We start from the raw sequence: 57,231 nt of genomic DNA, 5'->3' as shown, positions 1-57,231 counted from the left end.
AACGGCGGCAATCTCATCATCCGTGGCGCGGGTACGGATCGACATATATCCCGTCACACGCCCTTCACGTATCATCGGTACCGCGTTGGCCCGCACCCAGTAATGGTCGCCGTTTTTACGCCGGTTTTTCACAATGCCGCTCCACGGTTCGCCCTGTTTTAGGGTGTACCACATATCTGCGAAGGCAGCTTTCGGCATATCCGGATGACGCACCAGATTATGTGGCTGCGCCAGTAACTCGTTTAACTGATAGCCGCTCACCTGGACAAAAGTGTCATTGGCGTGAGTGATATAGCTTTCCAGGTCGGTCGTAGACATCAGAGTGGTATCATCATCCAGCGGGGTATTTAGCTGGCTGACGTAGGGATGAGAAGACATGATAGCGTCCTGTGCAGGTTATCTGGATGTTAATTTTTCGCTCAGATGTTATTTCGGCGCTAATCTATTTATCTTTAGTTGTTAAAATTGCTCTGGATCGCAATTTGCGATTAATCCTTAATATTTGTACGATTTTCACCTCATCCTGCGCCTTATTTTCATTATGAAATTGTTTAGCATGGACAACCTTTTTCTTTAAAATCTGCCCTGGCTCACCTTTTTCTCACGCCGCCGTTAACGCAACACACCGTAAACCATAAAACAAGATCTGCTCAAAATGCATCCAATTGTTAACACATAACATTAAATGTTGTGTAAATGTGATTATTCCTGGTGTTTATCCCGATTTTCACTATGGGCTTAGACCCCCGCTAATCCCTGCAATACTTAATTCAGTATCATGTGATACACGGCCCTCTGGAGCTCATTTTGAACAGGTTACCTTCCAGCGCATCGGCTTTGGCCTGTAGCGCGCACGCACTGAATCTCATCGAGAAGCGAACGCTAAACCATGAGGAAATGAAAGCACTAAACCGAGAGGTCATTGACTACTTTAAAGAGCATGTAAATCCAGGATTTCTGGAATACCGGAAATCTGTTACCGCCGGCGGGGATTACGGAGCCGTAGAGTGGCAAGCGGGCAGTTTGAATACGCTTGTCGACACCCAGGGGCAAGAGTTTATCGACTGTCTTGGGGGGTTTGGCATCTTTAACGTGGGGCACCGTAATCCTGTTGTGGTATCCGCCGTCCAGAATCAACTCGCAAAACAACCTCTCCACAGCCAGGAGTTACTTGACCCCTTGCGGGCGATGCTGGCAAAAACGCTGGCGGCGCTGACACCGGGGAAACTCAAGTACAGCTTTTTCTGTAACAGCGGCACCGAATCCGTCGAAGCGGCGTTAAAACTGGCAAAAGCGTATCAGTCGCCGCGCGGCAAGTTTACCTTTATCGCCACCAGCGGCGCATTTCATGGCAAATCATTGGGCGCGCTCTCCGCCACGGCCAAATCCACCTTCCGCAGACCCTTTATGCCTTTACTGCCGGGCTTCCGCCATGTGCCGTTTGGCAATATCGACGCGATGAGCATGGCATTTAGCGAAGGCAAAAAAACGGGCGACGAGATAGCAGCCGTGATTCTGGAGCCTATTCAGGGTGAAGGCGGCGTGATCCTGCCGCCGCAGGGATACCTGACAGAGGTACGTAAGCTCTGTGACGAATTCGGCGCGCTGATGATTCTGGATGAAGTACAAACCGGCATGGGGCGTACCGGCAAGATGTTTGCCTGTGAGCACGAAAATGTGCAGCCTGATATTCTGTGTCTGGCGAAAGCCCTGGGCGGCGGCGTGATGCCGATTGGCGCCACCATCGCGACTGAAGAGGTGTTTTCGGTTCTGTTCGACAACCCCTTCCTGCATACCACCACTTTTGGCGGTAATCCGCTGGCTTGTGCTGCCGCGCTGGCGACCATTAACGTCCTGCTGGAGCAAAACCTCCCGGCCCAGGCGGAACAAAAAGGCGATACGCTACTGGATGGTTTTCGACAACTTGCGCGTGAATATCCCAATCTGGTACACGATGCGCGCGGCAAAGGTATGTTGATGGCCATTGAATTTGTCGATAACGAAACGGGCTACCGTTTTGCCAGTGAGATGTTCCGTCAACGCGTGCTGGTCGCTGGTACGCTGAATAATGCGAAAACAATTCGTATCGAGCCACCGCTCACGCTAACCATTGAACTGTGCGAACAGGTATTGAAATCAGCGCGTAATGCGCTGGCGGCGATGCAGGTGAGCGTTGAAGAGGTTTAAAAACGATGCCGGATGGCGCTATGCTTATCCGGCCTGTTTTCCCCGGGTCGCGGCCTCTTTTTTGAATCTCATCACAATCACCACATTCCCCTTTTCCCTTTTACCTCGCGACGGCTACAGTAGTAACTCATCCGACCACATAACAATAATTTTACATACTGGATACGCTTATGAGCTACCCGTCGCTGTTCGCCCCGCTCGATCTGGGCTTTACTACTCTCAGAAACCGCGTGCTGATGGGATCGATGCACACGGGTCTGGAAGAACATCCTGATGGCGCCGAGCGCCTGGCGGCATTTTATGCCGAGCGCGCGCGACACGGCGTAGCGTTAATCGTCACCGGCGGTATTGCGCCCGTTCCCTCCGGGGTCGTGATGACCGGCGGCGCGATGCTGAACGATGCCAGCCAATTAACGCCTCACCGCGTGGTGACCGATGCCGTACATGCGCAAGGCGGTAAAATCGCGCTGCAAATTCTGCACACTGGACGTTACAGCTATCAACCGCACCTGGTCGCGCCGTCGGCAATTCAGGCGCCAATCAACCGCTTTATGCCGCATGAACTGACGCATGATGAAATCTTGCAGTTAATCGACGACTTCGCGCATTGCGCGCAACTGGCGCGGGAAGCAGGCTACGACGGCGTAGAGGTGATGGGATCAGAGGGCTATCTGATTAATGAATTTCTCACCCGGCGAACTAACCATCGCGATGACGAATGGGGCGGCGACTATACCAGCCGTATGCGCTTCGCGGTTGAGGTAGTACGCGCGGTACGCCAGCGGGTAGGGAACGACTTTATTATTATCTATCGCCTGTCGATGCTCGATCTGGTGGAAAATGGCGGCACGTTCGACGAAACGGTACAACTGGCGCAAGCCATTGAAGCCGCAGGCGCAAGCCTAATTAATACCGGCATTGGCTGGCATGAGGCGCGAATCCCGACCATCGCCACGCCAGTACCGCGTGGCGCCTTTAGCTGGGTGACGCGGAAACTCAAAGGTCATGTGTCGGTTCCGCTGATCGCGACCAATCGCATTAACGATCCGCAGGTCGCTGAGACGATCCTGACGCGCGGCGATGCCGATATGGTGTCGATGGCGCGTCCCTTCCTTGCCGATGCCGAATTCCTGACTAAAGCGCAATCCGGACGCGCAGATGAGATCAACACCTGTATCGGCTGTAATCAGGCCTGTCTGGATCGGATCTTCATCGGCAAAGTGACCTCCTGTCTGGTGAACCCACGCGCCTGTCACGAAACCCACATGCCGATAACGCCGGCCATACGCAAAAAGAATCTGGCCGTTGTCGGCGCAGGCCCGGCGGGGCTGGCTTTCGCGATTAACGCCGCGTCGCGCGGCCATCATGTCACGCTGTTTGACGCCCAGAGTGAAATTGGCGGTCAGTTCACTATCGCCAGGCAGATCCCGGGTAAAGAGGAGTTTTACGAAACGCTGCGCTACTACCGTCGAATGATCGATATTACTGGCGTTACGCTGAAACTGAACCAACAGGTGAACGCAGAGGATCTTCAGCCGTTTGACGAAGCGATCCTCGCCTGCGGAATAGTACCGCGCCGCCCGCCGATAGACGGTATCGATCATCCAAAAGCATTGACCTACCTGGAGGTATTGCGCGATAAAGCGCCGGTTGGTAAACGAGTGGCGATCATCGGCTGCGGCGGGATCGGTTTTGACACGGCCATGTATCTGAGCCAGCACGGCGAATCCACCAGCCAAAATATTGCTGAATTTTGTACGGAATGGGGAATTGATACCAGCCTGCAACAGTCAGGCGGTCTGCGCCCGGAAGGCCCGCGCCTGGCACGTAGTCCACGGCAAATCGTCATGCTGCAACGCAAAGCCAGCAAGCCGGGCGAAGGGTTAGGTAAAACCACCGGCTGGATCCATCGCGCGACGTTACTGGCGCGCGGCGTGAAGATGATCCCGGCAGTCAGTTACCAGAAGATCGACGACGACGGATTACATCTCTTGATCGGCGGCGAACCGCAGTTGCTGGAAGTGGATCATGTGGTGATCTGCGCCGGACAGGAGCCTCGCCGCGAGCTGGCGGACCCGTTACGCGCCGCAGGTAAAACGGTACATCTTATCGGCGGATGCGATGTCGCGATGGAGCTGGATGCCCGACGGGCGATTGCCCAGGGCACCCGACTGGCGCTGGAGATTTAACGACTTTACCTGATGGCGCTGCGCTTATCGGGCTTACACCGTCATACCGGTTTTATAGGCCGGTATGACGCTTGAGCGCCTTATCGACGGCGCCCCTGCTTCACCGCTTTCAAAATAACAAATTTATTGTTGGTTGCTATCGTCGCGCAATTACCGAAAATCTTCTTCAGCTTGTGGAAATAGTCCAGATGGCGGTTCGCCACAATATACAGTTCGCCGTTGATTTTCAGGCAACGGCGGGCGTGATGGAACATCTCCCAGGCGATATTATCCGTCAGCGCATGTTTCTGGTGGAACGGCGGGTTGCAGAACACAGCGTTAAAACGGAACGGCTCCACGCCGGAGAGCGCATTGTTGATCATAAATTCGCAGCGTTCGAACGCTTCCGGCAGGTTCGTTTCTACATTCAAACGGCTGGAATCTACCGCCATCGGCGATTCATCGACAAATACCACGTTCGCCTGCGGATTTTTCGCCAGTAAGCTCAGGCCAATCACCCCATTGCCGCAGCCGAGATCGACAATCTCCCCGTCGAGGTTTTCCGGCAAATGCTGCATAAAGAAGCGCGCGCCGATATCCAATCCGGTACGAGAAAACACATTCGCGTGGTTGTGAATCGTCCAGCCTGTATCTTCCAGTTTCCAGCTTAGCGTTTGCGGCGCGTCGGCCAGTTGCGGATGACTGAAGGTACAGTTAATCAGGCGCGCTTTCTTCCACGCCAGCGTCGTCGTGGTTGGGCCCAGCACTTTTTCAAACAGTTCCAGCGTAGAGGTATGAATATCACGCGCTTTCGCGCCGGCGATAATACGCGTTTGCGCCGTAACGACCTTACGCAAAGCGCGTAACTGCTGTTCCAGCAACGCCAGTGTTTTCGGTACCTTAATCAATACCACGCCCGGCGCCTGCGGGTAGTCAGCGGTACTGTCGAGAAACGTTACGCTGGACTCCGCGATGCCGTTATGGCGTAAATTCTCTCGCGTACCCAGTTCGCTTAAATACGAATCGCCAATACTGTATGGCGAATGCTCCGCCAGCGCACAGCTTAGCGCGCCAAACGTATCATTCAGGATCAGCACCGGGCCGCGAATTTCCGTCTCATCCAACTGTTGCAGCAGATACTCATCGGCCGCCTCCCACGCCAGAAGCGGGTTAACATCATCCGTTTGCGGAAAACGTTTCAGCGTCAGTGAACGGAAACCGTCGTCTACGTGGCTCATTAGGCCTCCTGAATGGTAAAATTGCGGCGTTATCCCTGAAAAGGGTGCGTGAGTATACACTTTTTATCAGCAACATGGAGCTTTGATGACCTCACTAACTTACCTTCAGGGGTATCCGGAACATCTCCTTGCCCAGGTGCGTACCTTAATCGCCGAGCAGCGCCTGGGAGCGGTGCTGGAAAAACGTTATCCCGGCGCGCATGATTACGCCACTGACAAAGCGCTATATCACTATACTCAGGAACTGAAAAGTCAGTTTCTGCGCAATGCGCCGCCCATCAATAAAGTGATGTATGACAGCAAGATCCATGTGCTGAAAAATGCGCTGGGACTGCATACCGCTGTCTCGCGCGTTCAGGGCGGCAAGCTCAAGGCAAAGGCGGAGATCCGCGTCGCCACCGTGTTTCGCAACGCCCCGGAGCCATTCTTACGAATGATTGTGGTTCACGAACTGGCGCACCTGAAAGAGAAAGATCATAACAAAGCGTTTTATCAGCTCTGCTGCCATATGGAGCCGCAGTACCATCAACTGGAGTTTGATACGCGCCTGTGGCTGACGCATCAGGCGCTGTCGGCACAATAAATTCTGAAAATGCCCCTTCCCCCGTATCTTTTTAACGGCGTGGGCATAAAATCGACGCGTTCACATTTCGCTCATTGCCTGCCGCCACGTCAAGGATAACGATCTGTAGAGGGTATTTTTTATCCACCGCCAACGGAACCGCGCAACGACCATGCTCTCACAATGTGCCCGTTTTATCCGCCGCCTCTGTTTTACACCCCGGGCGTTAACAGTGGCGTGTTTTCTGCTTGTCGCAGCAGGCGTCGCGCTTTTCTATTCCAACTGGCTTATCGTCAACGCCTCGCAGCATCTGACATGGAATGACATTCAGACCGTTCCCGCCCGCAACGTCGGGCTGGTGTTAGGCGCTAAACCCGGCAATCGGTATTTTACCCGGCGGATTAATACTGCCGCCGCGTTGTATCACGCCGGTAAAGTGAAGTGGCTGTTAGTCAGCGGCGATAATGGCAAAAAAGAGTACGATGAACCTTCGGCGATGCAGCAGGCGCTGATAGCGAAAGGTGTGCCGGAAGCGGCCATTTTTTGTGATTATGCCGGATTCTCCACGCTGGACTCCGTAGTTCGCGCCCGGAAAGTGTTTGGCGAAAGCCGCATTACGATTATCTCGCAAGCATTCCATAATCAACGGGCGATCTGGCTGGCGCAACAATATGGCATTGACGCTATCGGCGTTAACGCGCCGGATCTGAATAAAAGGCACGGAACCTACACACGACTTCGGGAAAAGCTGGCGCGGGTTAGCGCAGTGCTGGATGCCAAAATTTTGCATCGTCAGCCTAAATATCTGGGCGCTGGCGTCACTATTGGGGCTGTTAGCGCACACGGGTGCCCTTCTCGCCAGTAAAATGCCAGAGTGCGTCGCAGCGCACTGGCAAGGGCGGAAAGGCGTGCTACATTGACGAAAATCCCTTTCTGGAGTCCGCTGACGTTTATGATACGTTTCGCTGTAATTGGGACTAACTGGATCACGCGCCAGTTTGTCGACGCCGCCCATGAAACCGGCAAATTCAGGCTCGCCGCCGTTTACTCCCGTAGTCTTGAACAGGCGCAGTCTTTCGCAAATGATTATCCCGTCGAGCATCTGTTTACCTCGCTGGAAGCGATGGCGCAAAGCGACGCGATTGAGGCGGTTTATATCGCCAGCCCGAACTCCCTGCATTTCTCCCAGACACAGCGCTTTTTGCAGCATAAAAAACATGTCATGTGCGAAAAGCCGCTGGCTTCTAACCTGGCGGAGGTTGATGCCGCTATCGCCTGCGCGCGCGATAACCAGCGGGTACTGTTTGAAGCCTTTAAAACCGCCTGCCTGCCCAATTTCCTGCTGCTGCGGGAATCGTTGCCGAAAATCGGCAGAATGCATAAAGCATTCCTAAATTACTGCCAGTACTCTTCACGTTATCAGCGCTATCTGAACGGTGAAAATCCGAATACGTTTAATCCGGCCTTCTCCAATGGTTCGATTATGGATATCGGGTATTACTGTCTGGCGTCGGCGATCGCGCTATGGGGCGAGCCGCGCAGCGTTCAGGCGTCGGCGAATTTGTTGGAAAGCGGAGTAGATGCGCACGGCGTCGTGGTTATGGATTACGGCGATTTTAGCGTCACGCTACAGCATTCCAAAGTCAGCGACTCGGTACTGGCCAGTGAAATTCAGGGCGAGAGGGGATCGCTGGTCATTGAAAAGCTGTCGGAATGCCAGAAAGTGTGTTTTGCGCCGCGCGGCGCGCTGATGCAGGATCTGACCCAGCCTCAGCATATTAATACCATGCTGTATGAAGCCGGGGCGTTTGCCCAGCTTATTGAAAACCATACCGTGGAACATCCGGGGTTATCGCTAAGTCGCGCCACGGCAAAATGGCTGACAGAAATACGCCGTCAAACCGGGGTCATCTTCCCGGCGGACGATCTGACTCATCCCCTTACTGCGTAAAATTATGTAAATTATATGTTACAGGTCATTGACTCTACGCGTGGCCTGTCATACTTTGTTACGCGCAAAGGGGAGTAACTTCATTGTCGGTCGATCGTCATTACGATGTGTGCAAAACCACATCCGGTCACCGGGCAGCCATAAAGGAATGCGTCAGCGTATTCCTTTATTGTTGTAAGTGAGACCTTGCCGAATGGCAAGGTCTATGCATAAAAGCAGCGGCTAATGCCATTCGGCGTTAGCCGTTTTTTTTTTGCATAGGGAGAAATAATGAATACTGTTGGTACGCCATTATTATGGGGTGGATTCGCGGTTGTTGTGGTGATAATGCTATCCATCGACCTGTTGTTGCAGGGACGCCGTGGCGCACATGCGATGTCGATGAAACAAGCAGCAGGATGGTCAATCCTGTGGGTAACGCTCTCGCTACTGTTTAACGCTGCTTTCTGGTGGTATCTGGCTGAAACGCAAGGGCGCGAAGTTGCTGACCCGCAGGCATTGGCGTTCCTTACCGGCTATCTGATTGAAAAGTCGCTGGCCGTAGATAACGTCTTTGTCTGGCTGATGCTGTTTAGCTATTTCTCCGTCCCTCCGGCTCTGCAACGCCGGGTGCTGGTGTATGGGGTTCTTGGCGCGATCGTGTTGCGTACTATCATGATTTTCGCCGGTACCTGGCTTATCACTCAGTTCGAATGGCTGCTGTATGTGTTCGGCGCCTTCCTGCTGTTTACCGGCGTAAAAATGGCGCTGGCGAAGGAAGACGAATCCGGCATTGGCGAAAAACCGATGGTGCGTTGGCTGCGCGGGCATCTGCGTATGACCGATACGATCGAGAACGAGCACTTTTTCGTACGTAAAAACGGCCTGTTGTATGCCACGCCGCTGCTGCTGGTGCTGATTATGGTTGAGCTCAGCGATGTAATCTTCGCCGTTGACAGTATTCCGGCGATCTTTGCGGTCACCACCGACCCGTTCATCGTACTGACCTCTAACCTGTTTGCCATCTTAGGACTGCGCGCGATGTACTTCCTGCTGTCCGGCGTGGCGGAACGCTTCTCGATGCTGAAATATGGTCTGGCGGTCATTCTGGTCTTTATCGGCATTAAGATGCTGATCGTCGACTTCTACCATATTCCTATCGCGATTTCGCTGGGCGTAGTGTTTGGCATTCTGACCATTACGCTGGTAATTAACGCCTGGGTTAACCATCAGCGCGATAAGAAACTGCGAGCGCAATAATCTTTTATCGGGGTAAACCTGCCCCGTCAAAAACGCCCGGCAGCGCGCACCTGCCGGGCGTTTTTGTTTAACATGTCACAATACTGTTAATATAAAGTTATAAAACATGATCGCAGCAAAAAATCCAGGATATTTCGCTTCCCGAACCTTCAACTTTCCTTATACTCAACCAGGCAAACACTTTGTTACATCCTGAAAGATGCGCCGTAAGAGCGTGCAGGGGATGACCAGCAACACAATACAAGGAACATGAAATGGCTACGCAACGAGCATCAGGGCTACTGCAGCGTTTAGCGCAAGGCAGTCTGGTTAAACAAATTTTAGTGGGTCTGGTACTGGGGATTTTACTGGCATGGATTTCTAAGCCTGCGGCAGAAGCGGTTGGCTTGCTTGGCACCCTGTTCGTCGGCGCCTTAAAAGCGGTCGCCCCCGTTCTGGTGCTGATGCTGGTCATGGCCTCGATCGCCAACCACCAGCACGGTCAAAAAACCAATATTCGCCCTATTCTCTTTCTTTACCTGCTAGGCACCTTTTCAGCCGCGCTGGCGGCCGTTGTGTTCAGCTTCGCCTTCCCTTCAACGCTGCATCTGTCCAGTAGCGCCCAAGATATCGTGCCGCCGTCCGGCATTGTAGAAGTTCTGCGCGGTCTGCTGATGAGTATGGTGTCGAACCCCATCGACGCGCTGCTGAACGCTAACTATATCGGGATTCTGGTATGGGCCGTCAGTCTGGGATTTGCCCTGCGTCATGGCAATGAAACTACCAAAAACCTCGTGAACGATATGTCTAACGCCGTGACCTTTATGGTGAAACTGGTGATCCGTTTCGCGCCAATCGGTATTTTTGGTCTGGTTTCATCAACGCTTGCAACCACCGGCTTCTCCACCCTGTGGGGCTATGCGCACCTGCTGGTCGTCTTGATTGGCTGTATGCTGCTGGTCGCGCTGGTGGTCAACCCGCTGTTGGTATTCTGGAAAATTCGTCGCAACCCTTATCCGCTGGTGTTCGCCTGCCTGCGTGAAAGCGGCGTTTATGCCTTCTTTACCCGCAGCTCTGCCGCCAATATTCCAGTGAATATGGCGCTGTGCGAAAAGCTGAATCTGGACAGGGATACTTACTCCGTTTCCATTCCGCTGGGCGCCACCATCAATATGGCCGGCGCGGCAATTACCATTACGGTTCTGACGTTGGCGGCAGTTCATACGTTAGGCGTCCCGGTGGATCTGCCTACAGCGCTGCTGCTGAGCGTGGTGGCCTCGCTGTGTGCTTGCGGCGCCTCCGGCGTGGCAGGCGGTTCATTGCTGCTAATCCCGCTGGCGTGCAACATGTTTGGCATCCCGAACGATATCGCGATGCAGGTAGTAGCGGTCGGCTTTATTATCGGCGTATTGCAGGATTCGTGTGAAACGGCGCTGAACTCATCTACCGATGTTCTGTTCACTGCGGCAGCCTGCCAGGCAGAGGACGAACGTCTGGCGAATAACGCCTTGCGTAGCTAAGTGATTATCGATGCCGGATGGCGCGTGCCATCCGGCGTGATGATAGATCTGAATCTCCCAATCCATAGGCTGTGACGGAAAGCGAATTGATGTTCACGCGCGACATCCTCGCGTAACGTTATATGTAGATGGCGTCTGCCGCGGCGCTCGGTCAGCGTACAGTATAAAGTGTCAGCCTGTGTAAATCCTCTCGCCACCCTCCTTTGCGATAAGCAAAATCAAAGCTCAACGACGCGTAATTTCTATAACGGACTTCGTTGACCTTTGTTACAATTAGATGCATTTTGAATTTTTGTGTGTTAGTGCTTGCTTACTTCACAACTTAACAAGGAATAGTTCAGGCCGCGAATTTGCCGTTTCCGCAACGCTGATAAAAACTCCAACTCTGTTGCGGCAGTGCAAACCTCAGATCACCGGCGTGACGTTAACCGATTCTCCAGGAATACTGAATGGAACTACTGACTCAATTGCTGAATGCCCTGTGGGCTCAGGACTTTGAAACACTGGCCAATCCTTCCATGATTGGCATGTTATATTTTGTGTTATTTATGATTTTGTTTCTGGAAAATGGGCTGCTCCCTGCCGCCTTTTTGCCTGGCGACAGCCTGTTGATCCTGGTCGGCGTGCTGATCGCCAAAGGCGCGATGGGTTTTCCACAAACCATTTTGCTGCTTACCGTCGCGGCCAGCCTGGGTTGCTGGGTGAGCTATATTCAGGGCCGCTGGCTGGGGAATACCCGCACCGTGCAAAACTGGCTCTCTCATCTCCCCGCACATTATCATCAACGCGCCCATCACCTTTTCCATAAACACGGCCTGTCGGCATTATTGATAGGCCGTTTTATCGCGTTTGTCAGAACACTGCTGCCCACCATTGCCGGCATATCCGGCCTGAATAACGCGCGCTTTCAGTTCTTCAACTGGATGAGCGGCTTGTTGTGGGTGCTTATCCTGACGTCGCTGGGCTATCTGCTGGGTAAAACGCCCGTCTTTATGAAGTATGAAGATCAGTTAATGTCATGCCTGATGCTGCTGCCCGTGGTGCTGCTTTTTTTTGGTCTGGCGGGTTCGCTGGTCATGCTGTGGAAAAAGAAGTATGGGAGCCGGGGATAACTTATGCTTAAACCACGCATAACTGCCCGACAACTCATTTGGATCAGCGCTTTTCTACTGATGCTGACCATACTCATGATGACGTGGTCAACGCTGCGTCAGCAAGAGTCGACGCTGGCCATTCGCGCGGTTAACCAGGGCGCCAGTATGCCAGACGGCTTCTCAGTTCTGCATCATCTGGATGCGAACGGCATTCATTTTAAAAGTATTACGCCTAAAAATGACATGTTGCTCATTACCTTCGATTCCCCTGCGCAAAGCGCCGCAGCAAAAACAGTGCTTGATCAAACATTACCACACGGTTATGTCGTCGCTCAGCAGGACGATGACAACGAAACGGTACAGTGGCTGTCCCGCTTACGGGAAAGCTCCCACCGCTTTGGCTAATCTCCAGGAATCCGAATCATATCACTCACTTTGGTGATTTCATTGTTTAATGACTATGATTAATAAAGCGGTGTTTAACCCACCGCGTTATTATCGGGATCACCGCCCCGGACAACGGGTCCGAACATAAGGGAAAGTTCAGGAATGAAATACCGCATCGCTTTGGCTATCACGCTTTTTACACTTAGCGCCGGTAGCTACGCTAATTCGCTTTGTCAGGAAAAAGAGCAGGATATACAAAAGGAAATTAGCTACGCTGAAAAGCACAACAATCAGCGCCGTATTGAGGGTCTGAACAAGGCGCTCAGCGAAGTACGCGCTAATTGTACTGACAGCAAGCTACGCGCCGAGCATCAGAAAAAGATCGCTGAGCAAAAAGAAGAGGTAGCCGAACGCCAACGTGATTTAGCCGAGGCAAAAGCAAAAGGCGATGCGGATAAAATAGACAAACGTGAACGTAAGCTGGCCGAGGCTCAGGATGAGCTAAAAAAACTTGAGGCCAGAGACTACTAAATTAACGCCGAATGTAAATACTCACTCACCTGGAGAAAACTATGTCGAAAGATAACACTACGGAACATCTGCGCGCTGAGTTGAAATCCCTGACCGATACGCTTGAAGAAGTGCTGAGCTCTTCGGGCGAAAAGTCGAAAGAAGAGTTGAGTAAGATTCGTAGCAAAGCCGAGCGCGCGCTGAAAGAGAGCCGTTACCGCCTGGGCGAAACGGGTGATGTGATTGCCAAACAGACTCGCGTCGCCGCCGCCCGCGCCGATGATTATGTGCGCGAAAATCCCTGGACAGGCGTAGGCATTGGCGCCGCTGTCGGTCTGGTGTTGGGCGTACTGCTGACGCGTCGTTAATTATGGCGGATTCTCGACAGGCACAAGGACCAGGCAAAAGCGTACTGGGTATCGGGCAGCGGATTGTCACCATTATCGTTGAGATGGTGGAAACCCGGCTGCGACTGGCGGTAGTAGAACTGGAAGAAGAGAAAGCGAACCTCTTTCAGCTTTTGCTGATGGTAGGTCTTACCATGCTCTTCGCGGCGTTTGGCTTAATGAGCCTGATGGTTCTGGTCATCTGGGCTATCGATCCTCAGTACCGTTTGAACGCGATGATCGCTACCACAGTTGTGCTGTTAGTGCTTGCGCTAATCGGCGGCATCTGGACTTTGCGCAAAGCGCGTCAGTCCACGCTATTGCGCCATACGCGGCACGAACTGGCTAACGATCGGCAAATTCTGGAGGACGATCAGTCGTGAGCAGCAAAGGCGAACGCGAAAAACGTAAAGCGCTGCTTCTCAGTCAGATCCAGCAGCAACGGCTGGATCTGTCCGCCAGTCGTCGCGACTGGCTGGAGACCACCGGCGCGTACGATCGCGGCTGGAATACGGTGTTAAGCCTGCGCTCCTGGGCGCTGGTCGGTAGCAGCGTAATGGCCATCTGGACCATCCGTCATCCTAATATGTTGGTACGCTGGGCGAAACGCGGCCTGGGTATCTGGAGCGCCTGGCGCCTGGTAAAAACTACCCTCCGTCAACAACAGCTCCGCGGTTAATATCTTTTCTTTTATAGCATCGCGCCATCAGGTTATCGCCCTATTACACCTGGTGGCGCGATACTTTTATGCATATCGTCTCTTTATCAATCACTCAAATTTTTTGAAAAAATTTGGCAATTTTCCTTGCTAACAATTCCTGTACGCCACGTTTATGATTCTCTCCAGCGATAACAATGACGCGCTAAACCGCGCCATTGCTCATGAAAATAGCAGCAGCAGCCGAATCGGCCTCCTGGAGAATAAAATGAAAAAATTAGAAGATGTTGGTGTACTGATAGCGCGTATTTTAATGCCAGTTCTGTTTATTACCGCAGGATGGGGAAAAATTAGCGGCTATGCGGGCACACAACAGTATATGGAAGCGATGGGCGTACCAGGATTCCTGCTGCCGCTCACCATACTGCTTGAGTTCGGCGGCGGTCTGGCGATTCTGCTGGGGTTCCTCACCCGCACCACTGCGCTTTTTACCGCTGGTTTTACGTTGCTGACGGCATTGATCTTCCATAGCAATTTTGCAGAAGGTGTAAACTCGCTGATGTTTATGAAAAACCTGACCATTGCCGGCGGATTCTTATTACTGGCGTTAACCGGGCCTGGCGCGTTCAGCCTTGACCGTCTGCTGAATAAAAAGTGGTAAGCAATCTATACTCAATTAAAAAAGCGAGGGAATAGCGCCTCGCTTTTGTCATCTGAAGGAGAGAGACATGGGACAACTGATCGATGGCGTCTGGCACGACACCTGGTATGACACCAAATCTTCCGGGGGGAAATTTCAGCGTTCAGCGTCGGCTTTCCGCAACTGGCTTACCGCTGACGGCGCGCCCGGACCTTCCGGCGAAGGCGGATTCGCCGCAGAAAAAGATCGTTACCATCTGTACGTTTCCCTTGCCTGCCCCTGGGCGCATCGCACGCTCATTTTCCGTAAACTGAAAGGTCTGGAGCCATTTATTCCGGTTTCCGTCGTGAATCCATTGATGCTGGAAAACGGCTGGACGTTTGATGATACTTTTCCGGCGGCCACCGGCGATACCCTCTATCAGCATGAATTTCTCTACCAGTTGTATCTGCACGCCGATCCACACTACAGCGGCCGCGTCACCGTACCGGTCTTATGGGATAAAAAAAATCATACTATCGTCAGCAACGAGTCCGCCGAAATCATTCGTATGTTTAACTCCGCCTTCGATGGGCTGGGCGCTAAAGCCGGGGATTACTATCCCCCCGCGCTGCAAAGCAAAATTGACGAGTTAAACGGCTGGATTTATGACAACGTTAATAACGGCGTTTATAAAGCAGGCTTCGCCACCAGCCAGCAAGCGTATGATGAAGCGGTAGACAAGGTATTTACTGCGCTGGCGCGCCTGGAACAGATTCTCGGACAGCACCGCTATCTGACGGGCGACCAGTTGACCGAGGCGGATATCCGCTTATGGACGACCCTGGTACGCTTTGATCCGGTTTACGTGACTCATTTCAAGTGCGACAAATACCGAATCAGCGACTACCTGAATCTGTACGGTTTCCTGCGCGATATCTATCAAATACCGGGCATTGCTGAAACCGTTAATATGGACCATATTCGTCACCACTATTTCCGTAGCCATAAAACGATTAACCCCACAGGTATCATTTCTATCGGACCGTGGCAGGATCTGCTCGAACCTCACGGACGCGACGTGCGCTTTGGCTAATTTCAGGCGTCCTCCGGGACGCCTTATTAATTAATACCACAAATATTTACCAGCATTTCATTCGCGGCTATTCTTAGTTTGATTACTTTAAAAACAAGTGATTGAACCATTATTGAGGCGAAAATGGATTGGTATTTAAAGGTTTTAAAAAATTATCTGGGATTTGGCGGCCGCGCGCGACGCAAAGAGTACTGGATGTTTATTCTGGTCAATATCATCTTTACCTTTGTGTTGGGCCTGCTGGACGCCATGCTTGGCTGGCAACGCGCCGGGGGTGAAGGCGTTCTGACCACCATTTACGGCGTTCTGATCTTTTTACCGTGGTGGGCCGTGCAGTTCCGTCGTCTGCATGACACTGACCGCTCCGCATGGTGGCTACTGTTGCTACTTATCCCCATTATCGGCTGGCTTATCATCATCGCGTTCAACTGCCAGAATGGTACGCCAGGCGACAACCGCTTCGGCCCCGACCCGAAACGTTTTTCCTGATGGCGGCGCGGCGCCGCTTTTAAAGCGCCGCGCGCTATTTATTTTCCGGCGAATAGCTTAGGTATTTCCCGCAGGCACCAGGCTTTTGCCTCCCCCATACTGTCGCGCCGCCAGGCCATAATAATATCGATTTCGCTGGTCGATTCCGGGCTGACCACGCGTAGCCGCCCTTCGGCAATATCCTGTTCCACCATCGAATATGGCATGGTCGCGACGCCAAGCCCGGCCAGCAGCGCCTGACGTTTATCTTCAATCGTGCTTACCGTCAGACGTGGCTGCTTATCCAGCAGTTGCACCGTTAATACCGGCCGCTCGCGCGCGGTATCCGCTACCGCTACGCCGCGGTATTTAACCCGCGTCACTTCCGAAAGCGGCTCCGGCTCCTGATGAATAGGGTGGTCAGGCGCGGCGACATACACATTCATTAACGTATACAACTTACGGGAGTTAATTTCCGACGACGATCGAAAATGCATATCCGGGGCGATAACGATATCCGCCCGTCCCTGCTCAAGCCGCTCCCATGCGCCAGCCAGTACTTCGGTAATCAATGAAAGCTGCGTATTGGCTTTAGCGGCCAGCCGGTCGATCAGCGGAAAAAAAGCAGGCGTCGGTACCAGAGCTTCAGTGACCAGCGTCAGATGCGTTTCCCAACCGCGGGCCAACGCTTCAGCATCCGTCGTTAACTTGTCTGCCGCTTCCAGCAATACCCGCCCGCGTTCCAGCAGCATACGCCCGACGTTGGTGAATTTTGTACGATGGCCGGAGCGATCGAACAGTACAACGTCCAACTCTTCTTCCAGCTTCTGCATGGTGTAACTCAGCGCGGAGGGCACCCGCCCCAACTCATCAGCCGCTGCGGCAAAACTGCCCCGGCGGTCAATGGCGTCCATCACACGCAATGCTTCAAGCGTCAGCGCTCTCTCTTTAGCCATAACGTTCTCATTCAGGAAATTTGAACATACCGGGCAGAATATCTGGCTAACAATGCAGCGTCCAGCCCCTTAACATAAAAGGAAGTAAAGAGAGGTTAATAACGATGATTACGACCCGAACCGCCAAACAATGTGGACAAGCAGACTACGGATGGCTACAGGCCCGCTATACCTTCTCCTTTGGACACTATTTCGACCCTACACTGCTGGGCTACGCGTCGTTGCGCGTACTGAACCAGGAAGTGCTGGCGCCGGGCGCCTCTTTTCAGCCTCGAACTTATCCAAAGGTGGATATTTTAAACCTGATTCTGGACGGCGAAGCGGAATACCGCGACAGCGACGGCAACCATGTACAGGCTAAAGCGGGCGAAGCGTTACTGCTCGCCGCGCAGCCGGGCATTAGCTACAGCGAACATAATCTCAGCAAAGTTAAGCCGTTAACCCGAATGCAACTGTGGCTTGACGCCTGTCCTGAACGGGAAAACGCGCTGGTACAAAAAATCCCACTCCTGGCGGCGCAACAACAGCTTCTTGCCTCGCCCGACGGTGAGCAAAACAGCTTACAACTGCGCCAACAGGTCTGGGTACATCATATTACGCTGGAGAAAGGCGAATCGCTTAATTTCCAGCTTCACGGGCCGCGCGCCTATTTGCAGTCGATTCACGGTACGTTCCACGCGCTGACGCACAACGAAGAACGCGAGGCGTTAACCTGCGGGGATGGCGCATTTATTCGTGATGAACCTAACATTACGCTGGTTGCCGATACGCCGCTGCGCGCATTACTGGTAGATTTACCGGTGTAGTCAGCCAGAAAAGGAGTCACAAGATGAGCAAAAAATCGGCGAAGAAACGTCAGCCCGTGGTAAAACCTGCCGTACAGGAGGCGATGAGCGCCACTGTGCCGCTGGGCTATGAAGAGATGCTAACCGAACTGGAAGCCATCGTGGCGGACGCCGAAGCCCGGCTGGCAGAAGAAGAGGCCGCAGCCTGAAATCATGCCGGATGGCGGCGCAAGCGCCCGATCCGGCTTAGAACAGGTAGACCCGATAAGCGCAGCGCCATCGGGCAACACGCTGCCCCGACGTCATGCCGGGGCGTTATTATTAATGCGCTTTACTGGCCATAATCTCGATGATCTGCTTGTCTGTCTGCTGCATTGAGCGACACGCCAGCGAACACAAATTCGAAATAGATTGTTCGACATTGTGCGCCACAATCCCTTCGTTTCCGGTCACCGCCGTATCATCCAACGCCATCAGTACGGCTTTCCACGCCGCCGACGCGCTGGTAGAGACTTTCATCGCACAGCTATTCGACGCGCCATCGCAAATCATCCCGCTGACATCGCCGATCATACTGCTGATAGCCATTGCGATAGTGTCATAACGACCATCTATCAGCCACGCCATACCCGCCGCCGCGCCCATCGCCGCCGTAGTTGCCGCGCACAGCGCCGACAAACGCGGAAGCTGATGGTGAATATAGATAGCGCTCAAATGCGATAACATTAGCGCGCGCGCCAGGCGCTCGTCATCGGCACCGACATGTTCAGCAACCACCATGACTGGCACCGTGGCGGTAATCCCCTGGTTGCCGGAGCCGGAGTTGCTCATCGCGGGCAACGTGGCGCCGCCCATTCTGGCGTCTGACGCCGCGCTGGTACGGATCAAAATCGCCGTGGAGAGATCTTTCGCCAGCAGACCGCGATCGCACTGTTTGGCCAGCGTCGAACCGATATGCAGCCCCCAGGAACCACGCAGTCCCTCCTGCGACAACGCGCCGTTTAGCCTGGCCGCATCGAGAATAAAGCGGATAGCGTCAAAGGGCACCGCATTCACAAACGCCAGGATCTCTTCCAGCGAGGTATGAGACAGCACTCCCAGTGGCGAGGTTTTTTCTTCTTCCTGCGCATTATCGGCCTGGGTAAATACCACGCCCTTGTCGGTTTCTATCCGCACAATGTTTGTATGATCGCCGACGATCGTGACACATGCCCAGCTATCGCCGCGATAAACTTTCGCCCGTGAAAACAGGATGTCGTTACATGGCTCCTGCAACATCACTGCGACATGTCCGGCGGCCAGCATCGCTTTTGCATCGGCAACGGCTTTAGCGGAAGCGTCTTTTAACACCTCCAACCCGGCTTTCGCATTACCGCCCAACGCGCCAAGCGCTGCGGCGATCGGTAGCCCTACCATTCCCGTTCCTGGAACGGTAACGCCCATACCATTTTTCATCAGATTAGGCGAAACCCACGCGTCAATGCGTTCAACTGTGCCGTCAAGTTCAGCCGCCGCCGCCGCTGCCGCCAGCGCCAGTGAAATTGGCTCAGTACACCCCAGCGCCGGTTTTACTTCTTCCTGTACGGCCAGGATAAAACTTTGCCACAATGGATTTATTTTAGATTCAAACATAACAACAACCTTAATCTCAGGTATATCAAGAGAATGCCAGGAACGGAGAAACGCATAGCAGCAGACCGGTAATAATAATCAGGTACAACGAAGCGCCTTTATATTTGTGCAATGCGGGAACCTTGTAGACCAACCATGCCGGAATTAAACAGCCCACCATACCGAAGATAGGGCTACAAATAGAGGTGAAACTCAGTACCGGCGCGTTGAGCACAATGGCGCTCCAGGCCAGCAAAATAGCGAAAATCATAATGCCGCGCTGTACCAGATTTTCCTTAATCTTCTCGGCGGGCATTTTGCGGCGCAGGATATTCATCACAATGCCTTGCGTCGCTTCGCGGAATCCTAAGTAAACGCCAAAGAAGGCGGTCATGACGGCAAAGATGTTCAGAATTACGCTAACCACTTTGACCCAGCCAGCGCCATCGCCGCTAATAAACTGCGCGGCGATCGCCAGGGCGGAAATATTCTGCTCGTAGGCTTTCACCGCTTCGTCATGCCCCATCGCCAGGGTGAAGGAAACCGCATAGAAAAAGACGGTAACGAACAGGACGCCAAACGCGATATTCATGGCGCGCAACGCTTTATGACGTGCGACCTCAATAGATTTTTCGCGTGAACGGTAAGAGATCACCATTGGGCTTAACGTCTGGATAAATAAAATCGAGGTCAGCGTAAATGGCAGGGTAATAATGGCGTTTTTAATCAGCAGGGCCATCGGCGGCAGCGCGCCAATGTTATACAGATGCCACATACCCACCATGGAGACGCCCAGCGCCGCTACTACCAGTAGCTTGGTCAGCACCATGCCGGTGGAAATTTTGAACAGTAATTTTTCACCGCGTGAGGAAATCGCCACCAGGATGCAGATCAGCACCAGACCATAAAACGGACTATCGGAAAGTAATCCTTCCGTTACGCCGAAAGTATGCAGATAAGAGGCGCTGTCGTTAGTAATCGCCGTAGAATAGACGAACATCCAGATGACGAGCATTACAAAGTACAGCGCACCTAATAAAATACCCCAGTTTTTGCCCAGATAGCCGCTGATCACGCTGGGGTAGTCTTTACATTCCGGGGATTCCGCCAGCGTATTAATAAACAGCCGCTGGAACAGGTACATGGCCGGATAGCCAATAATAGAAGAGAGTAAAAAGACCCAAAGTCCCATCAGGCCAACCTGGACAGGAAGAAAAACGATTCCTGCGCCGATCGCCATCCCGATACTCATAATGACCCAACCGGTGTCGGTACTATCAAATTTGATAGCTTCACGCCATTCGCTTTCTGTCATCCCTGCCCGACGCGCCGGGGCTGATGCGTCGAGGATTACGCTGGTATTACTAGCCGATTCCATAAAATTCTCGCTCAATGTGTAGGTAGAGGTTTTTTTTATTTTTCGTGCCGCAGCAAGGCGATATGCAGAACGTGAGGTGCAGGTGCTTTCTTGTAATAAGAAAATCATACGCGCACGATAAGAGAAAAACTTACCAATAAAACACCTGCATTTCTTGTGGGTTAAGAATTCTTTTCTATTTACTATTGGTTTAATGTTGTTATTTTCTCTATTTGACGCACATCACAACAAAAAAGGGCGCACACTGGTGCGCCCTTTTCTCAGCTTCTGTCTTCTGCGTTATCCCATAGCCTGCTCACTCTGCGCCTGTCGGGCCTATCCACAAACGACTTTAATCGCCAGACCGCCGCGCGACGTCTCGCGATATTTGTCGTTCATGTCTTTACCCGTTTCGTACATGGTTTCGATCACTTTATCGAGCGAAACCCGCGGCTCAGAGGTACGGCGTAGCGCCATTCGCGCCGCATTTACCGCTTTAACGGCGTTAATCGCATTACGTTCAATACAAGGGATTTGTACCTGACCCGCCACCGGGTCACAGGTGAGGCCAAGGTTATGCTCCATCGCAATTTCCGCCGCAATACAGACCTGCGCCGGGCTACCGCCCAGCAGTTCTGTCAGCCCCGCCGCCGCCATCGAACACGCGACGCCAACCTCGCCCTGACACCCCACTTCCGCGCCGGATATCGAGGCGTTCATCTTGTACAGCATGCCAATCGCCCCCGCCGACAACAGATAACGGGCGATAGAGTTGGCATTGACCGGACGACGGAATTTGTCGTAATAGGCCAGCACCGCAGGAATAATGCCGCACGCGCCGTTGGTCGGCGCGGTGACCACTCGCCCGCCCGCCGCGTTCTCTTCGCTCACGGCCAGGGCGAACATGTTAATCCAGTCGATGACGTTCATTGGATCGCGGGAGAGATTATCGCTGGAGACCAGCAGACGCCGTAACGCTACCGCGCGGCGTGGAACGTTCAGCGGCCCCGGCAGCACGCCCTCAGTATTCATGCCACGTTCAATTCCGGTCTCCATCACCTGCCAGATGCGGGCAAAGCCAGCGTCAATCTGCTCTTTGCTCCGCAACGCCAGTTCATTTTGCATCATCAGGCCGGAAACCGAGAGCCCCTGTCTTTCACACAGCGTCAGCAGTTCGCTGGCGGAATGAAAATCATACGGCACCGATTTTTCTACGTCGTGCGACTGACCAAAGCGTTCCTCTTCGACAATAAAGCCGCCGCCAATAGAGTAATACGTTTTGTGTAAAAGCGGCGTTTGTCCGTTCCAGGCGGTAATTCGCATACCGTTTTCATGGCGCGCCAGGGTTTCAGCGTGAAAGAGAATACTGTCGGCGACGGGAAAATCCACCACATGCGCGCCACCCGCCACCGATAAACGGCTGCTGCGGACAACCTCCTGGATAAACGCCGGAATGCTATCAATATTGACATCCTGCGGCGTATTGCCTGCCAGGCCCATAATGATGGCGGTATCGGTCGCGTGGCCTTTGCCCGTCAGCGATAGCGATCCGTAAAGATCAACCGTGATGCGCGTCGTTCGCGGCAGGTCGCCGCTGTCGTTCAGCCGATCGATAAAACATTTTCCTGCATTCATTGGCCCTACGGTATGGGAGCTTGAAGGTCCAATGCCAATCTTAAAAATATCAAATGCGCTAATCATATCTCCCCCTAAGATTACCGTTCAGTGAAGATCCGTCGCGGGACGATCCACACGATCGCCCCGTTCACGTTACATCGCCTGAGTAAAGGTGCGCGAAATAACGTCCTGTTGCTGCTCACGAGTCAGCGCATTGAAGCGCACGGCATAGCCGGAAACGCGGATCGTCAGGTTCGGGTAGTTTTCCGGATGTTCAATCGCATCCAACAACATTTCACGGTTCATGACATTGACGTTCAGATGCTGCCCGCCTTCTACCTGTGCTTCATGATGGAAATAGCCGTCCAGCAGGCCAACCAGATTGGTTTTCCGCACCGCATCTTCTTTTCCGAGCGCCGCAGGCACAATCGAGAAGGTGTACGAAATACCGTCTTTGGCGTAGGTAAACGGCAGTTTCGCCACCGACGTCAGCGAGGCCACCGCCCCTTTGCGGTCACGACCGTGCATCGGGTTCGCCCCCGGCGCGAACGGCGTTCCGGCGCGGCGTCCATCCGGCGTATTGCCGGTCTTCTGCCCGTACACGACGTTCGAGGTGATGGTCAAAATGGACTGCGTCGGCACCGCATTGCGATACGTCGGCAACACACTAATTTTTTGCATAAAGCGTTTCACCAGGTCGCAGGCGATGCTGTCCACGCGCTCATCGTTGTTGCCGTACTGCGGATACTCGCCTTCAATAGCGAAGTCGATGGCAAGGCCGTTTTCGTTGCGGATCGGCTTCACCTGAGCGTACCTGATAGCGGACAGGGAATCCGCCGCCACCGACAGTCCGGCGATGCCGCACGCCATCGTCCGATACACATCACGGTCGTGCAGCGCCATCAGCGAAGCTTCATAGCTGTACTTATCGTGCATGTAGTGAATGATGTTCAGCGCGCTAATGTACTGCACCGCCAGCCAGTCCATAAAATGGTCGAGGCTCTCCATTACCGCGTCGTAATCCAGCACCTCATCCGTTAACGGCGCGGTTTTCGGCCCAACCTGGATTTTCAGTTTCTCGTCAACGCCGCCATTGATAGCGTACAGCAACGTTTTGGCAAGGTTGGCGCGCGCGCCGAAGAACTGCATCTGCTTACCGATGACCATCGGGCTGACGCAACAAGCGATGGCGTAATCGTCGCTGTTAAAGTCGGTACGCATTAAATCGTCGTTTTCATACTGCAAAGATGAGGTCACGATGGAGACCTGCGCAGCATATTTTTTGAATGCCACCGGCAACGCTTCTGACCACAGTATGGTCAGGTTCGGCTCCGGCGCTGGCCCCATCGTGTGCAGGGTATGCAGATAACGGAAGGAGTTCTTCGTCACCAGCGTGCGGCCATCAAGCCCCATCCCGCCAATAACTTCGGTGGCCCAGATCGGATCACCGGAAAAGAGCGAGTCAAATTCCGGCGTGCGCAGGAAGCGCACCATGCGGATCTTCATGATGAAATGGTCGATCAGTTCCTGCGCCTGCTGCTCTGTCAGAAGGCCCGCGTTGAAATCGCGCTCAATGTAGATATCAAGGAACGAGGCGGTTCTTCCCAGCGACATTGCACCGCCATTTTGCGATTTTACCGCCGCCAGATAAGCGAAGTAGAGCCACTGTACCGCTTCCTGCGCGTTGCGCGCCGGGCGGGAGATATCGTAGCCGTATTTCGCCGCCATCTCCTGCATTTGCAGCAGCGCGCGACGATGCTCCGCCAACTCCTCACGCAGGCGAATCGTCGCCTCAAGATTCTGTCCCTGCTCCAGATTCGACTGCAGATCGGCGAATTGCAGCTCGCGTTCGCGCACCAGATAACGGATGCCATACAGCGCGACGCGACGATAATCGCCAATAATGCGCCCGCGACCATAACCATCCGGCAAACCGGTTAATACGCCGGATTTACGGCAGCGCAGCATATCCGGCGAGTAAACATCGAATACGCCCTGATTATGGGTTTTCCGCAGATCGGTAAAGGTATATTCAAAATCGGCGTCCATTTCGCGGCCATAGGCGTGGAATGAACTTTTGATCATGTTAACGCCGCCAAACGGATGCAAAGCGCGTTTAAGCGGCTTATCCGTTTGTAAACCGACGATTTTTTCCAGATCTTTTTCAATATATCCCGCATCGTGCGCGGTAATCGTCGTCGCGATGTTGGTATCGAAATCCACCGGCGCATGGGTCGCGTTCTCGATACGTATTCCCGCCATCACCTTTTCCCACAGCGCCGTGGTCGCTGGCGTCGCGTCGGCGAGAAAAGATTCATCCCCCTCATAGGGCGTATAGTTATGCTGAATAAAATCACGGACATTAATTTCTTCTTTCCAGTCCGTACCTTTAAAATCACGCCATGCTTCGGCATACAGCATATCGCTGGTATCGATATTTACCTTCATGAAAAATAATCTCTCTACAGAACAGCCGTTAAGTTATGCAAATTCCACTGGTGCTTTCACGTTGCCTAAATGAATGGCATCAAGGGCAATCATTTTCTCTTCATTCGTGGGAATAACAGCGCAAATAACCTGAGAAGGGTTAGCGGAAATAATGCGCTCGCCGTGAGAATTCGGCTGCTTATTCATTTCAACGTCTAACGTAAGCCCCAGCACGCCCAGATGTTCAATTACCAACTGGCGAATTAATACTGAATTTTCACCAATACCGCCGGTAAAAATAATGCCATCCAGCCGATGTAACGATGCCGCGTGTCCGGCAATATGACGGGCGATACGGTGGACAAATGTTTTTATCGCTAACCGGGCGCGCTCATGTCCTTCGTGCCAGGCTTTTTCCAGGACTCTAAGGTCGGATGACAAACCGGAGATGCCGAGCAAACCGGACTCTTTATTCACCACTCGCTCCAGATCGCTCAACGTCTGCCCGGTTTCTTTGGCTATCCACGCCATCGCGCCGAAATCAACGTCGCCGCTGCGAGTGCCCATCATCAGCCCCTCAAGCGGCGTCATCCCCATTGAGGTATCCACGCTCTGACCATTGCGTACCGCGCAGATAGACGCCCCATTGCCCAGATGCGCGACAATCAGACCCGAGTTTTTTTCATCGAGATCGAGTAGTTCATACGCGCGCCGCGAAACATAGCGATGCGACGTACCGTGAAAGCCGTAGCGACGCACACCCAGACTGGAAAAATACTCCCACGGCAATCCGTATAAATAGGCTTCCGGCGCCAGCGTCTGGTGGAAACTGGTATCAAATACCGCCACTTGCCGCACGGCCGGGAAAAGGTGCCGCGCCGCGTCAATGCCGCTTAAATTAGCGTAATTATGCAGCGGCGCCAAAGGCGATACCCGACGAATATTATCGATAATCTCATCGGTAATAATGACGGACTGTGTAAATAGCTCTCCACCGTGCGCAATACGGTGACCAATTAATGCCACGCTATCCGTTAAATCACGTTTTTCCAGCTCAAAGGCAATGGCTTTTAACGCGTCCTCATAATTAGAGTGCGCGAGGTTTATCGGCTTATCGCCATTAATAGATAAAAAGGCGTTTTCAGTATTCATTCCATCTGCTATTCCCGCCATTAAAACATCACAGGTAGCGACATCCAGTACAGAGAATTTGATAGAAGATGATCCGCAATTAATGACCAGAACGACCGGAAATTCATTCATGTAGTGCCTCCGTCGATGTCAGCCTGCGTCCACGCCCTGGGGCGGAACGCAGGCTAAACGTGAGGATTAGAACAATTTGTAGACAATATTCAGGATGGTCAGCAAACCAATCAGGGTGACGAACACGTTATCCAGACGGCCACGGTACTTCGCCAGCGACGGCGCTTTACGAATGGCGTACATCGGCAGCAGGCATAACAGCGAGGCGATAATCGGCGCGCCCATCGCTTCAATCAGGTCCAGAATGTTCGGGTTTGCGTAAGCTACGACCCAGGTAGACCCCATAATGAAGATCATGCTGATGGTGTTAAGCTTGCCCATAGAGACTTTGGTTTTATCGCCTTTATAACCGAATTTCAGCACCAGGCCGTTCAGCCCTTCCAGCGTCCCCAGGTAGTGGCCGAAGAAAGATTTGAAAATAGCAACCAGCGCGATGATAGACGCGCCATACTCCAGCACCGTTGCAAAAGTGGATTTTGTCCCCGACAAAGAGGCGAAATGGTTGGCCAGGTAGGAAAGTACCGGAATGTTCTGCGCTTTCGCATCCGCCATGTTCTGCGGAGAGAGCGTAAACAGGCAGCTAAAGGCGAAGAACATCACCACGGCGACCATCAGCATACTGGCGCGCGAGATGATCTGTGAACATTTACGCTCGGTAAATTCGCGGCCAAACTCTTTCTCATACTCTTCACGCTTAGACACCACGAAGGAAGAGACGATGGGCGAAAAGTTAAAGGAGAACACCATGATAGAGATGCCCAGCCACACCGTAACCAGTATGCCATCATGCCCGGTCAGCGCGATATTACTGAGATCAACCTGATCGATAACCGCCGAGTTCCAGTAAGGAATCAGCGATAATGAGATTAGCACCAGGCTGGCGATAAACGGCCATACCAGGTAACTCATCACCTTAACCATCAGATCTTTACCAAACCAGATCACAAAGGCCATCAGCAGCAGCAAGAACAGCGCCACGAAACCGCGATTCAACGCTGGCATCTGCAACTGGTTTTCCCAAAACGTCATGAACGTGTTAGTAATGGTGACGCCATAAATCCACAGCAGCGGACAAATCGCAAAGAAGTAAAGGAACGTGATAACTACCCCGCCCGTTTTACCAAAGTGCTCTTCGACCGTTTCCGTAATATTGCCGGACGGATTAGATCCGGATAAACACAGACGCGCCAGCGCCCGGTGACAATAGAACGCAATGGGGTAAGCTAAAACCAGCATCAGCAGAATGGGGATAAGCCCGCCAAACCCGGCGCGGATAGGGAAAAACAGCACCCCGGCGCCGATGGCGGTACCAAATAAACCCAGCGTCCACGTCGTGTCCGATTTACGCCATGACGACTGTTTTGCCTGGCTGGATACAATGCTATCAGTAGTACTCATATCCTATCCTCACGAAAAGATTAAGCGTCAACTAAACCCGTAATTTGTGATACCCGAGAAAGATCGATATTGCCGCCAGAAATAATACTGACCGTTTTTCTGTTCTGAATATGGCTATCTAATTTCCCGCTTAATAGTGCGGCGCAGGCCAGAGCGCCAGCGCCTTCAGTAATAACCTTATTGCGCTGAATTAAAGCGATCATGCTGTTACGAATTTCATCTTCGCTAACCAGAACAATGTCATCGACTAATTCACGAACAATTTCATAGGTTAAATTGCCCGGGCGGGAGACATCACAACCATCCGCCAGGGTGCCGGTCGTTCGGTGCGTGGTTATTTCGCCAGCGTAATAAGACGCCGCCATACCGTGAACATTTTCGGCCTGTACGCCGATGACTTTAATGGTCGGGTTAATCGATTTAATCGCAATGGCAATACCTGCAATTAAACCGCCGCCGCCAATAGGCACGATGACATTATCGACATCGTACAGATCTTCCATAATTTCCAGACCAATAGTGCCCTGTCCGGCGATGACTTTTGGATCGTCGTAAGGCGGAATAAAAATGCGGCCTTCGGTTTCGACAATTTCACTCACCTTAGCAATGGTGTCATTGAAGTTGTCACCGTGGAGCACCACTTCCGCCGAATAATCACAGGTGGCCGCCACTTTTGACTTTGGCGCGCCCTTCGGCATCACGACTTTGCCGTCAATACCCAGCATTGCGCAAGAAAGAGAAACGCCCTGTGCATGATTACCTGCGGAACAGGCCACGACGCCTTTACGTTTTTCCGCCTCCGTTAACGAGCTAAGTTTGTTAAAAGCGCCACGAATTTTAAATGAACCCGTACGCTGCATATTTTCAAACTTGAGAAATATTTCGCCTTTGCAACGTTCACTAAAATAGTTAGAGCGAGGCATTCCCGTTTTATATATCTTCCCCGCCAGTCTTTTTTTCGCTTCGAGGATATCTTCAATTGCAACCGGGAGATCGTATGTAATGTGCATTATAACCTCTTAACCTGGGTATTAAAAATAAGTTACCGTTGCCCACTGTTCAAAAGAAACAGGTGGCGTCAATTTCGCTAAATATGTTTATTCCATATCATTCAATTTCTATTAACTGCCTGCGTCTGCATCCATTATATGATGAATATTGTTTAGCCAATTCTACTAATACTGAAGCGGCTTTTTTGATACGATAATTTTTAGACCATACCGCCGCATAACGTGCGACGGGTAACGTGTCTTTTATGGGTATCGTGATAAATTGATTAGAGCCAAAAGGCGTGGTCATATCGCAGGGAATAACAGTTAAGAAATCAGCATTGAGAACAAGATTATATATTGTGACAACGGAATCTGTTTTAACAATGTTTTCGATGCTGATGCCATTTCGTTGTAGAGTGGTGAGTAATTCGCTGTAGTAGCCCATATTCGTTTGCGGCAACACCCACTGTTCGTCTTTTAACGATTCCAGTGTGATGGTGCCGGTGCATGTTCGGGACTTGCTGGCTACCAGGACAAACTCTGATTCAAACAGCGGCTCGACATGCAGATCCTGTAGCTGCATTTCATTACTGAGCGTACCGATAGCAAAGTCCAGCCGCCCGTCGCGCAGGGCCGGCAGGAATGAAGAGAGCTGAGCTTCGTACATGGATACCTGCGCTTTTGGAAATACCTCTTTGAACTTATGAATCATATCGGACATGAAGGTAAAGCCAATCAGCGAAGGAAAACCAAACGAGACGTCGACAACGGTATTGCACGTCATACTGTTCATCTCGTTGATCATGTTTTTCATTTCGCGGGTGATAGATTCAGACCAGGAAAGCAGTACCTGTCCCGCTTCGGTCAACGTAACGCCGGTATTTTTGCGTACAATTAGCTCAACGCCAAAATAGGCCTCAACATCGCTAATGATTTTACTGACGGCGGGTTGGGTTAACCCTAACGATTTTGCGGCAGAACCGATAGAACCACTTCTAATGACTTCCTGAAAGACCACCAAATGCTGTGTTTTAGGGAGAACAAGAGTATTCATATCTACCGCTCTGAAATAACATTGTGAACGGCAGGAAGTGTAGCAAATTAAATCTTAAAGGTTATGTGCGACCACTCACAAATTAACTTTCCGCAATTTTTACATGGTCTTTATTAAATAAATAAAGCCTATTATTTCAATAAGTTGCAAAAACAAAGCAGTAACTTAGTCTGATTTCAATCAAAAAACAGGGTCGGGATAACGATATATTATGGCGATAACCAGTCTATTTTACCTCCTATTTTCGACGTCCTGTGAAGACGATATTTCAATCAATTACGGGACATTTTATCGACAATTCCAGCGTTAAATTTAAAGTGTAATTTCTCAAATTTAAGTATAAACCGGAGGTAAATGCGCTTAAAAACCGTTACGCGTCACATTTTTTTACCTTATTTGTTTGTAAAGAAACATTTAATAAAATTTTAACCAAAATATTTCATACATTTAATTTTCATTTACAACAAATAATTTACACCGCTTTCTTGCTGTTTTTCAGGATGTAATTTTGTGAAAGAAATCGATTGCTTTTCACTTCAACTAAAAAGAGCGCAGTCTATAGCGTTTTGTGTTTCTCATCACAAAAACGAATAATATTATGTCACCACGGCTGTCAATTAATTGCCGGATAGTGACGCTGGCGTCTTCTGCAACCTCTATACCCTTCACCGGCCTGATAAGCAAAAACCCGCCAGCTTACACTGACGGTTTTTTGCATGAAGAGATGAAACTGACCGATAAGCCGCTTTCTTTTGGGTATAGTGTCGTGGACAGTCATTCATCCTGCCGCCCTGTAAAAGCAAAAACCCGCCAGCTTACACTGACGGGTTTTATGAAGAGGTGAAACTGACCGATAAGCCGCTTTTCTTTTGGGTATAGCGTCGTGGACAGTCATCCATCCTGCCGCCCTGTAAAAGCAAAAACCCGCCGAAGCGGGTTTTATGAAGAGGTGAAACTGACCGATAAGCCACTTTCTTTTGGGTATCGCGTCGTGGACAGTCATTCATCCTGCCGCCCTGTAAAAGCAAAAACCCGCCAGCTTACACTGACGGTTTTTTGCATGAAGAGATGAAACTGACCGATAAGCCGCTTTCTTTCGGGTATAGCGTCGTGGACAGTCATTCATCCTGTCGCCCTGTAAAAGCAAAAACCCGCCGAAGCGGGTTTTATGAAGAAGTGAAACTGACCGATAAGCCGGGTTCTGTCGTGGACAGTCATTCATCTAGGCCAGCAATCGCTCACTGGCTCAAGCAGCCTACCCGGGTTCAGTACGGGCCGTACCTTATGAACCCCTATTTGGCCTTGCTCCGGGTGGAGTTTACCGTGCCACGGACTGTTACCAGCCGCGCGGTGCGCTCTTACCGCACCCTTTCACCCTTACCTGATCCCACTTGCGTGGGCCATCGGCGGTTTGCTCTCTGTTGCACTGGTCGTGGGTTTCCCCCCCAGGCGTTACCTGGCACCCTGCCCTATGGAGCCCGGACTTTCCTCCCCTCCGCCCGTCTCCCCGAAAGGACGACGACGAAGCGGCGACTGTCTGGTCAGCTTCGGCGCGCAGTATAGAGGGTTCGCGCGACTTTGTCACCCTGCGCTGCGCATTCCTATCGCCAGAGCGGCAGCAACATTTCTGGATGCCCGATAAATATTGTCAAAAGCGCCCCGAAAAGCCTCCTCCAGCGTCACGATGCGCGTGAGTACGCTAAAGACAGCGTCGATGCCATAGTGATGCACTATCCCTACATCGTGCGTCAGGCTGCCGGCAATGCCAATCACTGGCTTATGATATTTTTTCGCCACATTCGCGACGCCAATCGGCACTTTACCGCGAATACTTTGGCTATCAATCCGCCCTTCTCCCGTCACCACCAGCGTACAGTCGTGGATATGCTCCTCCAGGTTCAGTGCCGCCGTGACAATTTCGATTCCGCTGCGTAATTCCGCACCGAGAAAAGCCATTAACGCCGCCCCCATACCGCCTGCCGCGCCTGCGCCGGGCGCCGCCTTTACGTCGACATTCAGCGATTTTTTTATGATGTCGGCATAGTGAGCAAGATTTCTGTCCAGCTCAACAATGTTCTCTTCGGTCGCGCCTTTCTGCGGCCCAAAAATTCGTGATGCGCCGTTGTCGCCGATCAGAGGATTAGAGACATCGCAAGCGACACGAATCGCGCAGAGTTTTAAACGGGGATCGAGCTCTGAAATATCAATGTCGCTTAGACAATGAAGGCTTCCGCCACCGTAACCGATATCCGCGCCGTTTTCATCGCGCAGTTTTGCGCCTAACGCCTGCATCATCCCTGCGCCGCCGTCATTTGTCGCGCTACCGCCAATGCCGATAATGATATTGCTTGCGCCGCTTTCCAGCGCCTGCAATATCAGCTCCCCCGTTCCCCGCGAGGTAGTAATCAAAGGGTTGCGTTTTTCTGGCGGAACCAGCGCCAGTCCGCTGGCCGCCGCCATTTCAATAAAGGCGGTTTTACCATCCCCGGACATTCCCCAGCAGGCTTTCACTTTTTCACCCAACGGCCCGGTCACCCATGCGGCGCGTTCAACGCCCTGCGTCGCGGCAATCATGGCTTCGACCGTTCCTTCGCCGCCATCGGCAACCGGAACAGAGACATATTGCGCATCGGGGAAAATTTCCCGAAATCCTTTTTCTATCGCCTGCGCTACCTCGGCGGCAGAAAGGCTTTCTTTGTAGGAGTCGGGGGCAATTACGATTTTCATAGTGGTAGCCTGTTACTGCACAACGCCGGATGGCGTTTCACTTATCCAGCCTGAAATTCAGGCCCGGATCGCTACACGCCATCCGGGCACAACGTCGTTAGCGAGTGACTTCCACTTTCGCCAGTTTTTCGTAGTAGCACGCCAGCGCGCTATGGTCGTCATTACCGTGTCCATCCGCGCGTAACGCCTGCATCATTTCCATAACGGCGGCGGTCAGCGGGAGCTGCGCGCCAACGCCGTGGGAGGTATCCAGCGCATTCGCCAGATCTTTAATGTGCAGATCGATACGGAAACCTGGCTTAAAGTTTCGGTCCATGACCATCGGCGCTTTCGCATCCAGTACCGTGCTGCCAGCCAGACCGCCGCGAATCGCCTGATAGACCAGATCCGGGTTGACGCCCGCTTTAGTCGCCAGCGTCAGCGCTTCAGACATGGCGGCGATATTCAACGCCACGATCACCTGGTTAGCCAGTTTTGTGACGTTGCCTGCGCCGATATCGCCGGTATGCACCACGGAACCCGCCATCGCTTTCATCAGGTCGTAGTACTTGTCGAAAATGGCTTTATCGCCCCCCACCATCACCGACAGCGTGCCATCAATCGCCTTCGGCTCGCCGCCGCTGACCGGCGCATCCAACATCTCAACGCCCTTCGCCTTCAGCGCATCGCTGATTTCACGGCTTGCCAGCGGCGCGATAGAACTCATATCAATCAATACGGTTCCCGGCTTCGCGCCTTCGATGATACCGTTCTCGCCCAGCGCAACTTCTTTCACATGCGGAGAGTTAGGCAGCATCGTGATGATGACGTCACACTGTTCAGCGATCGCCTTCGCCGTAGAGGCCGTTTCCGCGCCTGCGGCAATGACGTCGGCAATCGCTTCAGGATTACGATCGGACACCACCAGCGAATACCCTGCTTTCAGTAAGTTTTTGCTCATGGGCTTACCCATGATGCCTAAGCCAATAAAGCCAACTTTCATCGTCATAGCGTTCTCTCTTTCCATACCAGGATTATTTTTTAAAGGTGTCGGCAAGTTTCTGCGTGCTGGCGCGGAATGCGCCTAAATCGCTGCCAACGGCGACAAAGGTCGCGCCCCATTCCAGATAACGGCGGGCATCCGCCTCTACCGGCGCCAGAATGCCGCACGGTTTACCGTGCGCTTTAGCGCGGGCGAAAATATGTTGAATCGTCTGCTGCACGTCAGGGTGAGAAGCATTGCCGAGATGACCCAGCGCGGCGGCCAGATCGCTGGGGCCGACAAAAATGCCATCAACGCCTTCCGTTGCGGCGATGGCATCAACATTGTCGACACCCAACTGGCTTTCGATTTGAACAATAATGGTGATGTTTTTGTTCGACTGCGCAAAGTAATCAGGCACCGTACCGAACATATTCGCGCGGTGAGAAACGGAAACGCCGCGAATGCCTTCCGGCGGGTAACGTGTCGAGGCGACGGCGCGAGCCGCTTCCTCTTGCGTTTCAACAAAGGGGATCAGGAAGTTATAAAACCCAATATCCAGCATCCGTTTGATAATGACCGGTTCATTGGTTGGCACACGTACCACAGGCGCGCTGGCGCTGCCTTTCAATGCCATTAACTGCGGAATTAAGGTGGTCACATCGTTCGGCGCATGTTCGCCATCCAGCACCAGCCAGTCAAATCCCGCCAGACCGAGAACTTCGGTGGTGATTGGGCTTGCCAGTGCAGACCAGCAGCCAATCTGCACCTGTTGCGCCGCCAGCGCCGCTTTAAACTTATTCGGGAAAATAGCGTTATTCATCGCTTATACCTTCGCTTATTTCTTTAATTCTCTACATGTGATGCCGCCACCATAACTTATAGCAACGACAATAAAATGCTTATCTGAAATCAGAATGGATCTCCACATTCTATTTCTAATGTGGTACACATCCTGTAGCACAATATACCGTTCTGATATCTTTATCGTCTTTTATTATTATCATGGTATTTTCAAATAACTCGTCAGATACACTGAATTCGCCATTCAGTATAAACAGCCTATGGCGGATAATCATTGTGCAAACGCTCATTAAAAAGGGATTATTTAACGCTTATTTTTGAGCATACGCCCATGATACTGGGCGCTAATGCACACATTTACGCTTTACCCGGCCTACATAAAAAATTTCATAATTTGCGGTGATCTGGATCACATTCTTATATTTATACTCCTGTCATTCTTATTTCATTATGCATGAACTTTATTTCTTATATTGAGATTTAACGATTTAACCATAACCAAAATAGATAATCCTATTTCTATCATCCAGGCTGGAGAATGTTGAACAATGGCCAATATCGAAATTCGCCAGGAATCGCCATCGGCGTTTTATATAAAAGTACATGAAACCGATAATGTCGCAATTATTGTTAATGACCACGGTCTTAAAGCCGGAACACGTTTTCCGGATGGCCTGGAACTGACTGAACATATTCCGCAAGGCCATAAAGTCGCTCTGACGGATATCCCCGCTCACGGCGAAATCATCCGTTATGGCGAAGTCATCGGTTATGCGGTACGCGACATCCCGCGCGGAAGCTGGATCGACGAGTCGCTGGTTGAACTGCCAAAAGCGCCGCCGCTGAATACGCTACCGTTGGCGACCAAAGTACCGGAACCGCTGCCGCCGCTGGAAGGCTATACGTTTGAGGGCTATCGTAACGCCGATGGCAGCGTCGGCACCAAAAATCTGCTTGGCATTACCACCAGCGTGCACTGTGTGGCGGGCGTGGTCGATTATGTGGTGAAAGTAATTGAGCGCGATCTGCTGCCCAAATACCCGAATGTCGATGGCGTTGTAGGGCTAAACCATCTGTACGGCTGCGGCGTGGCAATCAACGCGCCGGCGGCGGTCGTGCCGATTCGCACGATTCATAATATCGCGCTCAACCCCAATTTTGGCGGCGAAGTGATGGTGATTGGCCTCGGTTGCGAAAAACTGCAGCCGGAACGGCTGCTGGAAGGCACCGAGGATGTTCCCGCCATCGCCGTTGAAAGCGCCAGTATTGTGCGTTTACAGGACGAGCAGCATGTCGGCTTTAAATCAATGGTCGACGATATTTTGCGGGTCGCCGAACGCCATCTGACGAAACTGAACCAGCGCCAGCGCGAAACCTGCCCGGCCTCCGAGCTGGTCGTCGGGATGCAGTGTGGCGGCAGCGATGCGTTTTCCGGCGTCACGGCAAACCCGGCGGTGGGTTATGCTTCCGATCTGCTGGTACGCTGCGGCGCGACCGTCATGTTCTCGGAGGTCACCGAAGTGCGCGATGCCATTCATCTTCTGACGCCGCGCGCCATCAACGAAGCCGTGGGTAAACGCCTGCTGGATGAAATGGCCTGGTACGATAACTATCTTGATATGGGGAAAACCGATCGCAGCGCTAACCCGTCCCCTGGCAACAAAAAAGGCGGCCTGGCGAACGTCGTGGAAAAAGCGTTGGGCTCTATCGCTAAATCGGGTAAGAGCGCCATTGTCGAAGTATTGTCGCCGGGCCAGCGCCCCACCAAACGCGGCCTGATTTACGCCGCGACGCCCGCCAGCGATTTCGTCTGCGGCACGCAGCAGGTCGCTTCCGGCATTACCGTACAGGTCTTTACCACCGGACGCGGCACGCCGTACGGGCTGATGGCGGTGCCGGTAATTAAAATGGCGACGCGTACCGAGCTGGCGAACCGCTGGTATGACTTAATGGATATCAATGCAGGCACCATCGCCACGGGTGAAGAGACAATCGAAGATGTGGGCTGGAAGCTGTTTCACTTTATTCTCGATGTCGCCAGCGGCCGGAAAAAGACTTTCTCGGACCAGTGGGGATTGCATAACCAGCTGGCGATATTTAACCCGGCGCCAGTGACCTGATCCAGTCAGTACCCTTCTCCGACCAGGGTATAGCCGCATAATCTGTAGACCGGGTAAGCGCCAGCGCTACCCGGTATTTTTTCACCCTTAGTCTGTAGTCTGAAGCACGTCTGCCCGACATGCTTTTTTTATGCCTAACTTTCGATAACTTCCATTTTATTTCGAAACTTTCATTTATCAGATCAAAATCACAAAAAAACATTCCGAAAGCCTATAAATTCTTTCACAGAAAACAAACGAAAGATTTCGGAGGAAGGATGTTTATCATTTCAGGCAGAACAATGCTAAAGAAGGCGCAGCAGGAAGGTTATGCTGTGCCGGCGTTTAACATCCACAACCTGGAGACATTGCAAGTGGTGGTGGAAACCGCCGCAGAATTGCGCTCTCCGCTGATTGTCGCCGGTACGCCAGGCACCTTTAGCTACGCAGGCGTCGGTAATATCGTGGCCATCGCCGCAGAACTGGCGAAAAGCTGGAACCATCCTCTCGCGGTACATCTCGATCATCATGAAAAACTGGCCGACATTAAAATGAAAGTCGCCGCCGGGGTACGCTCGGTCATGATCGACGGGTCGCATTTCCCCTTTGCCGACAATATTGCGCTGGTGAAAAGCGTGGTTGATTACTGTCATCGCTACGATGTCAGCGTTGAAGCTGAACTTGGGCGTCTCGGCGGGCAGGAAGACGATCTTATCGTTGACGGCAAAGATGCGCTTTATACCCATCCGGAACAGGCCCGGGAATTTGTAGAAAAAACGGGTATCGACTCGTTAGCCATTGCTATCGGCACCGCTCATGGCCTCTACACCGCTGAACCAAAACTTGATTTTGAACGACTGACGGAAATTCGTCAGCGGGTTGATGTCCCCTTAGTCCTTCACGGCGCCTCTGGCCTGCCGACCCGCGATATTACCCGCGCTATTTCGCTGGGCATCTGCAAAGTTAACGTCGCGACCGAGCTAAAAATCGCCTTTTCCGACGCGCTTAAAAACTATTTAACGCAACACGCAGAGGCCAGCGATCCCCGCCATTACATGATCCCGGCGAAAGCGGCCATGAAAGAGGTTGTACGTAAAGTGATTGCCGACTGCGGTTGTGAAGGGAAGCTCTAAAGCCCCCGGATTTAGCACGGCAAAGGGCGTTTTCATAGCTGGATCACGAAAGCCATTATTATCCTTTGCCTTCAAACCAAAAATATTATGAAGATAAACAAAAGATATCGGAGCCAGAAGTGAAAGAAATAATTTCTCGTCACAAAGCAGGGGAACAGATAGGGATCTGTTCCGTATGTTCAGCACACCCGCTGGTGATTGAATCTGCATTACGTTTTGATCTGAATAGCGGGAACAAAGTTCTGATCGAAGCGACCTCTAACCAGGTTAATCAGTTTGGCGGTTATACCGGCATGAAACCGGCTGACTTTCGTGATTTTGTCTATGGCATCGCCCAGGAAGTGGGTTTTCCACGAGAACGGCTTATTTTAGGCGGCGATCACCTGGGACCTAACTGCTGGCAAAACGAACCTGCAGATACGGCGATGGAAAAATCCGTCGAACTCATTAAGGCTTACGTCGCTGCCGGGTTTAGCAAAATCCATCTTGATGCCTCTATGTCCTGCGCTGACGACCCGACGCCGCTGGACCCAATGGTTGTCGCTAAACGCGCCGCCCTGCTTTGCCAGGCAGCGGAAACGACGGCGACCGACGAACAAAAACGCCATTTAACCTATGTTATCGGCACTGAAGTTCCGGTTCCGGGCGGGGAAGCCAGCGCCATTAACGCCGTACATGTTACCCGCGAACAGGATGCTGCCCGCACGCTGCAAACGCATCAGGCTGCTTTTCGCGCCCTGGGGCTGGATGAGGCATTGAACCGGGTTATCGCGATTGTCGTACAGCCGGGCGTTGAATTTGATCATACCCAGATTATTCATTATCAGCCGCAGGCGGCACAGGCGCTCTCCGCATGGATAAAAGAAACGCCGATGGTCTATGAAGCGCATTCGACTGATTATCAGACGCGACAGGCCTACCGCGCCCTCGTTCGCGATCATTACGCCATTCTGAAGGTCGGCCCAGCGCTCACTTTCGCGCTGCGCGAAGCCATTTTCGCACTTGCGCAAATGGAAAATGAGCTGGTATCCCCAGAACAACGTAGCCGCGTGATGGAAGTTATCGATGAAGTGATGCTAAACGAGCCAGGCTACTGGAAAAAATACTACCGTCCAACCTGGAGCCAGGCGATGATCGACATCCACTTTAGTTTGTCTGACCGTATTCGCTATTACTGGCCGCACCCGCGTATTCGTCAAAGCGTAGAGAAGTTAATCGCCAATCTGAACAACGTCACATTGCCGCTGGGATTAATTAGCCAGTTTATGCCCGTACAGTTTGAACGCCTGTCTGAGGGCGTGCTCACCCCCACGCCGCATAACCTGATTATTGACAAAATTCAGGATGTTCTGCGCGCTTATCGCTTCGGTTGTACGCCGGATGTCGCCTGAATAATGGAGAATCTATGAGCCAACTATTTGTCCGAACCGGAATCACATTCGACTCGAGCCAACAGGCGCTGGCGCACATTGGCAAAGAGATGCTGGCGAAAGGCGTGGTACATGATAGTTATCCGCAGGCGCTGGTGGAACGTGAAGCGTCTTTTCCTACCGGCATTGCGCTGGAGCGTCACGCCGTCGCTATCCCTCATTGCGAGGCGGTTCATGCGAAATCACCCGCTATCTATCTGATTCGTCCAGATAAGCCGGTCATGTTTCAACAGGCGGATGATGACGAAGAGATTGCCGTTTCGTTAATCATCGCCTTAATCGTTGAAAACCCGGCGGCACAGCTAAAACTTCTGCGCCGCCTGTTTAGTGAGCTACAGAACCCAAGCACCCTCGATGCCCTGTTAAGCGCGCCGGATGCCGAACTGGCGATACGCTTTCAGGAAACCATCCTTGAGCCTGAGCAGTGCGCCCAGGTTTGATAATAAATTGATAATAATGAGGAATACCCTATGAAACGTAAAGTAATTGTGGCCTGTGGCGGTGCGGTTGCAACCTCAACGATGGCTGCGGAAGAAATTAAAGAGCTGTGTGATGCCAACCATATTGAGCTCGACTTAGTGCAATGCCGGGTCACCGAAATCGAAACCTATATGGACGGCGCCGATCTTATCTGTACCACTGCCAGGGTCGATCGCGCCTTTGGCGATATTCCCGTCGTTCACGGTATGCCTTTTGTTTCCGGCGTGGGTATTGAAGCATTACAGCAAAAAATTCTGTCCATTCTCATGGGGTAACGTATGTTTAGCGAAATAATGCGTTATATCCTCGACTTAGGCCCAACGGTGATGTTGCCTCTGGTGATCATCGTGTTCTCTAAACTGCTGGGAATGAAGCTTGGGGATTGTTTTAAATCGGGTTTGCATATTGGTATCGGCTTCGTGGGTATTGGTCTGGTCATCGGCCTGATGCTGGATTCTATCGGCCCCGCGGCGAAAGCCATGGCGGAACATTTCCAAATCAATCTCCACGTTATTGACGTCGGCTGGCCGGGTTCATCGCCCATGACCTGGGCGTCACAAATCGCGCTGGTCGCGATCCCTGTCGCCATCGGGGTTAACGTCCTGATGCTGGTGACCCGCATGACCCGCGTGGTGAATGTCGATATCTGGAATATCTGGCACATGACCTTCACGGGCGCCATGCTGCATCTGGCGACCGGTTCATACTGGCTGGGGATTCTGGGCGTTGTGGTTCATGCCGCCTTTGTCTACAAACTGGGGGACTGGTTTGCCAAAGATACCCGCGACTATTTTGGCCTTGAGGGGATTGCTATCCCACACGGTTCATCCGCGTACCTGGGCCCCGTGGCGGTGCTCGTTGATACCATCATCGAGAAAATTCCGGGCCTCAATCGTATTCACTTTAGCGCAGACGATGTCCAGAAACGCTTCGGACCGTTTGGCGAGCCGGTGACTGTCGGCTTCGTGATGGGGCTGGTGATTGGTGTACTGGCAGGCTACGACGCCAAAGCCGTTCTGCAACTGGCGGTCAAAACCGCAGCGGTGATGCTGCTTATGCCACGCGTCATTAAACCTATTATGGATGGCCTAACCCCTATCGCGAAACATGCGCGTAAACGTCTACAGGCCAAATTTGGCGGGCAGGAGTTCCTGATAGGCCTTGATCCAGCGCTACTGCTCGGTCATACCTCTGTTGTCTCCGCGAGCCTGATATTCATTCCGCTGACCATCCTGATTGCCGTCTTAGTACCGGGGAACCAGGTTCTGCCGTTCGGCGACCTCGCCACCATCGGTTTCTTTATTGCGATGGCGGTCGCGGTACACCAGGGCAACCTGTTCCGCACGCTGATTTCAGGTGTCATTATCATGGGTATCACCCTGTGGATAGCCACGCAGACGATTGGCCTGCATACCCAACTGGCTGCCAATGCCGGAGCGCTAAAAGCTGGCGGACAAGTCGCCTCGCTGGATCAGGGCGGTTCCCCCATCACCTGGCTGCTGATTCAACTTTTTACCTGGCAGAATATCGTCGGCTTCGCCGTCATTGCCATTATCTATCTGGCCGGCGTACTGCTGACCTGGCGTCGCGCCCGACAGTTTGTCGCGGCTGAGAAAGCCACGGCGCTACAGCAAAGTCAAATCGCCTCTTAATTTTAGGGGAGCAATCGCTCCCCTCACCTTCCTGGAGAATGTTATGAAATCAGTGGTTATTCACGCTGAGGGAGACGTGCGCGTTGAAGAACGCCCCTTACCACAACTGCAAGCCGAGGACGATGTGTTGGTCAAAGTCGTTAGCTCAGGGCTTTGCGGGTCGGATATCCCGCGTATTTTCGCGCAGGGCGCCCATTATTATCCTATTACGTTAGGCCATGAATTCAGCGGCTACGTAGAATCCTACGGCACAGGCGTAACGGATATGCAGCCCGGCGATGCCGTCGCTTGTGTCCCGCTTCTTCCCTGCTTTCACTGTCCGCAATGCGAACGCGGTTACTTTTCTTTATGCAGACAGTATCAGTTTGTAGGATCGCGCAGCGAAGGCGGTAATGCGGAATATGTGGTGGTCAAACGGGCCAATCTTTTCCGCTTGCCGTCTGATATGCCGATTGAAGATGGCGCGTTTATCGAACCGATTACCGTGGGCTTACACGCCTTTCATCTGGCGCAGGGCTGCGAGGGGAAAAACGTAATTATCGTCGGTGCCGGGACAATTGGCCTGCTGGCCTTACAATGCGCGCGGGAACTGGGCGCTCGAAGCGTAACGGCGATTGATATCAATCCGCAGAAACTGGAACTGGCGAAAGCGCTCGGCGCAACGCATACCTGTAATAGCCGGGAAATGACCGCCGACGACATCCAGACCGCGTTGTCCGGCATTCAGTTTGATCAACTGGTTCTCGAAACGGCAGGAACTCCCCAGACCGTCTCGCTGGCTATCGATATCGCCGGGCCGCGCGCGCAACTGGCGCTGGTGGGGACGTTACATCACGATCTCACCCTGACAACGCGTACATTCGGATTAATTTTGCGTAAAGAGCTCACGCTCCTCGGCAGTTGGATGAACTACTCCGCGCCATGGCCAGGAGAAGAATGGGAAACCGCAGCGCGCCTGTTGGCTGAAAAACGTCTTCAACTGACCCCTCTCATTGCCCATCGCGGCGATGCGGAAAGCTTTGCAGAAGCAGTCAAAGCGCTTAATGGCGCGCCCATGCAGGGCAAAATCTTACTTCAACTTTCCTGATGGTACGAGCCAGCAACCTGCGCTGGCTCACATTTCCTTTCGAAATTTAGCGTTCACCTTTCGCAATCCTTCGATTAAACTAGTTACAGTTAATTATCAGGCAAATCAATATGAACTCATTTGAGCGAAGAAATAAAATTGTCGACCTGATTAATACGCAAGGCAGCGTGCTGGTGATGGACCTTTCAAATACCTTTGGTATTTCTGAAGTGACTATCCGCGCTGACCTGCGTCTGCTGGAAGAGAAAGGCCTTGTCACCCGTTTTCATGGCGGCGCGGCAAAACCGGGAAGTCATCTGGCGGAAGGCGACAATCAGGAAGTCATTCTGGAAGATCGGTATCAACTCGCCAGCGATCCGAAAAAGCGGATTGCCCAGGCGGCTGCGGCAATGGTTGAAGAAGGAATGACCATCATCCTGGATAGCGGGAGCACAACATTACTGATTGCGGAAGCGCTCGCGCGAAAAAGCAATATTACGGTGATCACTAACAGCTTGCCTGCCGCTTTTACGCTATCAGAAAATAAAGATCTCACGCTGGTGGTCTGCGGAGGTACGGTACGGCATAAAACCCACTCAATGCACGGCACGATTGCGGAACGATCGCTACACGGCATCAGCGCCGATGTCATGTTTGTCGGGGCGGATGGCATTGATGCGACAAACGGTATTACCACGTTTAACGAAGGTTATTCCATTAGCGGCGTCATGGCGGCGGCGGCACACAAAGTTATCGCGGTACTGGACGCGACCAAATTTAACCGTCGCGGCTTTAACCAGGTATTGCCGATGGACAAGATCGACTGTGTGATAACCGATGACACTATCAGCAAACAGGATAAAGCGGCATTAGCGAAAACAGGCGTGGAATTAATGATCGTCTAAAAAGGAGTCGGTTATGCGTTGCTGATCGCGAGAGTAAGCCCGAAGGAAAGGCCCGGCCCGCTATCACCGCCCAATGCCCCCATCAATTTACCCACATCAATCACCTGATTGAGTATTAACACGATGGCGATAAAAGGCGGTTCCCGGGCGCTCGCTTTTATTCTTCCTGCTGCTCCAGCGCGTACTTATACAGCGCATTTTTCTTCACGCCGTGAATTTCTGCTGCCAGCGCCGCCGCTTTTTTCAGCGGCAGTTCTGCCTGTAGCAGCGCCAGCGTGCGCAACGCGTCGGCGGGCAGGTCGTCTTCTTGCGCTTTATGGCCTTCGACAATCAGCACCATTTCGCCTTTGCGACGGTTTTCATCTTCTTTGACCCACGCCAGCAGCTCGCCGACCGGCGCGCCGTGAATGGTTTCCCAGGTTTTGGTCAGCTCACGCGCCAGCACCACATAACGGGATTCTCCCAATACCGCGACGATATCTTCCAGGCTATCTAACAGGCGGTGGGTTGACTCATAAAAAATCAGCGTTCGCGGTTCCGTTTCAATGGCTTTTAGCGCATCACGGCGGCCTTTGGATTTCGCCGGTAAAAAGCCTTCATAGCAGAAACGGTCAGATGGCAGGCCAGCGGCGCTCAGGGCGGCAATCGCCGCACATGGCCCTGGTAGCGGCACCACGCGAATCCCCGCTTCACGGCAGGTACGCACCAGGTGATAGCCGGGGTCATTAATTAGTGGCGTACCGGCGTCGGAAACCAGCGCAATGTTCTGCCCTTCTTTTAGCTTCGCGACCAGCGTTTCCGCTTTCTGTTGTTCGTTATGGTCGTGCAGCGCGAACAATCGGGCATTAATCCCAAAATGTTGCAGCAATAAACCGGTATGACGAGTGTCTTCAGCGGCAATTAAATCAACGGCTTGTAAAACTTCCAGCGCGCGTTGAGTAATATCAGCCAAATTCCCGATAGGAGTAGGTACAATAAAGAGTTGGCCCTGAGAATTATCCGCCGATTCGTTTTGTTTCATTGTGTCGTCCGTATTGCCGATTTAATATTGAGCATTGCGTAAAAAAATATCACTGGATACAGTATGGTACCCTCAACATTTTCTCGTTTGAACGCCGCGCGCGCGCTGCCTGTCGTCCTGGCTGCGCTACTTTTCGCCGGGTGCGGCACCCAGGCGCCAGATCAAAGCGCAGCCTATATGCAGGGTTCAGCGCAAGCTGACTCCGCCTTTTACCTGCATCAGATGCAGCAAAGCGCAGATGATAGCAAGACCAACTGGCAATTACTCGCCATTCATGCACTGCTGAAAGAAGGAAAAAGCCAGCAGGCCGTCGACCTGTTCAACCAACTCCCGCAAAATCTGAATGATGCCCAGCGTCGCGAACAGTCTTTATTAGCGGTAGAAATCAAACTGGCGCAAAAAGATGTCGCAGGCGCGCAGGCCTTGCTGGATAAACTAAAACCCGCCGACTTTGCGCCACATCAGCAAGCGCGTTACTGGCAGGCGCAGATCGTTGCCAGCCAGGGACGCCCGTCGCTTACCCTATTGCGGGCGTTAATCGCCCAGGAACCGCTACTGGCGGCGAAAGAGAAACAAAAAAATATCGACGCCACCTGGCAGGCGCTCTCCGCCATGACGCCGGATCAGGCCAGGACGCTGGTTATCAACGCCGATGAAAATGTGCTTCAGGGCTGGCTGGATCTGCAACGCGTCTGGTTTGACAACCGCAACGATCCGGACATGCTGAAAGCCGGGATCGCCGACTGGCGAAAACGCTACCCGCAAAATCCGGGGGCGAAAATGCTGCCGACGCAGCTCGTCAATGTACAACGTTTTAAACCAGCTTCCACCAGCAAAATCGCTCTGCTGCTGCCGCTGAACGGTCAGGCTGCCGTGTTTGGCCGTACCATCCAGCAAGGTTTCGAAGCCGCGAAAAACCTCGGCACCCAGGCGGTGGAAATGCAGCCTGCCGCCGCGCCTGACGCGCCGGTCGAACCTGGCGTGGAGGAGACGCAACCACAAATGACCAACGGCGTCGCCAGTCCGTCGCAGGCCTCGGTGAGCGATCTGACTGATGACGCTCCATCCCAGTCCGCTACGCCAGTCAGCGCGCCACAAACTCCCCCTGCTACAGCAAGCGCGCCGGCGGATCCCTCCGCTGAATTAAAAATCTACGATACCTCTTCCCAGCCGTTGGATCAGGTGCTCGCTCAGGTTCAGCAAGACGGCGCCAGTATCGTGGTCGGGCCGCTGTTGAAAAACAATGTGGAAGCGCTGATGAAAAGCAACACGCCGCTCAACGTGCTGGCGCTCAACCAGCCGGAAACTGTACGTAGCTTCCCTAATATCTGCTATTTCGCGCTCTCTCCTGAAGATGAAGCCCGTGACGCGGCGCATCATATTTATGACCAGGGCAAGCAGTCGCCGCTGCTGTTGATCCCACGCAGCGCGCTTGGCGATCGCGTGGCGAACGCCTTCACCCAGGAGTGGCAAAAACTGGGCGGCGGCATCGTGTTACAGCAAAAATTCGGCTCCGTAGCCGAGCTGAAAATGGGCGTGAACGGCGGCGCGGGTATCGCGTTGACGGGCAGTCCGGTCGCCGCCAGCGTGCCTGCGCAGCCTGGCGTCACCATTGGCGGTCTGACCATCCCTGCGCCGCCGACCGACGCGCAAATCACCGGCGGCGGACGCGTAGACGCGGTCTATATTCTGGCTACGCCGGAAGAGATTGGCTTTATCAAACCGATGATCGCCATGCGTAACGGCACCCAGAGCGGCGCGACGCTGTATGCCAGCTCCCGTAGCGCGCAAGGCACCTCCGGCCCCGACTTCCGTCTGGAGATGGAAGGTTTACAATACAGTGAAATTCCTATGCTGGCAGGCGGCAATATGCCGTTGATGCAGCAGGCGCTGAGCGCTGTACATAACGACTATTCTCTGGCGCGGATGTACGCCATGGGCGTGGATGCCTGGACGCTGGCGAACCACTTTTCGCAGATGCGTCAGGTGCAGGGGTTTGAGATCAATGGTAATACCGGCGCATTAACTGCCAGCCCGGATTGTGTGATTAACAGGAAGTTATCATGGCTCAAATACCAGCAAGGGGAGATTGTTCCCGCCAGCTAACGCGTAAACAGGCTGGCGACGCGTGGGAAGCTGCCGCGCGTCGCTGGCTGGAAAGCAAAGGACTGCGGTTTATCGCCGCCAACGTGCGCGAGCGCGGCGGCGAAATCGATCTGATCATGCGTGACGGAAAAACGACGGTTTTTGTTGAGGTCCGCTATCGGCGCTCCGGGCTTTATGGCGGCGCGGCGGCTAGTGTGACCCGCAGCAAGCAACACAAATTATTACATACTGCCCGCTTGTGGCTCGCCCGCCAGAATGGGAGTTTTGATACTGTGGATTGTCGGTTCGATGTGTTAGCCTTCACCGGAAATGAGATTGAGTGGTTTCGGGATGCGTTTAACGACCACTCATAATTGAAGATTTTAAGGATTAGCGTGCTCGAAAGAATCAAAGTTTGCTTTACAGAAAGCATTCAAACTCAAATTGCTGCGGCGGAAGCGCTTCCGGATGCCATTTCCCGCGCCGCCATGACGCTGGTTCATTCCCTGCTTAACGGCAACAAAATCCTCTGTTGTGGAAACGGGACGTCCGCGGCCAACGCACAGCATTTTGCTGCCAGCATGATTAACCGCTTTGAAACGGAGCGACCCAGTTTACCCGCCATTGCACTAAATACCGATAATGTGGTCTTAACTGCGATCGCTAACGATCGCCTGCACGATGAAGTTTATGCAAAACAAGTCCGGGCGCTGGGACATGCAGGCGATGTTTTATTGGCGATCTCTACGCGTGGTAATAGTCGCGATATCGTAAAAGCCGTTGAAGCAGCCGTCACACGTGACATGACCATTGTGGCGCTAACCGGGTATGACGGGGGTGAGCTGGCCGGACTATTAGGGCCGCAGGATGTTGAAATTCGTATCCCTTCACACCACAGCGCGCGCATTCAGGAAATGCATATGCTGACGGTAAACTGCCTGTGCGATTTGATCGATAACACGCTTTTTCCTCACCAGGATGATTAAGGAGTACACATGAAGGCATTTTCGCCGCTCGCAGTCCTTATTTCTGCGTTGCTATTGCAAGGTTGCGTCGCCGCCGCGGTAGTGGGTACGGCAGCCGTCGGCACCAAAGCCGCAACCGACCCGCGTAGCGTGGGCACCCAGGTGGATGACGGAACGCTGGAACTGCGTGTCAGCAGCGCGCTGTCGAAAGATGAGCAAATCAAAAAAGAGACGCGCATCAATGTCACGGCTTATCAGGGCAAAGTTTTGTTAGTGGGTCAGTCGCCAAACAGCGAACTCTCCGCACGCGCGAAACAGATAGCGATGGGCGTTGAAGGCACCACCGAGGTCTATAACGAGATTCGCCAGGGTCAGCCTATCGGCCTGGGGACCGCCTCTAACGATACCTGGATCACCACGAAAGTTCGCTCACAGCTACTGACCAGCGATCAGGTAAAATCGTCAAATGTGAAAGTCACCACCGAAAATGGCGAAGTGTTCCTGCTGGGCCTGGTGACTGAACGTGAAGGTAAAGCGGCAGCAGACATCGCCAGCAGGGTGAGCGGCGTGAAACGCGTAACCACCGCCTTTACGTATATTAAGTAACCGGTGTGCCGGGTGGCGATAAAAATGTGTAAACCGCGTCGCCATCCGGTAAATCATCCGGCTTCGCTACTCCGCTTTTTCCCGCAGTTGCGATGAGGTCAGAATCGTCACGCCTTCTTGTGCTGGCGCCAGCGCTTCCGCCAGCATGGCCCGCGCCACATCCCGCGCATCAATCGATTTCCAGTTTCCTGGCAACAGCCGAAATAGCGGAGCGAAAAGCGTTTCATTCACCCGCCGCGTTGTTCTGTCGCCGAGCAGCATAGAAGGCCGGGCAATCGTCAAACGAGGCCAATTTTGCGCGATTAACGCCTCCTCCATTTCTCCTTTCACCCGATTGTAGAAAAACGGAGAGTGCGCGTTTGCTCCCATTGCGCTGACCACCAACATGTGCTGCGCGCCCAGCCGACGCCCGGTCAGCGCGGTATCAACCACCAGCGTATAATCCGCATGAATAAACGCCGCTTTACTTCCCGCTTCACGCCGGGTCGTGCCCAGGCAGCAAAAAACAATATCTACCGGGTCGGTCACCTGAGCTAACGCGTCGGTAAGCTGCGGATCGTGAGGGTTATAAACGCCGACAATATCCGTCAGCGGACGACGCGTCGGCGCGGCGATAGCGCTCACCTGCGGCGTGTTGATTAACATTCTCAGCAGATGTCCGCCGACCAGTCCGGTCGCGCCGGTAATCAGTACCTGACTCATCCTCGCTCCTTTACAGATTTGTCCACCTTGCACTCTCGGCCCTATCGACCAGGCTTAATAGTCTACGAGGTAAGTATCCATCATTGTGGAAAATTTGCCTTACCCGACGCCACCACTGCGGAGGAAACGCATGAGTAAGAAAATTGCCGTTTTGATTACCGATGAATTTGAAGATTCAGAATTTACCTCGCCGGCAGCAGAATTCCGTCAGGCCGGCCATGAGGTCATCACCATCGAAAAAGAGGCGGGTAAAACGGTGAAAGGAAAAAAAGGCGAGGCCAGCGTCACCATTGATAAGGCTATTGATGACGTTCGTCCCGACGAGTTCGACGCCTTGCTATTGCCGGGAGGTCATTCGCCGGACTACCTGCGCGGCGACAGCCGTTTCGTGGATTTTACCCGCGATTTCGTTAACAGCGGTAAACCGGTTTTTGCCATTTGCCACGGCCCGCAGTTGTTGATCAGCGCCGATGTCATTCGTGGCCGCAAACTCACGGCGGTGAAACCGATTATTATCGATGTGAAGAATGCGGGCGCGGAATTTTACGATCAGGAAGTCGTCGTCGATAAAGATCAGCTGGTGACCAGCCGCACGCCTGACGACCTGCCGGCATTTAACCGCGAGGCACTACGCCTGCTGGGCGCGTGAGTCGCGTAACCAGTGCAGTTTTTTACCAAACCCCAGCGTGTTGTCGGTGAATTTAATCTCATCCAGCCGGATTTCCCATACCGGCGCTGGCAGCACCCTGGCGACCGGGAAGCGACGAAGGTAAGCTTTACGCGCGGCGTCGCTCTCCTGCCCCTCCAGACGGCGAATTACCCCTTTAAACTGCACGCCGCGAATGCGCGTCACCGTTTTCGGCTGACCATTGACCGTTCCCGCAACTGGCGCGCACGCGCCGGACATTTGCGCATGGCGGGTTTTATCATCCGTTAACAGATACAGCGCGACGTTTTGCGCATCGAACAAATAAAACGCATTGGCGCACCACAGCTCTCCCTCATGGTGTACGCACCAGGTCACCACGTGTTGTTTCGCCAGCCAACGGCCAATAGCGGTAAGTGTGTCCATCTTTATTCTCGCTTATACTGGGAACCTGAAAATTATCATGCTGATGGCGACAATGACACCCTGGTATCTGTATCTGATTCGTACTGCAGACAATGCGCTTTACACCGGAATAACCACCGATGTGGCGCGTCGTTACAGGCAGCATCAAACGGGAAAAGGCGCAAAAGCATTACGGGGAAAAGGCGAGTTAACGCTGGCGTTTGCGGCGCAGGTCGGCGATCGCTCGCTGGCCCTGCGCATAGAGTATCGCATCAAACAGCTCACAAAGCGCCAGAAGGAGCGCCTTGTGACGGAACGCGAAGCGTTTGAGGCGCTGCTGTCCAGCCTGCAAACGCCGGTGCTTAAAAACGATTGAAGTGGTCGTGATACTCCACCAGCCCCGTCACGCCTTCCAGCGCATCCTCAGCCAAACGGTGTACCTGGAAAGCGCTTTCCGTACCGGGCCAACGGCAGTGAAGATCGTAATGCGCGGCCAGTTCAAAACCGAAGCGGCTATATAACGCCGGGTCGCCCAACGTCACGACCGCCGCGTAGCCGAACTCGTTGAGCGAATCCAGCCCTTCATACACTAACTGGCGCGCCAGCCCTTGCCCGCGATACTTTTCATCGACCGCCAGCGGCGCCATGCCGACCCACTGTAAATCTTCGCCCTGCACATCAACCGGACTAAAGGCGACATAGCCCACCACCTGGCCTTCATCATCCGTGGCCACCAGTCCGAGCGTCAGAAAACCATCTTCACGCAAATCGTGAACCAGCTTCGCTTCCGCATCGCTTTCGAATGAACGGCGTAACAGCGCATCAATACCAGGCGCATCAATGGGAATTTCTACTCGAATTAGCATGGTTCACCTACCGAGGTCTGTTTGGTTTCCGGCGAGTTTTTCATACCCGCCTCAACAAAATCCGCCAGTTGCAGCAGCATAACGCGTAACGCTTTCGGCATCTGCTCCAGTTCGATGGCGTCCATCAGATTCTTCACATACAACCCTAACTCAGTATCGCCTTCAATGACCAGTCGACGCTGGAAAAAGAGCGTATCCGGGTCCTGTTTACGGGCAGCTATCATTAGCAGATCGCTGGCGTCGGCGCTAAAACTGACGTCAGCATCCGCCTGCTGGCTAACGATCAGCTTTTCATTTTCAACCGTGGTATACCATTTTAAGTCGATGTCACGAACATGAATGCTTAACCAACGACCTTCGAGGAATTCCAGCTCTCCATCGGCCAGCGCCTGACGAAACTGCCAGCTCAGAACCTGTTCCAGAACCTGGCGCTTTAGCGCAAAGGGCGTCAGTTTAACCGGTACACTCATCAGAGACGGGCCAGCATGGACTAAGCGTGAACGCAGTTTATCTAACACGAGCTTTACTCCCTGTTTCAATAGTCCTGTTATTTTGCCATATCCAATAAATCACATGGCGGCGTAAATCAACAATTGGGTCTGATTTTCTACCCCATTATTGGTGTTACCAATACGCCTTTAACTGCCTTAAATCAAAAATTGTCGCAGCAAGGTTAACTAAAATCCCTGTTCGTTAACAATTTTGCGTCTCAGACGTAACCCTCAGGATAAATTATGGAGCTGCTCTGCCCTGCCGGAAATCTCCCGGCGCTGAAGGCGGCCATCGAAAACGGCGCTGACGCCGTTTATATCGGGTTAAAAGACGATACCAATGCCCGTCATTTTGCCGGCCTTAACTTTACCGAAAAAAAATTGCAGGAAGCGGTGAGTTTTGTTCACCAGCATCGCCGCAAATTACACATCGCCATTAATACTTTTGCGCATCCGGACGGCTATGCTCGCTGGCAGCGCGCCGTGGATATGGCGGCGCAGCTTGGCGCCGACGCGCTGATTCTCGCCGACCTCGCTATGCTGGAATATGCCGCAGAGCGTTACCCGCATATTGAGCGCCATGTTTCCGTTCAGGCCTCGGCAACCAACGAAGAGGCGATTCGCTTTTATCACCGCAACTTTGATGTCCACCGCGTAGTACTGCCACGTGTACTGTCGATTCACCAGGTAAAACAACTGGCCCGCGTCACGCCGGTGCCGCTGGAGGTATTCGCGTTTGGCAGCCTGTGCATTATGGCGGAAGGTCGCTGCTATCTTTCTTCTTACCTGACGGGGGAGTCGCCCAATACCGTCGGCGCCTGCTCGCCCGCCCGCTTTGTTCGCTGGCAGCAAACGCCGCAGGGGCTGGAATCGCGCCTGAATGATGTCCTGATTGACCGTTACCAGGATGGCGAAAACGCGGGCTACCCAACGCTGTGTAAAGGCCGCTATTTAGTGGACGGCGAGCGCTATCACGCGCTGGAGGAGCCAACCAGCCTGAACACGCTGGAACTGCTGCCGGAGCTCATGGCGGCGAACATCGCTTCGGTGAAGATCGAAGGCCGTCAGCGCAGCCCGGCCTATGTCAGCCAGGTGGCGAAAGTGTGGCGCCAGGCGATCGATCGCTGCAAAGCCGCCCCGCAAAACTTCGTTCCACAGCGCGACTGGATGGAGACGCTCGGCGCGATGTCCGAAGGCACTCAAACCACGCTTGGCGCATATCACCGTAAATGGCAGTGAGAGGAGCTATGAAATATTCCTTAGGACCGGTGCTTTATTACTGGCCGAAAGAGACGCTGGAAGATTTTTATCAGCAGGCCGCAAAAAGCAGCGCTGATGTCATTTATCTGGGCGAAGCGGTGTGCAGCAAGCGTCGCGCGACCAAAGTCGGCGACTGGCTGGAAATGGCGAAATCCCTCGCCGCCAGCGGTAAGCAGGTGGCGCTCTCCACCCTGGCGCTGGTACAGGCGTCATCTGAATTAAGCGAGCTGAAACGCTATGTGGACAACGGCGATTTTCTGCTGGAAGCCAGCGATCTTGGCGTGGTGAATCTGTGCGCCGAGCGCAAACTGCCGTTTGTCGCCGGCCATGCGCTGAATTGCTACAACGCGGTCACGCTGCGCCGGTTGCTGAAAGAAGGCATGGTACGCTGGTGTATGCCGGTGGAGCTGTCCCGCGACTGGCTGGTGAATTTGCTTAATCAGTGCGATGAACTGGGCATCCGCAATCAGTTTGAAGTGGAAGTGTTGAGCTACGGGCATCTGCCGCTGGCCTACTCCGCTCGCTGCTTTACCGCCCGTTCGGAAGACCGCCCGAAAGATGAGTGCGAAACCTGCTGTATCAAGTATCCAAACGGTCGTGACGTGCTCTCGCAAGAGAATCAGCAGGTGTTTGTGCTTAACGGTATTCAGACCATGAGCGGCTATGTCTATAACCTTGGCAACGAACTGACGTCGATGCAGGGATTGGTCGATATCGTGCGGCTGTCGCCGTTGGGTACGGAGACATTTGCCATGCTTGATGCCTTTCGCGCTAACGAAAACGGCGGTGCGCCATTACCGCTTGCCTCCCATAGTGACTGCAACGGCTACTGGAAGCGGCTGGCCGGGCTGGAGCTACAGGCCTAGCCGGATGGCGGCATAAAGACCTTATCGGGCCTACAAATAGCGCTCCCGTAGGCCCGATAAGCGCAGCGCTATCGGGCATTGTTTTGCCGTCAGTCTCATAAAGCTCACTTTGTTAACAACATTCGCTAATCTTTAATGCAGTATTAAAAGATTAACCGGTAACAAAGTGAGCCGTTATGACTGACAAAACTATTCCGTTCTCGGTGCTGGATCTGGCACCGATCCCTGAAGGATCTTCGGCAAAAGAAGCCTTCACGCACTCGCTTGATCTCGCACGGCTGGCTGAAAAGCGCGGCTATCACCGCTACTGGCTGGCGGAACATCACAACATGACCGGTATCGCCAGCGCGGCGACCTCGGTATTGATTGGTTATCTGGCGGCCAATACCACAACATTACATCTTGGCTCCGGCGGCGTGATGCTGCCTAACCATTCACCGCTGGTGATTGCCGAGCAGTTCGGCACGCTGAATACGCTCTACCCGGGACGTATCGACTTAGGGTTGGGACGCGCGCCGGGTAGCGATCAGCCGACGATGCGCGCGCTGCGTCGCCATATGAGCGGCGATATCGATAACTTTCCACGCGATGTCGCAGAGCTGGTGGACTGGTTCGACGCTCGCGACCCTAATCCGCATGTGCGCCCGGTTCCCGGCTACGGCGAGAAGATCCCGGTCTGGCTGTTGGGCTCCAGCCTGTATAGCGCACAGTTGGCGGCCCAGCTTGGCCTACCGTTCGCCTTTGCTTCGCATTTCGCGCCGGATATGTTGTTCCAGGCGCTGCATCTGTACCGTACCCAGTTCAAACCTTCAGCGCGGCTGGAAAAACCGTACGCGATGGTGTGTATCAATATTATCGCCGCCGACAGCAACCGCGACGCCGAATTCCTGTTTACCTCTATGCAGCAGGCTTTTGTGAAGCTACGCCGTGGGGAAACCGGCCAACTGCCGCCGCCGATTGAGAATATGGAGACCTTCTGGTCGCCATCCGAGCAGTATGGCGTGCAGCAGGCGCTGAGTATGTCGCTGGTCGGCGATAAAGCGAAAGTCCGCCACGGGCTGGAATCCATCCTGCGGGAAACCCAGGCGGATGAAATTATGGTCAACGGGCAGATTTTCGACCACCAGGCGCGGCTGCATTCGTTTGATTTGGCGATGGATGTGAAGCAGGAATTGTTGGGGTAGTGCGTTGTTTTGCCCGGAGGCGCTTCGCTTACCGGGCCTACAGCATCAAGTAGGCCGGATAAGGTGCAACCGCCATCCGGCACAATAACGTTACTGGTACACCGGCAGCAAATTAAAGCTCGACAGAATATGGATAACCGCGTTGCCGACACCGAAGACCAGAATCAGTACAATCATCGGCGTGCCGCCCCAGACGCGGAATTTCGGGCTGCCGAAACGTTCGCGAGATTTACGTGCTAACAGCGCAGGCACAATGGCCGCCCAGATAGTTGCAGCTAAACCTGCATAGCCAATGGCGTACAGAAAACCGTTCGGCCACAGCAGGCCACCGACAATTGGCGGCACAAACGTCAGCAGTGCGGTTTTAAAACGCCCCATTGCCGAGTCATCAAAACCAAACAGATCCGCCAGATAGTCAAACAGCCCCAGCGTCACGCCGAGGAAGGAACTGGCGACCGCAAAGTTAGAGAACACCACCAGCAGCAGATCCAGGCTGCGGCTGTTCAGCACGCCGCTTAACGCCTGTACCAGCACATCAATATTGCCGCCTTTCTGTGCAATGCCGATAAATTCTGGACGCGGGATGTTGCCCATCGTCCCCAGCAGCCAGACGGAATAGAGCGCCAGCGCCAGTAACGTTCCATAAATCAGGCATTTCACGATGGTGCGCGGATCTTTGCCGTAATATTTCATCAGGCTCGGTACGTTACCGTGATAACCAAAAGAGGCCAGACAAAATGGCAGCGTCATCAGCAGGTACGGCGTATATGACGCGTGGCTTTCAGCCACGTTAAACAACGTGGCAGGCTGAACGTGTCCTAACAGGCTGCCGAAGGTCAGGAAGAAAGTAATCACTTTCGCGCCCAGCACAATCGCCGTCATCCGACTGACCGCCTTCGTACTCAGCCACACGACAAACGCCACCAGCAGCGCAAAGGCAAAACCTGCCGCTCGCGCCGGAACGTTCAGCGACATCTCAGCAAAGGTATGATGCAGAATTGAGCCGCTCGCCGAGATATAGGCGTAAGTCAGGATGTAGAGCACAAAGGCAATAGAGATGCCGTTGACAATGTTCCAGCCTTTCCCCAACAGATCTTTGGTGATGGTGTCGAAACTCGAACCAATGCGGTAGTTAAGGTTGGCTTCGAGGATCATTAGCCCGGAGTGCAGCATACAAAACCAGGTAAAGACCAGCGCCGCCATCGACCAGAAGAACCACGCCCCGGACATGACCACCGGCAGGGAGAACATCCCCGCGCCAATGATGGTGCCGCCGATAATCACCACGCCGCCAAGCAGCGAAGGTGACGTTTGGGTGGTGGTAAGTGTTGCCATTCAGCTCTCTCTCCAGTCATTTATAGTGTGACTATCTCTCAATACGCTGCACTGTACCAGTACACGAGTACAAAAGAAATAAAAAAAGCCCCGATTGTGACGATCGGGGCTGTATATTTTACTTTACGCTGTGAATGCGCAGGTCAGCGTGAGTTACGCATCGCCGCCGAAACGACGGCGACCGGTAGAGTCATCACGACGCGGACCACGGCTTTCACGACGCTCGCCGCTGAAGCGACGACCATCACCACGACCACCTTCACGACGTTCGCCGCTGAAATTACGACCGCCTTCACGACGTTCGCCACTGAAGCTACGACCACCGCCGCGACGTTCGCCGCCCGCGTGCGGAACAGCATCACCCAACAACTGCATATTCATCGGCTTGTTCAGAATGCGGGTACGCGTGAAGTGCTGCAACACTTCGCCCGGCATACCTTTCGGCAGCTCGATGGTGGAGTGAGACGCGAACAGCTTAATGTTACCAATGTAACGGCTGCTGATGTCGCCTTCGTTAGCGATAGCGCCCACGATATGACGAACTTCAACGCCGTCATCACGGCCCACTTCAATGCGGTATAACTGCATATCGCCAACGTCACGACGTTCACGACGCGGACGTTCTTCACGGTCGCCACGCGGGCCACGGTCATTACGATCGCGCGGACCACGGTCGTCACGGTCACGGAATTCACGCTTAGGACGCATCGGCGCATCCGGCGGCAGGATCAGCGGACGCTCGCCCTGCGCCATTTTCAGCAGTGCGGCGGCCAGCGTTTCGAGATCCAGCTCTTCACCTTCGGCAGACGGCTGGATTTTCGCCAGCAGCGCACGGTACTGATCCAGATCGCTGCTTTCCAGTTGCTGCTGAACTTTCGCGGCGAATTTTTCCAGACGGCGTTTGCCCAGCAGTTCTGCGTTCGGCAGTTCCACTTCCGGAATGGTCAGCTTCATGGTGCGTTCGATGTTGCGCAGCAGACGACGCTCGCGGTTCTCAACGAACAGCAGCGCGCGACCGGCGCGACCCGCACGGCCGGTACGACCGATACGGTGAACGTAGGACTCGGAGTCCATCGGGATATCGTAGTTCACCACCAGGCTGATACGTTCAACGTCCAGACCACGTGCCGCAACGTCGGTGGCGATCAGGATGTCCAGACGACCATCTTTCAGGCGTTCCAGAGTCTGCTCACGCAGCGCCTGGTTCATATCGCCATTCAACGCGGCGCTGTTGTAGCCGCTACGTTCCAGCGCTTCTGCTACTTCCAGGGTCGCGTTTTTGGTACGTACGAAGATAATCGCCGCATCAAAGTCTTCCGCTTCCAGGAAACGCACCAGCGCTTCGTTTTTACGCATACCCCAGACAGTCCAGTAGCTCTGGCTGATGTCAGGACGGGTAGTCACGCTGGACTGAATGCGCACTTCCTGCGGCTCTTTCATAAAGCGGCGGGTAATGCGACGAATCGCTTCCGGCATAGTGGCGGAGAACAGAGCGGTCTGATGACCTTCCGGGATCTGCGCCATAATAGTTTCAACGTCTTCGATGAAGCCCATACGCAGCATTTCGTCGGCTTCATCCAGCACCAGACCACTCAGTTTAGAGAGGTCGAGGGTGCCGCGTTTTAAGTGATCAAGCAGACGTCCCGGCGTACCGACAACGATCTGCGGCCCCTGACGCAGGGCGCGTAACTGCACGTCATAACGCTGACCGCCGTACAGGGCAACCACGTTTACGCCGCGCATGTGTTTAGAGAAATCCGTCATGGCTTCGGCAACCTGTACCGCCAGTTCGCGGGTTGGCGCCAGCACCAGAATCTGAGGTGCCTTCAGCTCAGGATCAAGATTGTTGAGCAGCGGTAAAGAGAACGCTGCGGTTTTGCCGCTACCGGTCTGGGCCATGCCCAGCACGTCGCGACCGCCCAGCAGATGCGGAATGCACTCTGCCTGGATTGGAGATGGTTTTTCGTAACCCAGATCGGTAAGGGCTTCAAGGATAGGAGCCTTCAGCCCCAGATCTGCA

The 57,231-nt window shown here is 53.2% G+C and carries 56 protein-coding genes and 1 other RNA gene (2 of these 57 running past the window's edge); 35 read left to right on the top strand and 22 right to left on the bottom strand.

Going from position 1 to position 57,231, the window contains the following annotated elements:
- Positions 1-378, bottom strand: the start of a protein-coding gene (locus LDB27_RS03055) for a PAS domain-containing methyl-accepting chemotaxis protein (protein ID WP_000094638.1). 1,143 nt of this gene lie to the left of the window's left edge; 378 of the gene's 1,521 nt are visible here — the first part of the coding sequence; it begins with the start codon at positions 376-378; the stop codon falls past the left edge of the window.
- A 429-nt stretch (positions 379-807) separates the two neighbouring features.
- Here LDB27_RS03055 and ygjG point away from each other — a divergent pair, with 429 nt between their 5' ends.
- Positions 808-2,187: a putrescine aminotransferase gene (gene ygjG / locus LDB27_RS03050; protein ID WP_001520281.1), complete on the top strand. Its 1,380-nt coding sequence runs from the start codon at positions 808-810 to the stop codon at positions 2,185-2,187.
- 170 nt (positions 2,188-2,357) lie between these two features.
- Positions 2,358-4,376, top strand: coding sequence for an NADPH-dependent 2,4-dienoyl-CoA reductase (locus LDB27_RS03045; RefSeq protein ID WP_000121532.1), 2,019 nt, complete (start codon positions 2,358-2,360; stop codon positions 4,374-4,376).
- A gap of 80 nt (positions 4,377-4,456) precedes the next feature.
- Here LDB27_RS03045 and rlmG read toward each other — a convergent pair whose 3' ends face one another.
- Positions 4,457-5,593 carry a 23S rRNA (guanine(1835)-N(2))-methyltransferase RlmG gene (rlmG, locus tag LDB27_RS03040; protein WP_000019989.1) on the bottom strand — a complete coding sequence of 379 codons (1,137 nt, stop codon included), beginning with the start codon at positions 5,591-5,593 and terminating at the stop codon, positions 4,457-4,459.
- An 85-nt stretch (positions 5,594-5,678) separates the two neighbouring features.
- On the opposite strand from rlmG, the gene LDB27_RS03035 reads away from it, so the two are divergent.
- The 14 genes from LDB27_RS03035 to LDB27_RS02970 all read left to right on the top strand — a co-directional run bounded on the left by LDB27_RS03035 (position 5,679) and on the right by LDB27_RS02970 (position 16,083).
- Entirely contained in the window at positions 5,679-6,176 is a 498-nt protein-coding gene (locus LDB27_RS03035; protein WP_000202969.1) for a M48 family metallopeptidase, read from the top strand.
- Between the two features lie 151 nt (positions 6,177-6,327).
- Complete coding sequence (locus tag LDB27_RS03030; RefSeq protein ID WP_000951042.1) at positions 6,328-7,020, top strand: vancomycin high temperature exclusion protein; 693 nt, start codon at positions 6,328-6,330, stop codon at positions 7,018-7,020.
- An 87-nt stretch (positions 7,021-7,107) separates the two neighbouring features.
- Complete coding sequence (locus LDB27_RS03025) at positions 7,108-8,106, top strand: Gfo/Idh/MocA family protein (RefSeq protein ID WP_023214433.1); 999 nt, start codon at positions 7,108-7,110, stop codon at positions 8,104-8,106.
- Positions 8,107-8,376: 270 nt separating this feature from the next.
- Positions 8,377-9,345, top strand: a complete 969-nt coding sequence (locus tag LDB27_RS03020; RefSeq protein WP_001098836.1) for a TerC family protein — start codon at positions 8,377-8,379, stop codon at positions 9,343-9,345.
- Positions 9,346-9,599: 254 nt separating this feature from the next.
- Positions 9,600-10,844: a serine/threonine transporter SstT gene (gene sstT / locus LDB27_RS03015; protein ID WP_000235367.1), complete on the top strand. Its 1,245-nt coding sequence runs from the start codon at positions 9,600-9,602 to the stop codon at positions 10,842-10,844.
- Positions 10,845-11,293: 449 nt separating this feature from the next.
- Positions 11,294-11,956 carry a DedA family general envelope maintenance protein YqjA gene (yqjA, locus tag LDB27_RS03010; RefSeq protein WP_000422141.1) on the top strand — a complete coding sequence of 221 codons (663 nt, stop codon included), beginning with the start codon at positions 11,294-11,296 and terminating at the stop codon, positions 11,954-11,956.
- Between the two features lie 3 nt (positions 11,957-11,959).
- The gene (gene mzrA / locus LDB27_RS03005) at positions 11,960-12,343 is read left to right on the top strand and encodes an EnvZ/OmpR regulon moderator MzrA (RefSeq protein WP_000917516.1); all 384 of its coding nucleotides are present in this window, start codon (positions 11,960-11,962) and stop codon (positions 12,341-12,343) included.
- Between the two features lie 144 nt (positions 12,344-12,487).
- Positions 12,488-12,856 carry a DUF1090 domain-containing protein gene (locus LDB27_RS03000; protein WP_000877297.1) on the top strand — a complete coding sequence of 123 codons (369 nt, stop codon included), beginning with the start codon at positions 12,488-12,490 and terminating at the stop codon, positions 12,854-12,856.
- A gap of 41 nt (positions 12,857-12,897) precedes the next feature.
- Complete coding sequence (locus tag LDB27_RS02995; RefSeq protein WP_000031219.1) at positions 12,898-13,203, top strand: DUF883 family protein; 306 nt, start codon at positions 12,898-12,900, stop codon at positions 13,201-13,203.
- Positions 13,204-13,205: 2 nt separating this feature from the next.
- Positions 13,206-13,604, top strand: coding sequence for a phage holin family protein (locus LDB27_RS02990; RefSeq protein ID WP_000785626.1), 399 nt, complete (start codon positions 13,206-13,208; stop codon positions 13,602-13,604).
- Entirely contained in the window at positions 13,601-13,900 is a 300-nt protein-coding gene (locus LDB27_RS02985) for a YqjK-like family protein (RefSeq protein ID WP_000095496.1), read from the top strand. The genes LDB27_RS02990 and LDB27_RS02985 overlap by 4 nt, the downstream gene beginning before the upstream one ends.
- 247 nt (positions 13,901-14,147) lie before the next feature.
- The gene (locus tag LDB27_RS02980; RefSeq protein ID WP_001592732.1) at positions 14,148-14,540 is read left to right on the top strand and encodes a DoxX family protein; all 393 of its coding nucleotides are present in this window, start codon (positions 14,148-14,150) and stop codon (positions 14,538-14,540) included.
- Between the two features lie 67 nt (positions 14,541-14,607).
- Positions 14,608-15,594, top strand: coding sequence for a glutathione S-transferase family protein (locus LDB27_RS02975; protein WP_000531160.1), 987 nt, complete (start codon positions 14,608-14,610; stop codon positions 15,592-15,594).
- 123 nt (positions 15,595-15,717) lie between these two features.
- On the top strand, positions 15,718-16,083 hold the full coding sequence (locus LDB27_RS02970; RefSeq protein ID WP_000384139.1) for a DUF805 domain-containing protein: 366 nt from the start codon (positions 15,718-15,720) through the stop codon (positions 16,081-16,083).
- A 38-nt stretch (positions 16,084-16,121) separates the two neighbouring features.
- Here the strand turns inward: LDB27_RS02970 and yhaJ are convergent, their stop codons facing one another.
- On the bottom strand, positions 16,122-17,018 hold the full coding sequence (gene yhaJ / locus LDB27_RS02965; protein WP_001041026.1) for a DNA-binding transcriptional regulator YhaJ: 897 nt from the start codon (positions 17,016-17,018) through the stop codon (positions 16,122-16,124).
- A 104-nt stretch (positions 17,019-17,122) separates the two neighbouring features.
- Here yhaJ and LDB27_RS02960 point away from each other — a divergent pair, with 104 nt between their 5' ends.
- Both LDB27_RS02960 and LDB27_RS02955 read left to right on the top strand, forming a co-directional pair.
- Positions 17,123-17,824 carry a pirin family protein gene (locus LDB27_RS02960; RefSeq protein WP_000633548.1) on the top strand — a complete coding sequence of 234 codons (702 nt, stop codon included), beginning with the start codon at positions 17,123-17,125 and terminating at the stop codon, positions 17,822-17,824.
- Positions 17,825-17,847: 23 nt separating this feature from the next.
- Positions 17,848-18,012, top strand: coding sequence for a hypothetical protein (locus LDB27_RS02955; protein WP_000039326.1), 165 nt, complete (start codon positions 17,848-17,850; stop codon positions 18,010-18,012).
- Positions 18,013-18,124: 112 nt separating this feature from the next.
- Here the strand turns inward: LDB27_RS02955 and LDB27_RS02950 are convergent, their stop codons facing one another.
- From LDB27_RS02950 to garL, 12 genes are all read right to left on the bottom strand, one after another.
- The gene (locus tag LDB27_RS02950) at positions 18,125-19,435 is read right to left on the bottom strand and encodes a serine dehydratase subunit alpha family protein (RefSeq protein ID WP_000463085.1); all 1,311 of its coding nucleotides are present in this window, start codon (positions 19,433-19,435) and stop codon (positions 18,125-18,127) included.
- 25 nt (positions 19,436-19,460) lie between these two features.
- On the bottom strand, positions 19,461-20,792 hold the full coding sequence (locus LDB27_RS02945; protein ID WP_000443189.1) for an amino acid permease: 1,332 nt from the start codon (positions 20,790-20,792) through the stop codon (positions 19,461-19,463).
- Positions 20,793-21,107: 315 nt separating this feature from the next.
- Positions 21,108-22,472 (bottom strand): L-serine ammonia-lyase, encoded by a 1,365-nt coding sequence (gene tdcG, locus LDB27_RS02940; RefSeq protein ID WP_000622088.1) that lies wholly within the window; start codon positions 22,470-22,472, stop codon positions 21,108-21,110.
- 69 nt (positions 22,473-22,541) lie between these two features.
- Complete coding sequence (gene pflB, locus LDB27_RS02935) at positions 22,542-24,836, bottom strand: formate C-acetyltransferase (RefSeq protein ID WP_000867315.1); 2,295 nt, start codon at positions 24,834-24,836, stop codon at positions 22,542-22,544.
- Positions 24,837-24,869: 33 nt separating this feature from the next.
- On the bottom strand, positions 24,870-26,078 hold the full coding sequence (gene tdcD / locus LDB27_RS02930) for a propionate kinase (protein WP_001001855.1): 1,209 nt from the start codon (positions 26,076-26,078) through the stop codon (positions 24,870-24,872).
- Between the two features lie 66 nt (positions 26,079-26,144).
- A complete protein-coding gene (gene tdcC, locus LDB27_RS02925; protein ID WP_000108129.1) occupies positions 26,145-27,476 on the bottom strand; it encodes a threonine/serine transporter TdcC in 1,332 nt (443 codons plus the stop codon).
- 20 nt (positions 27,477-27,496) lie between these two features.
- The gene (gene tdcB / locus LDB27_RS02920; RefSeq protein WP_000548368.1) at positions 27,497-28,486 is read right to left on the bottom strand and encodes a bifunctional threonine ammonia-lyase/L-serine ammonia-lyase TdcB; all 990 of its coding nucleotides are present in this window, start codon (positions 28,484-28,486) and stop codon (positions 27,497-27,499) included.
- Positions 28,487-28,583: 97 nt separating this feature from the next.
- On the bottom strand, positions 28,584-29,522 hold the full coding sequence (tdcA, locus tag LDB27_RS02915; RefSeq protein ID WP_001094907.1) for a transcriptional regulator TdcA: 939 nt from the start codon (positions 29,520-29,522) through the stop codon (positions 28,584-28,586).
- Between the two features lie 1,174 nt (positions 29,523-30,696).
- Positions 30,697-31,071, bottom strand: an RNA gene (gene rnpB, locus LDB27_RS02910) — RNase P RNA component class A.
- A 32-nt stretch (positions 31,072-31,103) separates the two neighbouring features.
- Positions 31,104-32,249 carry a glycerate 2-kinase gene (gene garK, locus LDB27_RS02905; protein ID WP_000706462.1) on the bottom strand — a complete coding sequence of 382 codons (1,146 nt, stop codon included), beginning with the start codon at positions 32,247-32,249 and terminating at the stop codon, positions 31,104-31,106.
- Between the two features lie 97 nt (positions 32,250-32,346).
- Positions 32,347-33,237 carry a 2-hydroxy-3-oxopropionate reductase gene (gene garR, locus LDB27_RS02900; protein ID WP_000178106.1) on the bottom strand — a complete coding sequence of 297 codons (891 nt, stop codon included), beginning with the start codon at positions 33,235-33,237 and terminating at the stop codon, positions 32,347-32,349.
- A gap of 25 nt (positions 33,238-33,262) precedes the next feature.
- Positions 33,263-34,033: a 2-dehydro-3-deoxyglucarate aldolase gene (gene garL, locus LDB27_RS02895; protein WP_001057715.1), complete on the bottom strand. Its 771-nt coding sequence runs from the start codon at positions 34,031-34,033 to the stop codon at positions 33,263-33,265.
- A gap of 529 nt (positions 34,034-34,562) precedes the next feature.
- Here garL and garD point away from each other — a divergent pair.
- The 8 genes from garD to LDB27_RS02855 all read left to right on the top strand — a co-directional run bounded on the left by garD (position 34,563) and on the right by LDB27_RS02855 (position 42,779).
- Positions 34,563-36,134, top strand: coding sequence for a galactarate dehydratase (gene garD, locus LDB27_RS02890; RefSeq protein WP_001273722.1), 1,572 nt, complete (start codon positions 34,563-34,565; stop codon positions 36,132-36,134).
- A 257-nt stretch (positions 36,135-36,391) separates the two neighbouring features.
- Positions 36,392-37,246 carry a tagatose bisphosphate family class II aldolase gene (locus tag LDB27_RS02885; protein ID WP_000469977.1) on the top strand — a complete coding sequence of 285 codons (855 nt, stop codon included), beginning with the start codon at positions 36,392-36,394 and terminating at the stop codon, positions 37,244-37,246.
- 119 nt (positions 37,247-37,365) lie between these two features.
- Positions 37,366-38,637, top strand: coding sequence for a tagatose-bisphosphate aldolase subunit GatZ (gatZ, locus tag LDB27_RS02880; RefSeq protein ID WP_001530800.1), 1,272 nt, complete (start codon positions 37,366-37,368; stop codon positions 38,635-38,637).
- A gap of 14 nt (positions 38,638-38,651) precedes the next feature.
- Entirely contained in the window at positions 38,652-39,116 is a 465-nt protein-coding gene (gene gatA, locus LDB27_RS02875) for a PTS galactitol transporter subunit IIA (RefSeq protein ID WP_000080444.1), read from the top strand.
- Positions 39,117-39,146: 30 nt separating this feature from the next.
- Positions 39,147-39,431, top strand: coding sequence for a PTS galactitol transporter subunit IIB (gene gatB, locus LDB27_RS02870; RefSeq protein ID WP_000824293.1), 285 nt, complete (start codon positions 39,147-39,149; stop codon positions 39,429-39,431).
- Between the two features lie 3 nt (positions 39,432-39,434).
- Complete coding sequence (locus tag LDB27_RS02865) at positions 39,435-40,808, top strand: galactitol-specific PTS transporter subunit IIC (protein ID WP_000490601.1); 1,374 nt, start codon at positions 39,435-39,437, stop codon at positions 40,806-40,808.
- Positions 40,809-40,851: 43 nt separating this feature from the next.
- Complete coding sequence (gene gatD / locus LDB27_RS02860; protein WP_000844184.1) at positions 40,852-41,895, top strand: galactitol-1-phosphate 5-dehydrogenase; 1,044 nt, start codon at positions 40,852-40,854, stop codon at positions 41,893-41,895.
- 110 nt (positions 41,896-42,005) lie between these two features.
- Positions 42,006-42,779 (top strand): DeoR/GlpR family DNA-binding transcription regulator, encoded by a 774-nt coding sequence (locus LDB27_RS02855; RefSeq protein WP_001083899.1) that lies wholly within the window; start codon positions 42,006-42,008, stop codon positions 42,777-42,779.
- A gap of 157 nt (positions 42,780-42,936) precedes the next feature.
- Here the strand turns inward: LDB27_RS02855 and rsmI are convergent, their stop codons facing one another.
- Positions 42,937-43,800, bottom strand: coding sequence for a 16S rRNA (cytidine(1402)-2'-O)-methyltransferase (gene rsmI / locus LDB27_RS02850; RefSeq protein WP_000812288.1), 864 nt, complete (start codon positions 43,798-43,800; stop codon positions 42,937-42,939).
- Positions 43,801-43,863: 63 nt separating this feature from the next.
- On the opposite strand from rsmI, the gene LDB27_RS02845 reads away from it, so the two are divergent.
- Genes LDB27_RS02845 through dolP form a run of 4 tightly spaced genes read left to right on the top strand, consistent with a single transcriptional unit; the run spans position 43,864 to position 47,456 of the window.
- Positions 43,864-45,906, top strand: a complete 2,043-nt coding sequence (locus LDB27_RS02845; RefSeq protein ID WP_000249222.1) for a penicillin-binding protein activator — start codon at positions 43,864-43,866, stop codon at positions 45,904-45,906.
- Positions 45,864-46,259: a YraN family protein gene (locus LDB27_RS02840; RefSeq protein ID WP_000057285.1), complete on the top strand. Its 396-nt coding sequence runs from the start codon at positions 45,864-45,866 to the stop codon at positions 46,257-46,259. Before LDB27_RS02845 ends, LDB27_RS02840 begins: the two co-directional genes overlap by 43 nt.
- Before the next feature lie 21 nt (positions 46,260-46,280).
- Positions 46,281-46,871, top strand: a complete 591-nt coding sequence (gene diaA, locus LDB27_RS02835; RefSeq protein ID WP_000893481.1) for a DnaA initiator-associating protein DiaA — start codon at positions 46,281-46,283, stop codon at positions 46,869-46,871.
- 9 nt (positions 46,872-46,880) lie between these two features.
- Positions 46,881-47,456, top strand: coding sequence for a division/outer membrane stress-associated lipid-binding lipoprotein (gene dolP, locus LDB27_RS02830; RefSeq protein WP_000643280.1), 576 nt, complete (start codon positions 46,881-46,883; stop codon positions 47,454-47,456).
- 66 nt (positions 47,457-47,522) lie between these two features.
- Here dolP and LDB27_RS02825 read toward each other — a convergent pair whose 3' ends face one another.
- The gene (locus tag LDB27_RS02825; protein WP_001530791.1) at positions 47,523-48,158 is read right to left on the bottom strand and encodes an NAD(P)H-binding protein; all 636 of its coding nucleotides are present in this window, start codon (positions 48,156-48,158) and stop codon (positions 47,523-47,525) included.
- A gap of 130 nt (positions 48,159-48,288) precedes the next feature.
- On the opposite strand from LDB27_RS02825, the gene yhbO reads away from it, so the two are divergent.
- Positions 48,289-48,807, top strand: coding sequence for a protein/nucleic acid deglycase (gene yhbO, locus LDB27_RS02820; RefSeq protein ID WP_000037599.1), 519 nt, complete (start codon positions 48,289-48,291; stop codon positions 48,805-48,807).
- On the opposite strand, the gene LDB27_RS02815 is transcribed toward yhbO, so the two are convergent.
- A complete protein-coding gene (locus LDB27_RS02815) occupies positions 48,787-49,230 on the bottom strand; it encodes a YhbP family protein (protein ID WP_000380407.1) in 444 nt (147 codons plus the stop codon). The two genes, yhbO and LDB27_RS02815, sit on opposite strands and share 21 nt — an antisense overlap.
- Positions 49,231-49,267: 37 nt before the next feature.
- Here LDB27_RS02815 and LDB27_RS02810 point away from each other — a divergent pair, with 37 nt between their 5' ends.
- Complete coding sequence (locus LDB27_RS02810; RefSeq protein WP_000928379.1) at positions 49,268-49,585, top strand: GIY-YIG nuclease family protein; 318 nt, start codon at positions 49,268-49,270, stop codon at positions 49,583-49,585.
- Here LDB27_RS02810 and LDB27_RS02805 read toward each other — a convergent pair.
- Both LDB27_RS02805 and ubiT read right to left on the bottom strand, forming a co-directional pair.
- Positions 49,572-50,075: a GNAT family N-acetyltransferase gene (locus tag LDB27_RS02805; protein ID WP_000908562.1), complete on the bottom strand. Its 504-nt coding sequence runs from the start codon at positions 50,073-50,075 to the stop codon at positions 49,572-49,574. The two genes, LDB27_RS02810 and LDB27_RS02805, sit on opposite strands and share 14 nt — an antisense overlap.
- Positions 50,069-50,593: a ubiquinone anaerobic biosynthesis accessory factor UbiT gene (gene ubiT, locus LDB27_RS02800; protein WP_000884721.1), complete on the bottom strand. Its 525-nt coding sequence runs from the start codon at positions 50,591-50,593 to the stop codon at positions 50,069-50,071. The genes LDB27_RS02805 and ubiT overlap by 7 nt, the downstream gene beginning before the upstream one ends.
- Positions 50,594-50,809: 216 nt before the next feature.
- On the opposite strand from ubiT, the gene ubiU reads away from it, so the two are divergent.
- The 3 genes from ubiU (at position 50,810) to LDB27_RS02785 (ending at position 53,876) form a co-directional block, all read left to right on the top strand.
- Positions 50,810-51,805 carry a ubiquinone anaerobic biosynthesis protein UbiU gene (gene ubiU, locus LDB27_RS02795; protein WP_000421309.1) on the top strand — a complete coding sequence of 332 codons (996 nt, stop codon included), beginning with the start codon at positions 50,810-50,812 and terminating at the stop codon, positions 51,803-51,805.
- A gap of 8 nt (positions 51,806-51,813) precedes the next feature.
- Positions 51,814-52,692 carry a U32 family peptidase gene (locus tag LDB27_RS02790; protein ID WP_000877716.1) on the top strand — a complete coding sequence of 293 codons (879 nt, stop codon included), beginning with the start codon at positions 51,814-51,816 and terminating at the stop codon, positions 52,690-52,692.
- Positions 52,693-52,868: 176 nt separating this feature from the next.
- The gene (locus LDB27_RS02785) at positions 52,869-53,876 is read left to right on the top strand and encodes a luciferase-like monooxygenase (protein ID WP_000130432.1); all 1,008 of its coding nucleotides are present in this window, start codon (positions 52,869-52,871) and stop codon (positions 53,874-53,876) included.
- A 90-nt stretch (positions 53,877-53,966) separates the two neighbouring features.
- Here the strand turns inward: LDB27_RS02785 and mtr are convergent, their stop codons facing one another.
- Together mtr and deaD are read right to left on the bottom strand one after the other, a co-directional pair.
- Entirely contained in the window at positions 53,967-55,211 is a 1,245-nt protein-coding gene (gene mtr / locus LDB27_RS02780; RefSeq protein ID WP_000224374.1) for a tryptophan permease, read from the bottom strand.
- A 153-nt stretch (positions 55,212-55,364) separates the two neighbouring features.
- A protein-coding gene (gene deaD / locus LDB27_RS02775) for an ATP-dependent RNA helicase DeaD (protein ID WP_000807248.1) crosses the window boundary here: on the bottom strand, positions 55,365-57,231 show its 3' portion. 23 nt of this gene lie beyond the right edge of the window; the window shows 1,867 of its 1,890 coding nt (coding positions 24-1,890); its start codon lies beyond the right edge, outside the window; the stop codon is at positions 55,365-55,367.

The sequence above is a fragment of the Salmonella sp. JXY0409-18 genome, from assembly GCF_020268625.1.
GTDB classification, from domain to species: Bacteria; Pseudomonadota; Gammaproteobacteria; order Enterobacterales; family Enterobacteriaceae; genus Salmonella; species Salmonella enterica.
Note: the sequence above shows the minus strand (reverse complement) of the source record. Positions and strands in the feature narration are given on the sequence as shown.

Bases quoted from the DNA above. Each gene is read 5' to 3' on its own strand.
- LDB27_RS02975 (WP_000531160.1), top strand. From the start codon at position 14,608: ATGGGACAACTGATCGATGGCGTCTGGCACGACACCTGGTATGACACC.
- LDB27_RS02785 (WP_000130432.1), top strand. From the start codon at position 52,869: ATGACTGACAAAACTATTCCGTTCTCGGTGCTGGATCTGGCACCGATC.
- rsmI (WP_000812288.1), bottom strand. From the start codon at position 43,800: ATGAAACAAAACGAATCGGCGGATAATTCTCAGGGCCAACTCTTTATT.
- rlmG (WP_000019989.1), bottom strand. From the start codon at position 5,593: ATGAGCCACGTAGACGACGGTTTCCGTTCACTGACGCTGAAACGTTTT.
- LDB27_RS02810 (WP_000928379.1), top strand. From the start codon at position 49,268: ATGCTGATGGCGACAATGACACCCTGGTATCTGTATCTGATTCGTACT.
- LDB27_RS02885 (WP_000469977.1), top strand. From the start codon at position 36,392: ATGTTTATCATTTCAGGCAGAACAATGCTAAAGAAGGCGCAGCAGGAA.
- LDB27_RS02855 (WP_001083899.1), top strand. From the start codon at position 42,006: ATGAACTCATTTGAGCGAAGAAATAAAATTGTCGACCTGATTAATACG.
- LDB27_RS03045 (WP_000121532.1), top strand. From the start codon at position 2,358: ATGAGCTACCCGTCGCTGTTCGCCCCGCTCGATCTGGGCTTTACTACT.
- LDB27_RS02865 (WP_000490601.1), top strand. From the start codon at position 39,435: ATGTTTAGCGAAATAATGCGTTATATCCTCGACTTAGGCCCAACGGTG.
- LDB27_RS02990 (WP_000785626.1), top strand. From the start codon at position 13,206: ATGGCGGATTCTCGACAGGCACAAGGACCAGGCAAAAGCGTACTGGGT.
- LDB27_RS02960 (WP_000633548.1), top strand. From the start codon at position 17,123: ATGATTACGACCCGAACCGCCAAACAATGTGGACAAGCAGACTACGGA.
- yhbO (WP_000037599.1), top strand. From the start codon at position 48,289: ATGAGTAAGAAAATTGCCGTTTTGATTACCGATGAATTTGAAGATTCA.
- LDB27_RS03020 (WP_001098836.1), top strand. From the start codon at position 8,377: ATGAATACTGTTGGTACGCCATTATTATGGGGTGGATTCGCGGTTGTT.
- yqjA (WP_000422141.1), top strand. From the start codon at position 11,294: ATGGAACTACTGACTCAATTGCTGAATGCCCTGTGGGCTCAGGACTTT.
- tdcG (WP_000622088.1), bottom strand. From the start codon at position 22,472: ATGATTAGCGCATTTGATATTTTTAAGATTGGCATTGGACCTTCAAGC.
- tdcD (WP_001001855.1), bottom strand. From the start codon at position 26,078: ATGAATGAATTTCCGGTCGTTCTGGTCATTAATTGCGGATCATCTTCT.
- tdcB (WP_000548368.1), bottom strand. From the start codon at position 28,486: ATGCACATTACATACGATCTCCCGGTTGCAATTGAAGATATCCTCGAA.
- LDB27_RS02815 (WP_000380407.1), bottom strand. From the start codon at position 49,230: ATGGACACACTTACCGCTATTGGCCGTTGGCTGGCGAAACAACACGTG.
- LDB27_RS02825 (WP_001530791.1), bottom strand. From the start codon at position 48,158: ATGAGTCAGGTACTGATTACCGGCGCGACCGGACTGGTCGGCGGACAT.
- LDB27_RS03025 (WP_023214433.1), top strand. From the start codon at position 7,108: ATGATACGTTTCGCTGTAATTGGGACTAACTGGATCACGCGCCAGTTT.
- LDB27_RS02805 (WP_000908562.1), bottom strand. From the start codon at position 50,075: ATGCTAATTCGAGTAGAAATTCCCATTGATGCGCCTGGTATTGATGCG.
- LDB27_RS03000 (WP_000877297.1), top strand. From the start codon at position 12,488: ATGAAATACCGCATCGCTTTGGCTATCACGCTTTTTACACTTAGCGCC.
- ubiU (WP_000421309.1), top strand. From the start codon at position 50,810: ATGGAGCTGCTCTGCCCTGCCGGAAATCTCCCGGCGCTGAAGGCGGCC.
- dolP (WP_000643280.1), top strand. From the start codon at position 46,881: ATGAAGGCATTTTCGCCGCTCGCAGTCCTTATTTCTGCGTTGCTATTG.
- sstT (WP_000235367.1), top strand. From the start codon at position 9,600: ATGGCTACGCAACGAGCATCAGGGCTACTGCAGCGTTTAGCGCAAGGC.
- garD (WP_001273722.1), top strand. From the start codon at position 34,563: ATGGCCAATATCGAAATTCGCCAGGAATCGCCATCGGCGTTTTATATA.
- LDB27_RS02840 (WP_000057285.1), top strand. From the start codon at position 45,864: ATGGCTCAAATACCAGCAAGGGGAGATTGTTCCCGCCAGCTAACGCGT.
- garL (WP_001057715.1), bottom strand. From the start codon at position 34,033: ATGAATAACGCTATTTTCCCGAATAAGTTTAAAGCGGCGCTGGCGGCG.
- garK (WP_000706462.1), bottom strand. From the start codon at position 32,249: ATGAAAATCGTAATTGCCCCCGACTCCTACAAAGAAAGCCTTTCTGCC.
- gatA (WP_000080444.1), top strand. From the start codon at position 38,652: ATGAGCCAACTATTTGTCCGAACCGGAATCACATTCGACTCGAGCCAA.
- yhaJ (WP_001041026.1), bottom strand. From the start codon at position 17,018: ATGGCTAAAGAGAGAGCGCTGACGCTTGAAGCATTGCGTGTGATGGAC.
- LDB27_RS03035 (WP_000202969.1), top strand. From the start codon at position 5,679: ATGACCTCACTAACTTACCTTCAGGGGTATCCGGAACATCTCCTTGCC.
- LDB27_RS02845 (WP_000249222.1), top strand. From the start codon at position 43,864: ATGGTACCCTCAACATTTTCTCGTTTGAACGCCGCGCGCGCGCTGCCT.
- LDB27_RS02970 (WP_000384139.1), top strand. From the start codon at position 15,718: ATGGATTGGTATTTAAAGGTTTTAAAAAATTATCTGGGATTTGGCGGC.
- mtr (WP_000224374.1), bottom strand. From the start codon at position 55,211: ATGGCAACACTTACCACCACCCAAACGTCACCTTCGCTGCTTGGCGGC.
- pflB (WP_000867315.1), bottom strand. From the start codon at position 24,836: ATGAAGGTAAATATCGATACCAGCGATATGCTGTATGCCGAAGCATGG.
- LDB27_RS02790 (WP_000877716.1), top strand. From the start codon at position 51,814: ATGAAATATTCCTTAGGACCGGTGCTTTATTACTGGCCGAAAGAGACG.
- LDB27_RS02955 (WP_000039326.1), top strand. From the start codon at position 17,848: ATGAGCAAAAAATCGGCGAAGAAACGTCAGCCCGTGGTAAAACCTGCC.
- LDB27_RS02995 (WP_000031219.1), top strand. From the start codon at position 12,898: ATGTCGAAAGATAACACTACGGAACATCTGCGCGCTGAGTTGAAATCC.
- tdcA (WP_001094907.1), bottom strand. From the start codon at position 29,522: ATGAATACTCTTGTTCTCCCTAAAACACAGCATTTGGTGGTCTTTCAG.
- tdcC (WP_000108129.1), bottom strand. From the start codon at position 27,476: ATGAGTACTACTGATAGCATTGTATCCAGCCAGGCAAAACAGTCGTCA.
- gatB (WP_000824293.1), top strand. From the start codon at position 39,147: ATGAAACGTAAAGTAATTGTGGCCTGTGGCGGTGCGGTTGCAACCTCA.
- LDB27_RS02950 (WP_000463085.1), bottom strand. From the start codon at position 19,435: ATGTTTGAATCTAAAATAAATCCATTGTGGCAAAGTTTTATCCTGGCC.
- LDB27_RS02980 (WP_001592732.1), top strand. From the start codon at position 14,148: ATGAAAAAATTAGAAGATGTTGGTGTACTGATAGCGCGTATTTTAATG.
- LDB27_RS03030 (WP_000951042.1), top strand. From the start codon at position 6,328: ATGCTCTCACAATGTGCCCGTTTTATCCGCCGCCTCTGTTTTACACCC.
- garR (WP_000178106.1), bottom strand. From the start codon at position 33,237: ATGACGATGAAAGTTGGCTTTATTGGCTTAGGCATCATGGGTAAGCCC.
- mzrA (WP_000917516.1), top strand. From the start codon at position 11,960: ATGCTTAAACCACGCATAACTGCCCGACAACTCATTTGGATCAGCGCT.
- gatD (WP_000844184.1), top strand. From the start codon at position 40,852: ATGAAATCAGTGGTTATTCACGCTGAGGGAGACGTGCGCGTTGAAGAA.
- LDB27_RS02945 (WP_000443189.1), bottom strand. From the start codon at position 20,792: ATGGAATCGGCTAGTAATACCAGCGTAATCCTCGACGCATCAGCCCCG.